Annotated in this window: 50 protein-coding genes and 1 pseudogene (1 of these 51 cut by a window edge); 24 read left to right on the forward strand and 27 right to left on the reverse strand. The window is 73.3% G+C overall.

The genetic code is table 11. From position 1 onward, the window contains the following. Positions 1 to 173 carry the 3' portion of a trypco2 family protein gene (locus tag BJY14_RS36420; protein ID WP_179847754.1) on the forward strand. 130 nt of this gene lie to the left of the window's left edge, so the window shows 173 of its 303 coding nt (coding positions 131–303); the start codon falls outside the window, past its left edge; it ends in the stop codon at positions 171 to 173. Position 174: 1 nt separating this feature from the next. Next, positions 175 to 2,814 (forward strand): tetratricopeptide repeat protein, encoded by a 2,640-nt coding sequence (locus BJY14_RS36425; protein ID WP_179847755.1) that lies wholly within the window; start codon positions 175 to 177, stop codon positions 2,812 to 2,814. Positions 2,815 to 2,858: 44 nt separating this feature from the next. Here the strand turns inward: BJY14_RS36425 and BJY14_RS36430 are convergent, their stop codons facing one another. The 3 genes from BJY14_RS36430 to BJY14_RS36440 form a co-directional block, all read right to left on the reverse strand. Continuing rightward, positions 2,859 to 3,716, reverse strand: a complete 858-nt coding sequence (locus BJY14_RS36430) for a hypothetical protein (protein ID WP_179847756.1) — start codon at positions 3,714 to 3,716, stop codon at positions 2,859 to 2,861. Next, a complete protein-coding gene (locus BJY14_RS36435) occupies positions 3,716 to 5,485 on the reverse strand; it encodes a hypothetical protein (RefSeq protein WP_179847757.1) in 1,770 nt (589 codons plus the stop codon). The genes BJY14_RS36430 and BJY14_RS36435 overlap by 1 nt, the downstream gene beginning before the upstream one ends. Positions 5,486 to 5,559: 74 nt before the next feature. Beyond that, complete coding sequence (locus BJY14_RS36440) at positions 5,560 to 5,829, reverse strand: WXG100 family type VII secretion target (protein WP_179847758.1); 270 nt, start codon at positions 5,827 to 5,829, stop codon at positions 5,560 to 5,562. Between the two features lie 344 nt (positions 5,830 to 6,173). Between BJY14_RS36440 and BJY14_RS36445 the strand changes: the two genes are divergently transcribed. Continuing rightward, a complete protein-coding gene (locus BJY14_RS36445; RefSeq protein ID WP_179842248.1) occupies positions 6,174 to 6,944 on the forward strand; it encodes a transposase family protein in 771 nt (256 codons plus the stop codon). A gap of 67 nt (positions 6,945 to 7,011) precedes the next feature. Here BJY14_RS36445 and BJY14_RS36450 read toward each other — a convergent pair whose 3' ends face one another. Both BJY14_RS36450 and BJY14_RS36455 read right to left on the reverse strand, forming a co-directional pair. Then, positions 7,012 to 7,404: a PPOX class F420-dependent oxidoreductase gene (locus tag BJY14_RS36450; RefSeq protein WP_179847759.1), complete on the reverse strand. Its 393-nt coding sequence runs from the start codon at positions 7,402 to 7,404 to the stop codon at positions 7,012 to 7,014. 18 nt (positions 7,405 to 7,422) lie between these two features. Then, the gene (locus tag BJY14_RS36455) at positions 7,423 to 7,917 is read right to left on the reverse strand and encodes an NUDIX hydrolase (protein WP_179847760.1); all 495 of its coding nucleotides are present in this window, start codon (positions 7,915 to 7,917) and stop codon (positions 7,423 to 7,425) included. Positions 7,918 to 8,063: 146 nt separating this feature from the next. Between BJY14_RS36455 and BJY14_RS36460 the strand changes: the two genes are divergently transcribed. Then, entirely contained in the window at positions 8,064 to 8,369 is a 306-nt protein-coding gene (locus BJY14_RS36460) for a PGPGW domain-containing protein (RefSeq protein WP_312879584.1), read from the forward strand. Between the two features lie 353 nt (positions 8,370 to 8,722). After that, positions 8,723 to 9,538 carry an SGNH/GDSL hydrolase family protein gene (locus BJY14_RS36465; RefSeq protein ID WP_179847761.1) on the forward strand — a complete coding sequence of 272 codons (816 nt, stop codon included), beginning with the start codon at positions 8,723 to 8,725 and terminating at the stop codon, positions 9,536 to 9,538. On the opposite strand, the gene BJY14_RS36470 is transcribed toward BJY14_RS36465, so the two are convergent. Then, positions 9,484 to 10,653: a Cmx/CmrA family chloramphenicol efflux MFS transporter gene (locus BJY14_RS36470; RefSeq protein ID WP_179847762.1), complete on the reverse strand. Its 1,170-nt coding sequence runs from the start codon at positions 10,651 to 10,653 to the stop codon at positions 9,484 to 9,486. The two genes, BJY14_RS36465 and BJY14_RS36470, sit on opposite strands and share 55 nt — an antisense overlap. Before the next feature lie 249 nt (positions 10,654 to 10,902). On the opposite strand from BJY14_RS36470, the gene BJY14_RS36475 reads away from it, so the two are divergent. Together BJY14_RS36475 and BJY14_RS36480 are read left to right on the forward strand one after the other, a co-directional pair. After that, positions 10,903 to 11,475 (forward strand): TetR/AcrR family transcriptional regulator, encoded by a 573-nt coding sequence (locus tag BJY14_RS36475; protein WP_179847763.1) that lies wholly within the window; start codon positions 10,903 to 10,905, stop codon positions 11,473 to 11,475. Beyond that, on the forward strand, positions 11,465 to 12,274 hold the full coding sequence (locus tag BJY14_RS36480; protein WP_179847764.1) for an amidohydrolase family protein: 810 nt from the start codon (positions 11,465 to 11,467) through the stop codon (positions 12,272 to 12,274). The genes BJY14_RS36475 and BJY14_RS36480 overlap by 11 nt, the downstream gene beginning before the upstream one ends. 19 nt (positions 12,275 to 12,293) lie before the next feature. On the opposite strand, the gene BJY14_RS36485 is transcribed toward BJY14_RS36480, so the two are convergent. The 6 genes from BJY14_RS36485 to BJY14_RS36510 all read right to left on the reverse strand — a co-directional run bounded on the left by BJY14_RS36485 (position 12,294) and on the right by BJY14_RS36510 (position 17,749). After that, the gene (locus tag BJY14_RS36485) at positions 12,294 to 13,340 is read right to left on the reverse strand and encodes a lysylphosphatidylglycerol synthase transmembrane domain-containing protein (protein WP_179847765.1); all 1,047 of its coding nucleotides are present in this window, start codon (positions 13,338 to 13,340) and stop codon (positions 12,294 to 12,296) included. Between the two features lie 103 nt (positions 13,341 to 13,443). After that, positions 13,444 to 14,361 carry an oxygenase MpaB family protein gene (locus tag BJY14_RS36490; protein ID WP_179847766.1) on the reverse strand — a complete coding sequence of 306 codons (918 nt, stop codon included), beginning with the start codon at positions 14,359 to 14,361 and terminating at the stop codon, positions 13,444 to 13,446. Between the two features lie 190 nt (positions 14,362 to 14,551). Continuing rightward, entirely contained in the window at positions 14,552 to 15,745 is a 1,194-nt protein-coding gene (locus tag BJY14_RS36495; protein ID WP_179847767.1) for a thiolase C-terminal domain-containing protein, read from the reverse strand. A 100-nt stretch (positions 15,746 to 15,845) separates the two neighbouring features. After that, positions 15,846 to 16,904 (reverse strand): threonine aldolase family protein, encoded by a 1,059-nt coding sequence (locus tag BJY14_RS36500; protein WP_179847768.1) that lies wholly within the window; start codon positions 16,902 to 16,904, stop codon positions 15,846 to 15,848. A gap of 34 nt (positions 16,905 to 16,938) precedes the next feature. Next, entirely contained in the window at positions 16,939 to 17,499 is a 561-nt protein-coding gene (locus BJY14_RS36505; protein ID WP_179847769.1) for a hypothetical protein, read from the reverse strand. Between the two features lie 82 nt (positions 17,500 to 17,581). After that, positions 17,582 to 17,749, reverse strand: coding sequence for a hypothetical protein (locus BJY14_RS36510; protein WP_179847770.1), 168 nt, complete (start codon positions 17,747 to 17,749; stop codon positions 17,582 to 17,584). A 267-nt stretch (positions 17,750 to 18,016) separates the two neighbouring features. Between BJY14_RS36510 and BJY14_RS36515 the strand changes: the two genes are divergently transcribed. Next, on the forward strand, positions 18,017 to 19,465 hold the full coding sequence (locus BJY14_RS36515; RefSeq protein WP_246396238.1) for a GAF domain-containing protein: 1,449 nt from the start codon (positions 18,017 to 18,019) through the stop codon (positions 19,463 to 19,465). Here the strand turns inward: BJY14_RS36515 and BJY14_RS36520 are convergent. Beyond that, complete coding sequence (locus BJY14_RS36520; protein WP_179847772.1) at positions 19,449 to 20,174, reverse strand: histidine phosphatase family protein; 726 nt, start codon at positions 20,172 to 20,174, stop codon at positions 19,449 to 19,451. The genes BJY14_RS36515 and BJY14_RS36520 overlap by 17 nt on opposite strands. Before the next feature lie 84 nt (positions 20,175 to 20,258). Here BJY14_RS36520 and BJY14_RS36525 point away from each other — a divergent pair, with 84 nt between their 5' ends. Continuing rightward, complete coding sequence (locus tag BJY14_RS36525) at positions 20,259 to 20,621, forward strand: hypothetical protein (RefSeq protein ID WP_179849864.1); 363 nt, start codon at positions 20,259 to 20,261, stop codon at positions 20,619 to 20,621. Between the two features lie 172 nt (positions 20,622 to 20,793). Further along, positions 20,794 to 21,201, forward strand: coding sequence for a hypothetical protein (locus BJY14_RS36530; protein ID WP_179849865.1), 408 nt, complete (start codon positions 20,794 to 20,796; stop codon positions 21,199 to 21,201). A gap of 54 nt (positions 21,202 to 21,255) precedes the next feature. On the opposite strand, the gene BJY14_RS36535 is transcribed toward BJY14_RS36530, so the two are convergent. Beyond that, on the reverse strand, positions 21,256 to 22,023 hold the full coding sequence (locus BJY14_RS36535) for an NERD domain-containing protein (protein WP_218905749.1): 768 nt from the start codon (positions 22,021 to 22,023) through the stop codon (positions 21,256 to 21,258). 287 nt (positions 22,024 to 22,310) lie between these two features. Between BJY14_RS36535 and hrpB the strand changes: the two genes are divergently transcribed. Continuing rightward, the gene (hrpB, locus tag BJY14_RS36540) at positions 22,311 to 24,821 is read left to right on the forward strand and encodes an ATP-dependent helicase HrpB (RefSeq protein WP_179847773.1); all 2,511 of its coding nucleotides are present in this window, start codon (positions 22,311 to 22,313) and stop codon (positions 24,819 to 24,821) included. Here hrpB and BJY14_RS36545 read toward each other — a convergent pair. Beyond that, positions 24,808 to 25,557, reverse strand: coding sequence for a TetR/AcrR family transcriptional regulator (locus BJY14_RS36545; RefSeq protein WP_179847774.1), 750 nt, complete (start codon positions 25,555 to 25,557; stop codon positions 24,808 to 24,810). The two genes, hrpB and BJY14_RS36545, sit on opposite strands and share 14 nt — an antisense overlap. 94 nt (positions 25,558 to 25,651) lie before the next feature. On the opposite strand from BJY14_RS36545, the gene BJY14_RS36550 reads away from it, so the two are divergent. Together BJY14_RS36550 and BJY14_RS36555 are read left to right on the forward strand one after the other, a co-directional pair. Further along, positions 25,652 to 26,608 (forward strand): efflux ABC transporter ATPase subunit, DrrA-related, encoded by a 957-nt coding sequence (locus BJY14_RS36550; RefSeq protein WP_312879586.1) that lies wholly within the window; start codon positions 25,652 to 25,654, stop codon positions 26,606 to 26,608. Further along, positions 26,605 to 27,444, forward strand: a complete 840-nt coding sequence (locus tag BJY14_RS36555; RefSeq protein ID WP_179847776.1) for an ABC transporter permease — start codon at positions 26,605 to 26,607, stop codon at positions 27,442 to 27,444. Before BJY14_RS36550 ends, BJY14_RS36555 begins: the two co-directional genes overlap by 4 nt. On the opposite strand, the gene BJY14_RS36560 is transcribed toward BJY14_RS36555, so the two are convergent. The 4 genes and pseudogenes from BJY14_RS36560 to BJY14_RS36570 form a co-directional block, all read right to left on the reverse strand. Then, positions 27,441 to 28,145 carry a hypothetical protein gene (locus tag BJY14_RS36560; RefSeq protein WP_258943532.1) on the reverse strand — a complete coding sequence of 235 codons (705 nt, stop codon included), beginning with the start codon at positions 28,143 to 28,145 and terminating at the stop codon, positions 27,441 to 27,443. The genes BJY14_RS36555 and BJY14_RS36560 overlap by 4 nt on opposite strands. Before the next feature lie 58 nt (positions 28,146 to 28,203). Next, positions 28,204 to 28,518 (reverse strand): hypothetical protein, encoded by a 315-nt coding sequence (locus BJY14_RS45980; RefSeq protein WP_246397879.1) that lies wholly within the window; start codon positions 28,516 to 28,518, stop codon positions 28,204 to 28,206. Between the two features lie 337 nt (positions 28,519 to 28,855). Further along, positions 28,856 to 28,930: pseudogene (locus BJY14_RS45985) on the reverse strand (hypothetical protein); the annotation flags it as partial. Next, on the reverse strand, positions 28,927 to 29,526 hold the full coding sequence (locus tag BJY14_RS36570; RefSeq protein WP_179847778.1) for a sigma-70 family RNA polymerase sigma factor: 600 nt from the start codon (positions 29,524 to 29,526) through the stop codon (positions 28,927 to 28,929). The pseudogene BJY14_RS45985 and the gene BJY14_RS36570, both read right to left, overlap by 4 nt. A gap of 325 nt (positions 29,527 to 29,851) precedes the next feature. Here BJY14_RS36570 and BJY14_RS36575 point away from each other — a divergent pair, with 325 nt between their 5' ends. The 3 genes from BJY14_RS36575 (at position 29,852) to BJY14_RS36585 (ending at position 31,503) form a co-directional block, all read left to right on the forward strand. Beyond that, positions 29,852 to 30,508, forward strand: a complete 657-nt coding sequence (locus BJY14_RS36575) for a hypothetical protein (RefSeq protein ID WP_179847779.1) — start codon at positions 29,852 to 29,854, stop codon at positions 30,506 to 30,508. A gap of 64 nt (positions 30,509 to 30,572) precedes the next feature. Further along, positions 30,573 to 30,998 carry a PPOX class F420-dependent oxidoreductase gene (locus BJY14_RS36580; RefSeq protein ID WP_179847780.1) on the forward strand — a complete coding sequence of 142 codons (426 nt, stop codon included), beginning with the start codon at positions 30,573 to 30,575 and terminating at the stop codon, positions 30,996 to 30,998. 55 nt (positions 30,999 to 31,053) lie between these two features. Beyond that, positions 31,054 to 31,503, forward strand: coding sequence for an SRPBCC family protein (locus BJY14_RS36585; RefSeq protein ID WP_179847781.1), 450 nt, complete (start codon positions 31,054 to 31,056; stop codon positions 31,501 to 31,503). Between the two features lie 131 nt (positions 31,504 to 31,634). On the opposite strand, the gene BJY14_RS36590 is transcribed toward BJY14_RS36585, so the two are convergent. The 8 genes from BJY14_RS36590 to BJY14_RS36625 all read right to left on the reverse strand — a co-directional run bounded on the left by BJY14_RS36590 (position 31,635) and on the right by BJY14_RS36625 (position 43,874). After that, complete coding sequence (locus BJY14_RS36590) at positions 31,635 to 34,070, reverse strand: FAD-dependent oxidoreductase (protein ID WP_179847782.1); 2,436 nt, start codon at positions 34,068 to 34,070, stop codon at positions 31,635 to 31,637. Next, the gene (locus BJY14_RS36595; RefSeq protein WP_312879588.1) at positions 34,067 to 35,020 is read right to left on the reverse strand and encodes an alpha/beta fold hydrolase; all 954 of its coding nucleotides are present in this window, start codon (positions 35,018 to 35,020) and stop codon (positions 34,067 to 34,069) included. Before BJY14_RS36595 ends, BJY14_RS36590 begins: the two co-directional genes overlap by 4 nt. A gap of 315 nt (positions 35,021 to 35,335) precedes the next feature. Next, positions 35,336 to 38,275: a helix-turn-helix transcriptional regulator gene (locus BJY14_RS36600; protein WP_179847783.1), complete on the reverse strand. Its 2,940-nt coding sequence runs from the start codon at positions 38,273 to 38,275 to the stop codon at positions 35,336 to 35,338. Between the two features lie 254 nt (positions 38,276 to 38,529). Next, on the reverse strand, positions 38,530 to 39,963 hold the full coding sequence (locus BJY14_RS36605; protein ID WP_179847784.1) for a rhamnulokinase: 1,434 nt from the start codon (positions 39,961 to 39,963) through the stop codon (positions 38,530 to 38,532). After that, positions 39,960 to 40,580 (reverse strand): LutC/YkgG family protein, encoded by a 621-nt coding sequence (locus BJY14_RS36610; protein WP_179847785.1) that lies wholly within the window; start codon positions 40,578 to 40,580, stop codon positions 39,960 to 39,962. The genes BJY14_RS36605 and BJY14_RS36610 overlap by 4 nt, the downstream gene beginning before the upstream one ends. Beyond that, positions 40,577 to 41,998 (reverse strand): LutB/LldF family L-lactate oxidation iron-sulfur protein, encoded by a 1,422-nt coding sequence (locus tag BJY14_RS36615; RefSeq protein ID WP_218907426.1) that lies wholly within the window; start codon positions 41,996 to 41,998, stop codon positions 40,577 to 40,579. Before BJY14_RS36615 ends, BJY14_RS36610 begins: the two co-directional genes overlap by 4 nt. 83 nt (positions 41,999 to 42,081) lie before the next feature. Beyond that, positions 42,082 to 42,795 carry a (Fe-S)-binding protein gene (locus tag BJY14_RS36620; RefSeq protein WP_179847787.1) on the reverse strand — a complete coding sequence of 238 codons (714 nt, stop codon included), beginning with the start codon at positions 42,793 to 42,795 and terminating at the stop codon, positions 42,082 to 42,084. Continuing rightward, positions 42,792 to 43,874: a LacI family DNA-binding transcriptional regulator gene (locus tag BJY14_RS36625; RefSeq protein WP_179847788.1), complete on the reverse strand. Its 1,083-nt coding sequence runs from the start codon at positions 43,872 to 43,874 to the stop codon at positions 42,792 to 42,794. The genes BJY14_RS36620 and BJY14_RS36625 overlap by 4 nt, the downstream gene beginning before the upstream one ends. Positions 43,875 to 44,176: 302 nt before the next feature. Between BJY14_RS36625 and BJY14_RS36630 the strand changes: the two genes are divergently transcribed. The 8 genes from BJY14_RS36630 to BJY14_RS36665 all read left to right on the forward strand — a co-directional run bounded on the left by BJY14_RS36630 (position 44,177) and on the right by BJY14_RS36665 (position 55,820). Next, a complete protein-coding gene (locus tag BJY14_RS36630) occupies positions 44,177 to 45,715 on the forward strand; it encodes a sugar ABC transporter ATP-binding protein (RefSeq protein WP_179847789.1) in 1,539 nt (512 codons plus the stop codon). Between the two features lie 4 nt (positions 45,716 to 45,719). Continuing rightward, entirely contained in the window at positions 45,720 to 46,808 is a 1,089-nt protein-coding gene (locus BJY14_RS36635) for an ABC transporter permease (protein ID WP_179847790.1), read from the forward strand. Continuing rightward, positions 46,805 to 47,794 carry an ABC transporter permease gene (locus BJY14_RS36640; RefSeq protein ID WP_179847791.1) on the forward strand — a complete coding sequence of 330 codons (990 nt, stop codon included), beginning with the start codon at positions 46,805 to 46,807 and terminating at the stop codon, positions 47,792 to 47,794. The genes BJY14_RS36635 and BJY14_RS36640 overlap by 4 nt, the downstream gene beginning before the upstream one ends. Before the next feature lie 80 nt (positions 47,795 to 47,874). Continuing rightward, the gene (gene rhaS, locus BJY14_RS36645; protein WP_179847792.1) at positions 47,875 to 48,960 is read left to right on the forward strand and encodes a rhamnose ABC transporter substrate-binding protein; all 1,086 of its coding nucleotides are present in this window, start codon (positions 47,875 to 47,877) and stop codon (positions 48,958 to 48,960) included. A 7-nt stretch (positions 48,961 to 48,967) separates the two neighbouring features. Next, positions 48,968 to 49,297: an L-rhamnose mutarotase gene (locus BJY14_RS36650; RefSeq protein WP_179847793.1), complete on the forward strand. Its 330-nt coding sequence runs from the start codon at positions 48,968 to 48,970 to the stop codon at positions 49,295 to 49,297. A 28-nt stretch (positions 49,298 to 49,325) separates the two neighbouring features. Then, positions 49,326 to 50,492, forward strand: coding sequence for an L-rhamnose isomerase (rhaI, locus tag BJY14_RS36655; protein WP_179847794.1), 1,167 nt, complete (start codon positions 49,326 to 49,328; stop codon positions 50,490 to 50,492). Beyond that, the gene (locus BJY14_RS36660; protein ID WP_179847795.1) at positions 50,489 to 53,725 is read left to right on the forward strand and encodes a family 78 glycoside hydrolase catalytic domain; all 3,237 of its coding nucleotides are present in this window, start codon (positions 50,489 to 50,491) and stop codon (positions 53,723 to 53,725) included. The genes rhaI and BJY14_RS36660 overlap by 4 nt, the downstream gene beginning before the upstream one ends. Before the next feature lie 43 nt (positions 53,726 to 53,768). After that, positions 53,769 to 55,820, forward strand: coding sequence for a bifunctional aldolase/short-chain dehydrogenase (locus BJY14_RS36665; protein WP_179847796.1), 2,052 nt, complete (start codon positions 53,769 to 53,771; stop codon positions 55,818 to 55,820). Positions 55,821 to 55,887: the final 67 nt, after the last annotated feature.

The raw sequence follows: 55,887 nt of genomic DNA on the forward strand, positions 1-55,887 counted from the left end.
TCACGCGCCAGGGCGGGGCGTCCGGCAAGGCGAAGTTCTGGGTTCTCGAACTGGGCGGCGACGGGTCCTACCGGCGCGAGGAGATGCAGCGCGTGACGGTGACGCTGGAGCCGCCGCTCGACGGCGACGGACGCCCGATCAAGGTGACCCGGGACCTGGGGAACAAGCCCTGAGATGGCCGAGCTCACGGCCCGTGCGGTCGAGATCCTGCGCCGGAGTCCCGCCGGCCGGTGGAACGTGGGCTCCGGCTACCTGGTCGGACGGCGGTGGGTGCTGTCGGCGGCGCACAACGTCATGGACGCCGCGACGCTGCTCGTCCGGCGGGTGGACGAGACGGAGCTTCCGGCCGAAGTCGTCATGGTGGACGAACCCGGAGACATCGCCCTACTGGCGGTGTCGGGGGATTCCGTGCCGGACGACCTGCCCCCGGTCCGTTTCGCCCGGGTCGACCGCTCCCGGACGGGCCAGGTCGGCCCGTGCTGGGCGATCGGCTTTCCCAGGTGGAAGGAACGTCCGCGGGGCCCGTCCGAGGTCCCGCGGCGTGAAAGCGCTCAGGTGAGCGGCTCCATCCCGACGGGCTCGAACCTTCGCGCGAACCTCATGGAGTTGGGCGTTTCCCGCATGCCGCAATCGGCCGGCGGGCGAGGCGTCAGCGAATGGCAGGGAATGTCCGGGGCCCTGGTATTCGCCGACGACGGCTCAGGCGACGAATTCGCCGTCGGCCTGGTGGTGGAGCACCATTTGTCAGAGGGGCCGTCCGTCCTCACCGTCGCCCCGCTGGACCGCTGGGCCGACATGATGCGCGACACGCCCTGGGGGCGGGAACTCGGGCTGGGGAACCTGGCGCGCCTCCCGCGCCCGCAACGCCCTCGTCCGTTCTCCTCGGGCCACGTGAACCTGAGCAGATCGCTCCCGGACTTCACCGACCGGGACGAGGTGATCGCGAAGGCGGGGGCCCTGCTCACCGACCGGCTGACCGAGACGTGCCCGCTGGTCGTCCTGCACGGCATGGCGGGGGTCGGGAAGACCGAACTGGCCAACGAGCTCGCCCACAGGCTCGCCTCCACGTTCACGCACGCGCGGATCCGGGTGGACGTGGCCGCGGCCGCCACCGCCGACGCCGCCACCGTGGAGGTTCTGGCCGCGTTCGGACTGTCCGGCAAGGAGATGCCGCGCGATCCCGCGCAGCGCCGGCGCGAGTACCAGACGCGGATGCGCCAGGGGCCCAGCCTGCTGCTGCTCGACAACGTGTCCGAGGCGCGGCAGGCCGCCCCGCTCCTGCCCGAAACGCCCGGCACGGCCGTGATCGTGACCAGCCGGGCCACGCTGGCCTCGCTGGACGGCGCCGACCGGCTCCGGCTCGACCCGCTGCCCGACCCCGAAGGCCTCCGGCTGTTCGAACGCATCGTCGGCACCGAGGTGGTACGCCGCGACCGGCCGTCCACCCTCACGATCATCGAGCTCCTGGCCGGGCTCCCGCTGGCCATCCGCATCGCCGCCGCGCACCTGGTGATGAGACGCGCATCGCCGGCGCGCTACCTGTCGGAACTTCAGGACGAGACCAGGCGTATATCCCGTCTCCAAGGTGAGGACAGGGGAGTGCGCAGCAGTTTCGAACTCAGCTACCGGTCACTGCGGCCCGACACGGCGAGGCTGTTCCGCCATCTGGGCGTTCTGGCGGGCGGAGATTTCACCGCCGAACTGGTCGCACGCACCGGTGACGTGGACGACGAGGACGCCGAGCGCATGCTCGGCGAACTGACGGACCGGCACCTGATCGAGGTCGCGGGAGACGACCGCTACCGCCTCCACGACCTCCTCCGGCTCTACGCCGGGGAACGCATGGCGGACGAGGAGTCCGCGTCCGCCCGGCAGGCGGCGTTCCGGCGCTCACTGAGCTGGTACGGCGACCGCCTGCACGAATGGATGGCACGGCCGGGCGCGCACGAGCAGCCTCCGGCCGACGCGATCGCGTGGTTCGCCGAGGAGTCCCTGAACGTGCGGGCGAGCCTCCGGGCCGCCGCGCGGGCGCGGGAGGACGGGCTCGTCATCAGGATCGCCGAGTCGCTCTACGGACTGATCTTCTACCGCGCGCACTGGGAGGAGATGGAGGCGGTCAAGGCCCTCGCCGTGGAGGCGGCGCGACGCGCGGGAGACGCCCCGGCCGAGCTGGGGTCGCTGATCCACCTGGCCGAGGCGCGCCGGCTCCTCGGGCGCGGGGATGAGGCGCCGCCGCTCTACGAGCGGGCGCTGGAGGTGGTCCGCTCCATGGACGATCCCGGCAAGGAGGCGTGGGTCCTGACCCATTTCGGCGATTTCCAGTGCGACCTCGACCAGCCCGGGGGGGCCCTCGACCGCTACGCCGAGGCGCGGGCGATCTACCGGAGCCGGGACGACACGGCGGGCGAGATCTGGCTGGCCGCGCACATCGCCGACGCGTACCGGCAACTCGGCCGGCACGCGGACGCCGCCCGCGTCCTGGAGGACGCGATGGCCGCTAGCGAACGGCGCGGCGACCGCGACGAGATCGTCTGGTGCGCCTGGCACCTGGCGCTGGCCTACGACGGCCTCGGCCGTTTCGCCGACGCCGAAGCGGTGCTCCGGCCGGCCGTCGCCTTCCACCGGGAGATCGAGAACGAGTCCGGTCTGGCCACCATGCTGCGCATCCTGGGCGACGTCCACCGCCACGCGGGCCGTCCGTCCGACGCCAGGCGAGCCTACTCCGAGGCCCTCGACCTCCTCGTGAAGATCAACGCCCCCACAAAAGCCACCGAACTGCGCCAGATCCTGTCAGACCTCTCAGAAGCGAACTGAGCCCGCCCACCCTCCGGAGCCCGATGAGGTGCGCATCTACTCGTCTACGGGCGCAGGGGCCTCTGGTGAGGCCGGCCGGGATCGATGACCACCTCGCCCTCCGCCAGCATGTCCCGACCGCGCACGGGTTCCCAGCGGACGGTCGTCCCTCTCGCTGCCTCCAGTGCCAGCAGCGAGGTGAAGACCGCGCGTTCCCCCTCCGGCCGGTAGACCAGGGCTTCGGGAAACTCCTGACGCAGTTGTCCTTCGGAACCATCGCGCACTGTGCGGTACAGGGGGATGTCGAAAGTATGAAAGGCGCCCACTGGAAGGAGAGGGCCCCGCTTGTCGACGTACAGCAAGACGTCTTCGGCCACGTCGGCGATGATTTCGTTCAGGGAGACCGAGCGCCAGCCTTGGAAGCCATCGGACTCATCCAGGTCGAGTTCGATCGGGCCTGAGGTGCTGACTGCGAGCATGCGGAAGTCGTCGAAGTCCCAGGACGCCGGAGTGCCGTCACCCTGCACCGGAACGGCGAGTTCTCCGGCATAGAGGAGAAACTCTGCGAGTCTGAGCCTGCGTTCTTTCAGTACAGCTATCTGCCGCATCCACGCCTGGGCGCTCGCTTCGACGTCCCGGTGCCGGATGTCGGCGGGAGTCTCTTCCTCGAAGGCGGCCAGAAGGTCCGCGCGGTCTTGGCGCAGCTCGTGCCGCACGCCGCCGTCCGCGGGATACGGAAGCCGATGATCGAATCCGAGAAGCTTGATGTCTTGGGGAATCCCGTCAGGAAAGGCCGCGCAGAAGTAAAGGGAGCCCGTGTCCAGAGGATCGTGGTTCTCGTCCGGGCTCCAGTCCGGGTCGGGCACGGACTTCAGTCGGACACAGGAGTCGCAGCTGCTCAGCGGCGGGACGATGCTCGTCATCACTTCCCCTTGAAGTGCCGATCGATGAATCGGCCGATGGCCGCGGAGATCGGCCGTGGTTGGGGGCTCATCCGCCATTCGGCGAAGCCCTCGGCGATCATTTCGCTCGCGTTCACCCTGCCGTAGGCGCCTAATCCCTCGGTCAGCATCTGTCGACCTTTGGGGATGCCCGGTTGCAGGGACACCTCATCTACCGGGACTCCGGCCTTCCTCAATTCGCCGGCCAGTTCTCTGCAGAGCTTGGGATCCGCCAGTATGCGATAGCCGATCTGGTGGCCGAACTCATGATAGAAGGTCCCCTTTGCGGTCAGGCTTCCGGGGACGGACCATCCGGCCCTGCTCCTTTGCAGTGCGAGCGCGTCGGTCGCAGCCTTGCTCGTAAAATTCATCTGGTTGAAGTATATCCCTTGGGGTGCGGGTCCTCGTTTGTCGTTGATCGAGTGGCCCATGACGTTGGGACCGGCGCCCGGATCCGTTTTCCGCATCTCGGTGAGACTCTGGACCCTCACGTTCTCCATGCCTCGGAAGACGGAAGGGTAGTCTCTCGCCGCCCCCTCGAGCGCCTCCGCGAAGCCACGAGCGTTTGCCGGATCGATCGGATGACTGCCGAAATCCACCTTTACCCTGAACTTCGCGGCGATGCGCTGAGCCGCCTGCTCGACGTTGCGAAGCTCGGCCAAGGCCTTCGCCGTCAGGGTCGGCGCCGCGGCCGGGTCCCCCTGCGCCCGACCGTGGGATCGAGGTTCCTCCGGCTTCGACTGGTTCCGCGGTGGTGCCGGCTCCGTCCGGGGTGTGGTCACCAGATCTGGTTTGGGTGCCTCCTTGGCAGTGCCTCGTAGCGCGGTGCCGATCCGGGAACCCGCTCCCGCGCCCGATCCGGTGCCCATGGTCACGGCTGTGATGACGACGCTCGGGGCGGTCTTGCCCAGCGCATGGACGGGGTCACGTTTCCAGTCGTCCCAGTTGACGATCGCCTTGGCGAACTCGCCGGGGTGCTGGGCCCCCTGGATCAGCCCTTTGGCCTGCCCGACAGGACCGCGCTCCATCCAGCTCTTCCGGTTGATGCCGAAGTAGAAGGGTGCGGTGAAGGGGTTCATGGCCAAGCCGCCGAGCCCGATGTCCTTCGTGCCTTCCCAGACTCCCGGCAGGTAGCGATGCGTGTAGGCGCCCCAGAGGTCGCCGACCGCGCCCCTGACTCCAGTGGATTTCGGAAGGATTCCCAGGATCGTCTTTGTGGCGGTCTGGACGATCTGCTGCTGGTCGGCTTTGAGGAACTCGTTTCTGCGGCGATCGATGTCCGGCGTCTGAGCTCTCACTCGATCAGCGGAACGGGACACCGCTCGAGTCGGTGCGGTGCTCAAACCCAGTTCGGCGAGGATGCGCGACAGTGCTGAGGCGGCGTCTTGCCAGGACCGCGCGGTCCGGGACAACTCCCTGCTCAGTTGGTCCAGACCTGCCGGGGATCCGCTGCGTTCGCTGGAAGAACGGGGTGGACCGCCCCGTGGGGGCCCGGGTATGTACGGCTCGCTGATTCGGGGTGGATGCCCATCTTCCCCGGCGACGTGACGGACCGCGTCGAAGGCGGCGTAGAAGCCGGAGCGCGCCTCCTCGTGCGCGCGAGTCAGGGTCAGTTGAATGCGCACACCGGCCGGGCCGATCAGTGCGCCGTTCTGGAGCAGAGAGAACGCCTGTTTGAGTGCGGGACCATGCTGCTCGGCGAGTCGTTTGACATGTGGGAGCTGCGCGGCCGCCCGAGAAGCCCGCGTCATTGAGCCGTTCCCTTCGGCGCGGCGTGGCTTGGATGCCCAGAGTGGCCGCGCGGGGAACGGCCTCGAGCGTCGGGTCAGCGGGTGGCGGCTTCGATGTTCTGCTGGGAGCGTTTGATGTCCTGCGCGCCCTCTTCCAAGGCGATCGCCATCCTGTCGAAGGCGGTCTTGGCCTCGGCCCAGGCCGCTCGGAAACGGTCGGCGCCCGGCCCCCACCAGGCGGCGCTGCTGCTCACGGTGCGACCGTTGAGGTCCTTGATCAGAGCGTCCAGATTCCTTGAATGCTTACTGAAGAGCCGGGACAGTTCTTCGAGTTCGCCTAGATTGGCACCGCGCTTGTCGCCCATCGCACCGTTCCTCTCGCCGTCCACCCGGCCATGCGGGATCAGGCAAGATCTTAGGACGGCAATGCGAGCCGTAGTCAAGATGACTGAACAATGATGGTCAGAACCGGTCATCTCCGATCACGTAGTGAGGCGAGGTTCCTGTGCCGCTGAGCACGCCGGGCTACCCGCCGCTGTCCTGCTTCGAACTTGAATGCGGTAGCGCTGCAGTGAGCCTTTTTCAGCGGCAGTTCGATGTGCGCTGAACACAGCATGATCGCGGACGGTGTGGGCGGTGCCGGACGTCAAGAAACCCCTGGTAGGACGGTTGGTCTCTCACAACGTCCCGTCCCCACCAGAGGCCTCACATGCTTTTGTACCGTGCTTCGCTGCCGTTGTCGCGCCGGACCCTGGCCTACGCCACCGGTGTCGTCCGCCGCCACCGCCAGGCCCTCGGCAGCAGGGGCCGGTGCCTGCCCCCGGGCATGCAGGCTCTGATGACCTTGGTCTACCTGCGCAAGGGCGAGACCTACGCCGAGCTGGGCGCCGGATTCGGCGTCTCCACCGCCACCGCGTGGCGCTACGTCAACGAGACCGTCGACCTTCTCGCCGCCCGAGCGCCCAAACTCGGTGCGGCGCTGGCCAGAGCGGTCAAAGCCGGGCTGCCTTACCTGGTGCTGGACGGCACGTTGGTCTCGATCGACAGGGTCGCCGCCGACCGGCCCTACTACTCGGGAAAACACCGCCGCCACGGCATGAACCTCCAGGTCATCGCCGCACCGGACGGGACCTTGCTGTGGGTGTCGGGACCGCTGCGCGGCTCGGTCCACGACCTGACCGCGGCCCGGATCTGGGGCGTCGTCCGGGCACTGGCGGCCACCGGGCTGCTGGTGCTGGCCGACAAGGCCTACCAGGGCGCCGGCGCGCACATCCTCACGCCCTACAAGGGACGCGACAAGCCCGAACCGCAAAAGGACGCCAACCGTGCACACGCCAAGCTCCGCGGCCCCGGCGAACGCGCGAATGCCCAGCTCAAGTCATGGCGAATCCTGCGGAAGCTGCGCTGCTGCCCCCACCGCGCCGGACGCCTCGCCAAGGCCATCCACACCCTGCAACTCCGCGAGACCGCAGCACGCTGAAAAAGGCTCAGTCGTGCACACGTTGTATCGCGGGCGGTTGTGGTCCTCGTGGTTGCGGGCGGGGTGGTTATTTGGTGGTGCGTTTGGTCATTCCGTTGGTGGCGGGGTCGATTCCCCAGGTGAAGATGGTGTGCGGGTGGACGCGGATGATGTCGCCGCTGAAACGGGGGGCGTCCGTGGTCGTGGTTTCGGCGCGGCCGCGGATCTCGATGCCTCGTACCCGCCACGGTTCGACGGAGGCCAGGTCGTCCACGACGAAGGCGACCTGGTCGTTGTGGCGCAGGTTGCGGTACTTGCGGGACGCGGTGAGGTTCCAGCCGCCGATGTCGATCGTGCCGGTCTCGGCGTTGTAGTCGAAACCGACCGGGTTGTTCTGCGGGTCGCCCTCGGGGCCTACGGTGGCGAGGCGGCCGAGGCGCTGGGTGGAGAGATATTCGCGTTCGAGGTCGGTGAGGCTCATGCCGTCCAGGGTGCAACCTCAACCGCGGCTGAGGTCAAGGGAGGCGAGGACGGCGCGGAGGCGGGGCGACATCGCGTCCGGGAGCGCGTCGGGAGGCCACCAGCGGGCCTCCAGGATCTCGCCCGCGTCCAGGTCGAGCTGCCCGCCTACGACACGGGCCGCGTAGTAGGCCTCGACCCGGTGCCGGAACCCGCCCGCGACGTGGAGCGGCGGCACGGTGACCTCGACCTCCAGGGCCGTCTCCTCCCGGACTTCGCGCGCGACCCCGTCTTCGAGCCGCTCGCCCGCGTTGACGTATCCGCCGGGCAGGCCCCAGGCGCGGTACGCGGGCCACAGCCGGTGGCGGAGCAGGAGGATCCGGCCCTGCTCGTCTTGGACGACCCCTCCCGCGTACACCAGGAACGTGTGCTGCCGGAGCCGCGCGAGCCGCCACTGCGCCGGCCCGCTCAGCCGCCTCCACACCGGCGCGGCCAGGACCCCGAGACGGGCCCGCGCGCCGAACGGGGTCTTCATTTCCGCGATGCTAGCGGGCCCTGGAAGGCGGGCGGCCGGCCTGGGGAAGGGGTTGTGACGCTGACCACACCGCACCGGATCGGGGATCTTCCGCGGCATGCCGGTTCGTCCCAGAAGAAAGCCGTGTACGTAGATCGGGGGACGATGTGACCACGACCGCCATGGACCGTGCCGGGACGGACGCCGGCGCGGCGACCGAGAGCCGCCGCGGCGCGCACGTCCGGCTGCTCCGCAAGGTCGGCGTCGCGGTCGCCGGCACCGCGCTGATCGTCGCGGGCGTCGCCATGCTCGTGCTGCCCGGCCCCGGCATCGTCGCGATCCTCGCCGGACTCGGCCTGCTCGGCACCGAGTTCCCGACGGCCCGGCGCGTCAGCACGAGCGTGAACCGTCACGCGCGGGCCGCGTGGCACCGCGTCCGGGGCGGGGCCTCCCGCCTCGGCCGGAAGGGCTGAGCCCGCGCCGCCGGGAGCGGATGGGGCAGGACGCATTTCTGGCGTCCTGCCCCATCCGCTCTTCTGCTGCGAATCAGCGGTAGTTAGACAACTATCGCCGCATTGGTCCTTCCTTTCGGGGAAGAACCGTGCCGGTGGGCAGGGCCTGTGATGCGGGACGGGCCCCTGGGGCTGCTGGGGAGCAGGCCGGAATGGTTGTGAGGTTTTGAGGCCGACGGCCCCAGGATTTTGGCTGTTTCGGATGACAATGGCGAATCATGCCAAACAAAGTTGATCAGCCTTGAGCTTGGCATAAAGGCGGCACGGGTATAGGACGGAAGACACAATTCGATACGTCGCCCCGGAGTGTGCCGATGCGTCTGCCCCGCCCCTACCTGGTCGCCTTCGGTGCGGCGACCTTCGCCGCCGCCTCACTGCTCGGGTCCGGGTCCGCCTCGGCGGCCGGGCCCGACTACGTCGCCCTGGGCGACTCCTACTCGTCCGGCACGGGGGCCGGGAACTACGACCCGAACAGTGGATCGTGCCAGCGCAGCGCCAACGCCTACCCGAACCTGTGGGCGGCGTCGCACGCGACGTCGTCCTACAAGTTCGTCGCCTGCTCCGGCGCGACCACCACGACCGTCGCGAGCGGTCAGCTCGGCGCGCTCAGCTCCTCCACGACGCTCGTGAGCGTCACCGCCGGCGGCAACGACGCCGGGTTCGCCGACGTCATGCAGACCTGCGTGCTGCAGTCGAACGCCTCGTGCCAGAGCAGGGTGACGCAGGCCGAGACCTACATGAAGAACACGCTCCCCGGGCAGCTCGACTCGCTGTACGGAAAGATCCGCGCGAAGTCCCCGTCGGCGCGGGTGGTGGTCCTCGGGTACCCGCGCCTCTACGTCATCGTCGACTGGTGCGCCGGGCTGAGCAACACCAAGCGCACCGCGCTGAACCACGCCGCCGACACCCTCGACACCGTCGTCTCCGCCGCGGCGGGACGCGCCGGGTTCACCTGGTCGGACGTCCGGGACGAGTTCTCCGGGCACGAGCTGTGCTCCGGCGACGACTGGCTCAACGCGGTCACGATCCCGATCGGCTCGTCCTACCACCCGACCGCGCTGGGCCACCGCTCCGGCTACCTGCCGGCGCTGACGGGCTCGGCCAGCCTGGCCCTCCAGAAGCAGACCTGACCGGCGAGGACCGCGATCGCGCCGGCCATCAGCATCGCGCTCACCCACACAGGGGAGCGGTAGCCGAGGCCGGCGCCGATCGCGGTCCCGCCCAGCCACGGGCCGAGCGTCCCGCCGACGTTGAAGGCCGCGGTGGCGAACCCGCCCGCCAGCGTCGGCGCCGCGGAGCCCTGCTCCAGGACGCGTGAGATCAGCGCGGGGCCCGTCCCGAACGCCAGCATCCCCTGGACGAACACCAGCACGACCACCGCGGCCGGGCTCCCGGCCGTGAGCGCGAGGACGGCCCACCCGGCGGTCAGGGACGTCATGCCGGCCGCGATGAGCGCGGCCGGGTGCGCGTCGGCGATCCGTCCGCCGATGGTGACGCCCGCGAAGGATCCCAGGCCGAAGAGCGCCAGCAGCGCCGGCACCCAGGCGGAGCCGAAGCCGGCGACGTTCGTGGCGAGCGGCGCGAGATAGGTGAACGTGCAGAACGTCGCGCCCTGGAAGAGCGCGTTGACGGAGAGGGTGAGCAGCAGCCGTCCGTTGGCCAGGGCGCGCAGTTCGGTGCGGGCGCTGCCCGCGGACGGACGCTCCTCCGGGATCGCCTTGGCGATCGCGGCGACGGCGGGCAGCGACACGAGCGCGACCGCCCAGAAGGCGGCCCGCCACCCCCACGCCCCGCCGAGCAGCGCGCCCGCCGGGACCCCGGCGACGCAGGCGACGGTGACGCCGCCGACCACGACGGACGTGGCGCGGGCGCGGGCCGCGGGGGGCACGAGCGCGGTGGCGGTGGCGAGCGCGACGGCCCAGAACCCGGCGTTGGCCAGGGCGGCGGCGACGCGGGTCGCCAGCAGCACCGCGTAGCTGGTGGTGAGGGCGCCGACGACGTGGACGGCGACGAAGGCGACGAGGAACGCCAGCAGCGCGCGGCGGCGCGGCCACCGGCGGGCCAGCAGCGTCATGGACGGGGCGCCGATCACCATGCCGATGGCGAAGGCGGAGGTGAGCAGGCCGGCGGCGGGGATGGACACGCCCAGGTCCGCGGCGATGCCCGGGACGAGCCCGGACAGCATGAATTCGGAGGTGCCCTGGGCGAACACGGCGAGCCCGAGGACGTAGACGGCGAATGGCAAGGGAGACTCCCGAGACGGCGAACAGGTCGGCTGTCGTTGGGGGGCTGCGCCGAGATGGCCGTCCGGCATCGGCACGGACGGCAAGGCAGAAAGGAGAGAAAGGCAGCCCGCCTCAGGCGGCCCGCACGAGGGGGAGCCGCCCGGGAGTCAGCGTCTGTCGGACTCGGGGCTGGACATGGTCATGAGGCTAGCAGGGGTCCGGATGTCGCCCGTACAGAACATTGTTCTGGTATGACAGAATAATGTTCTATGAAGGAGGCCGGACGGGAGCGGATCCTGCGGGCGGCGCTGGAGCTGTTCGGGCGCGACGGGGTCGCCGGGACCACGCTGAGCGGGCTGAGGGCGGCGAGCGGGGTGAGCGTGGGCAGCTTCTACCACCACTTCTCCGGCAAGGAGCAGGTGGCGGAGGCGCTGTTCGTCGAGAGCATCGGGATGTACCAGGACGCCTTCCTCGCCGAGTTGAAGGCCCGTGACGGCGCGCGGGAGGCGGTGACGTCGGTCGTGGCCTTCCACGTGCGGTGGTGCAGGGAGCATCCCGACCGGGCCCGTTTCATGTTCACCGAGCGGCCCGCCGGGAGCGAGGGGCTGGCCGAGCGCAACGGCGCGTTCTTCCGGGAAGTGCGCAGCTGGTGGCGCGTGCAGGCGCGCCACGGCGCGCTGCTGGACGTGGACGCGGTGACCGCGTTCGTCCTGTGGCTCGGGCCCGCGCAGGAACTGTGCCGGCTCTGGTTGAACGGCCAGTGCCCCGAACCGGACGGCGGGCAGGTCGGATCGCTGAGCGAGGCCGCATGGCGGTCGGTGGGAGGTGCCCATGGTGATTGACGCGTGGATGCAGCACGGGACGGTGCGGTTCCTGCGGCACGAGATGCTCGACTCGCTCTGGAGGTGGACCGGGCAGGAGCCGCCGGCGGAGGAGGTCCCGGTCGGCACCACGGTCGCGGCGATGGACGCCGGGGGAGTGGACGTCGGCCTGATCAGCGCCTGGTACGGGCCTGAGGGCGATCTCGTGAGCAACGACGAGGTCGCGTCGTTCGTCCGGCAGGCCCCCGGCCGGCTCGCCGGCATCGCCTCGGTCGACCTGCGCAAGCCCATGGAGGCCGTGCGGGAGCTGCGGCGGTGCGTGGGGGAACTGGGTTTCAAGGGGCTGCGCGTGGTGCCGTGGCTGTGGGAGCTCCCGCCCACCGACCGGCGTTTCTATCCCCTGTTCGCCGAATGCGTGGAACTGGGCGTCCCCTTCTGCACGCAGGTCGGCCACACGGGGCCGCTGCGTCCGAGCGAGACGGGGAGGCCGATCCCGTACGTCGACCAGGTGGCGCTCGACTTCCCCGAACTCGTCATCGTGGGCGGGCACATCGGCTACCCGTGGACGGAGGAGATGGTCGCGGTGTGCCGCAAGCACCCGAACGTCTACGTCGACACGTCCGCCTACACGGTCCGCAGGTATCCGCCGGAACTCGTCCGGTACATGGCCCAGGACCGGCACCACAAGGTCATGTTCGGCACCAACTATCCGATGCTGACCGCCGAGCGGGCCCTCAAGGGCCTGGAAGATCTCGGCCTCGGCGAGGACGCGCGGGAGGCGTTCCTCGCGGGCAACGCCCGCAAGGTCTTCCGCCTGTAATTGATCTACAACGTAAAGGTCACCGCCGGAGTGTCCGGCAGGCGAGCACCCCGAGGGGGACCGGCGCCCAGAAGGTGACCGCCCGGAACAGCAGGACGGCGTGCAGGGCCGGGCCCGCGGCGACGCCCAGGGCGGCGAGCGCGGCGACGAGGGCGGCCTCGGTGGAGCCGACGCCGCCGGGCGTCGGGACGGCCGAGCCCGCCGCGGCCCCCACCAGGTAGGCGGCGAGGAGCGGCAGCGCGTCGGCGGGGCCCACCGCCGTCCCGGGGATGGCGAGGACGCTGAGGGCGAACGCGACGCCGAGGACGAACGTCGTCCCGGCGGACGCGGCGAGGGTGATCGCCAGGTCGCGCGGGCGGCGGCACAGGTCGGCGAGCCCGCCCGCGGCGTTGCGGGCGGCGGTGGAGCGGACCGCGCGGCGGCCCCACAGCGCGGCGGCGGGCAGCAGCACCCCGCAGGCGATGAGCAGGGGGAGGGGCGGGACGAGGCCGGCGGCCCGGGAGGCGTGGTGGCCGAGGGCGTCCAGCATCCGGTCGTTGCCGCCGTCCGGGGCCAGGACGGCGCCGAGCCCGAGGACGGCGCCCATCAGCAGCAGGTCGGCGGGGACGCCGGCCACCTGGAGGACCGCCACGGCGACGGCCGCGCGGGGCAGCGGCAGGCCGCGGCAGACGAGGTAGCGGGTGTTGACGGCCGCGGCGCCGAGGCCGCCGGGCGTGACGCGGTTGGCGGCCGACGCGGTGAGCTGCGTCATCGTCGTCCTGATCAGCGGCAGCGGGCGGCCCGCGGCGCCGCGCAGCGCGACCGCGGAGCAGACGTAGTGCAGCAGGGACAGCAGGACCAGGCTCGGCAGGAACCCCCAGCGCATGTGGCCGAGCGCCGACAGGGCCGGTCGCAGCGGCCCCGCGGTCGCGAGGGCGGCGGCGGTCAGGACGGTCAGCAGGAGCCCGCCGACCGCCCAGCGGGCCCGGCCGATCCGCTGGGCGAGGGACCGCGTCGCGGCGTCGGCGCCGAGGCCGGGGAGCATGGCGGACGCCGCGGGGTCGGCGCCGGCGGTGATCGTCTCCACACCTCAGTGTTCGGCCACCCGCCTGAAGCGCATGCGACCTCCGGACCCCTTCGACAAGAACGTTGGGTGACCTGCCGGCCGCGGGCCCGCAGGTCACGGCGGTTCAGGCGGCCGGACGGTAGCGGTTCCGGCGGGTCTGGGCGCCGATGTAGCGCAGCATGCCGCGCAGGGCCCGGTGGTTGAGGCCGGTGGGCATCATGCGGTAGCCCTGCCGGTTGGCGAGGGCGAGCGCGGCGAACTGCGCCTGGTCGAGCGGGGACCAGGGGATGTCGAAGCGGTTCCGGACGGTCTGCGGCAGGCAGCCGAAGGTGATCAGCCGGAGCGGGCGCTCGATGACGAGGCGTCCGGCGCGGTCGACCCGGGATCCGCCGACGGGCAGCAGGGTGAGGGTGCCGGAGCCGTGCTTGGCGATCTCCAGGGCGCGGGCGGCGGCGGGGGTGAGTTCGAGGGTCCGGGTGCAGATGTGCCAGAACCTGGACTGGAAGGCGGCGTAGTCGGCGGGGACGGGGCGCATGCTGACGCCGTACCGGGAGTACCAGGTGACGGTCTCGGCGTACATCTGCTCGTGGTCCTCGGCGGTGAGGGTGCCGGGGTGGAAGGTCTCGGCGGCCTTGAAGATCTCCCAGGTGAAGGTGGCGTGCGCCCACCAGAACGTCTCGGGTTCGAGGGCGTGGTAGCGGCGGGCGTGCTCGTCGACGCCGCCGATGGCGCGGTGCAGGTCGCGGATGGTGCGGGCGCGGGCGGCGCCGTCCGGGGCGAGGATGGTCGCCCAGATCTGCGGGACGGACCGGTGGATCCGGTCGAAGGGCGCGTCGAAGAACGCGGAGTGCTCGGTGACGCCGGCGCCGATGCCTGGGTGCATGAGCTGCATCAGCCCGGCGGCGGCCCCGGGGAGCAGGGAGCGCAGGTCGGCGGCGTACCGCCAGAGGAGCGTGCCGGGGCCGAGCGGGGCGCGGGCGGTCCGGGCGCGCTCGCGTGCGGCGGCGGTGGCGACCGTCGGGGGCGGGGACGGGGCGGGCATCGCGCCTCCTGACCGGTAACTATGTGCTTTCACCGTAGCCGCTGTGAGACAAAAGTCAATTGTTGTCGCATGGTGGGGTGCCGGAACGGCCGTCGCCGGCGGAGCGCGCCATGGACGCGCCCCGCCGGCGACGGTGTCGTCGACCTCGATCGACCTGTGCGGATCTCTCTGAGCCCTGCCGGCTCGCGGGTCAGGCGGTCGCGGGCTTGTACACGGCGACGGCGCAGGCGCTGCCGAGGCCGATGTTGTGCTGGAGGGCGACGCGGGCGCCGTCCACCTGGCGGGCACCGGCCTTGCCGCGCAGCTGCCAGGTCAGCTCGGCGCACTGGGCGAGGCCGGTGGCGCCGAGGGGGTGGCCCTTGGAGATGAGGCCGCCGGAGGGGTTGACGACCCACTTGCCGCCGTAGGTGGTGGCCTCGTCGTCGACGAGCTTGTGGCCCTCGCCCACCTCGGCCATGCCGAGCGCCTCGTAGGTGATGAGCTCGTTGGCGCTGAAGCAGTCGTGCAGCTCGATGACGTCGACGTCGTCGATGGACACCTGCGCCTCGTCCATCGCCTTCCGGGCGGCGCGCTGGGAGACGCCGAAGCCGACGACCTGGATGGAGGAGTGGTCGGCGAAGCTCTCCTGCGTGTCGCTCGCGATGTGGTGGCCGGCGATCTCGACGGCCTGGTCCCACAGGTCGTGCTCGTCCAGGAACCGCTCGCTGACGACGAGCGCGGCGCCGGCGCCGTCGGAGGTGGGGGAGCACTGCAGCTTGGTCAGCGGGTCGAAGATCATCGTGGCGTTCTTGACGTCGTCGAGGGAGTACTCGGTCTGGAACTGCGCGTAGGGGTTGTTCACCGAGTGCTTGTGGTTCTTCCAGCCGATCCAGGCGTAGTGGTCGGGGGTGGAGCCGTACTTCTCCATGTGCTCGCGGCCGGCGTTGCCGAACATCTGCGGCATGGGCGCCTTGTCCAGCTCCCACTCGCGTCCCGCGGTCATGGAGCGCAGGTGGTGGTCGATGATGGTGACCTTGGACTCGCCCATGCCGGCGCCGAGCGAGCCCTTCTTCATCTTCTCCATGCCGAGGGCGAGCGCGCAGTCGGCGAGGCCGCCGCGGACGGCCTGGCGGGCGAGGAACAGCGCGCTGGACCCGGTCGCGCACGCGTTCATGACGGTCATGACCGGGATGCCGGTCATGCCGGTCTCGTAGAGGGCGCGCTGGCCCATCGATCCGTACATCGAGCCGGCGTAGGCCATCTCGACGGCGTCGTAGCCGACGCCCGCGTCCTCCAGGGCGTTGCCGACGGCCTCCTTGGCCATGTCGGGGTACTCCCAGTCGCGGGAGCCGGGCTTCTCGAACTTGGTCATGCCCACGCCGACGACGAAGGTGCGGTTGGCCATCGGGCTCGCCTCCTGTAACCGAATCATGTTCGGTTACACCATAACCCCCCGGCCGCCGGGCGGGCGGGGGCGCTCCCGATGATCGGGATGAACGGGCCGGTCAGGCCGCCGTCTCCTCGGCGAGCGCGGCGGCGAAGGCGTCCACGTCGTCCTCGGTGGTGTCGAAGGAGCAGACCCAGCGGACCTCGCCGGTCGCCTCGTCCCAGGTGTAGAACGGGAACCGCTTGCGCAGCCGCTCGGCCGCGCCCGCCGGCATGAGCGCGAACACGGTGTTGGCCTGGACGTCCTGGGTGATCTCGACGCCGGGGACGGCGCGGGCGGCGGCCTCCAGGCGGCGGGCCATGGCGTTGGCGTGCGCGGCGTTGCGCAGCCACAGGTCGCCGTCCAGCAACGCGATGAGCTGCGCCGACACGTACCGCATCTTGGACGCCAGTTGCATGCTCGACTTGCGCAGGTACGCCGTCCCCCGCACGGCGCCCGGGTCGAGGACCACGATCGCCTCACCGAGCAGCAGCCCGTTCTTGGTGCCGCCGAACGACAGCACGTCCACGCCCGCGTCGGTGGTGAGGGCGCGCAGCGGCAGGCCGAGGGACGCGGCGGCGTTGGCGATGCGGGCGCCGTCCATGTGGACCGACAGGCCGCGCTCGTGCGCCGCCGCCGCGACGGCCGCCGTCTCCCGCGCGGTGTAGACGGTGCCGAGCTCCGTGCTCTGGGTGATCGACACGACCGCGGGCTCGCGCCGCTGGACGTTGCCGAAGCCCGTCGCGTACCGGTCCACCAGGTCGGGGGTGAGCTTGCCGTCCGGCGTCGGCACGGTGACGAGCTTCAGCCCCGCGATCTTCTCGGACGCGCCGCACTCGTCGGTGTTGATGTGCGCCGACTCCGGGCAGACCACCGCGCTCCACCGCTCCGACATGGCCTGCAGCGACACCACGTTCGCGCCCGTCCCGTTGAACACCGGGAACACCTCGGCCTGCTCGCCGAAGTGGCGCCGGACGACCTCGCGAAGCCGGCCGGTGACGGCGTCGTCGCCGTAGGCGGGCTGGTGCCCGGTGTTGACCTCCGCCAGGGCCGCGAGGACCTCCGGATGGACGCTCGCCTGGTTGTCGCTGGCGAAACCGCGCGCGGCGGACGGACGGATGTCGGACGGCTGAGTCATGCGCCCATTCTCCAGGACGCCCGCCGATGTCCCCTTATGCCGGGCGGTCGGTGAGGTTCTGCACCGGGGCGGGCAGGGCGTCCGGCGGCTCGGCGGGGCGCGGCGCCATCCGGGCGCGCATCGCGTCCAGGTCGTCGCCGAACCTGGTGACGGTGGACTCCAGGTCGCGCCAGATCCCGGTCCGCTGCTCCAGCGCCGCGACCTTGGAGCGCAGGTCGGCGACGCGCCGCTCGGCGGCCTCCAGCCGGGTGCGGTTGCCGGCGGTGTCGCGGCCGGTCCGGATCAGGCTGGTCGCGACGGCGGCCAGGTCGCGCTCGGTGTCGTCCATGCGCTCGTCGAGGCGCGGCAGCAGCCGGTCGTTGAGCTGCCCGACCAGCGAGTCGAGCTCGGTGCGGATCGTGCGGAGCTCGGTGTCCTGGACGCGGACGGCCTGCTCTAGGATCGACAGGCGCTCGACGAGGACGGGCAGGAGCCGGACGAGCTCCGCCGACCGCTCCAGATCTCGCCCGGCCCTGACGAGGGCGCCGGCGCCCTCGCGCAGATGGCGCTCCACCTCGGCGGCGGCGCGGCGGACGAGACCCGGTATCACGGTCATGGCGCTCCCTTCCGGGGCCGGCGGGTGGAATCTCCTTAAACTGTAGGCGAATCGACCGTGAACGTTTTGTGAACTCACCGGTTTATTTCGGGGCGTGCGCGCCTTCGCGGACGGGCTCGCGGCGCCACGGCCGGCCGGGCGGCGCGCTGCAGGTGCACAGTCCCTGCCGCACGATGAGCGAGGCGCGTTCGGCGGTGTAGTCGGCCCGGCTCGCGGCCGGCCGGACGCGGTGGCATGTCAGGCAGAGCATGGTCGTTCTCCCCCCGTAGCGCCGGGAGAGCGGGGCCGTCCCGCACGCATTCCCCCCGGACGCGTGCGGGACGGCGGACCCACGGGATGGTCCTCTGGCTCCCCGGCGACGCTCACGGTAGGCGCATCCACGTTGCATGCACGTTGCGATCATTCGGTCACGGAACGTGCCGCGATCCGGTCAGGCGGGATCCGGCGAATCGGTTGCGCCGTCCAGGCGATGGACCGATGCTCGAACGAGCCGGGCTTCCTCCGGGAGAAAGGGCCGATGGTGGTGCGCGAGCCGGTGACCGTCCGGGCGCCGATCGCCGAGTCGTGGCGGCGTTCCCAGGACGCCGACGTCGACGCGGGCGTGGAGGCGGCGCCCCTGGTGTTCGACCGGGACTCCCTTTCCGACGCCCGCGGCGCCCACCCCCTCGAACCGCACCTGCCGATGCTGCAGTCTCTGCTGCGGCGGGTCGCCGACGAGGCCGAGCACCTGATGGTGATCACCGACGCCGCCGGGCACGTGCTGTGGACGCAGGGCCCGGCCTTCGCCCGCCGCGCCGCCGACGCGATCGGCCTGACCGAGGGCTTCCTCTGGTCGGAGGACGCCGTCGGGACCAACGGCATCGGCACCGCGCTCGCCTCCGGGCGGCCCGAGTACGTGTACGCCGCCGAGCACGTCGCCCACGTCCTGCACTGCTGGTCGTGCGCCGGCGCGCCGATCACCGATCCCGACTCGGGGCGGGTGGTCGGCTGCATCGACGTCAGCGCGACGGTGCAGGCGCTGCATCCCGCGACCGTCGCGCTCGTCGCCGCCGCGGCGCGGCTGGCCGAGGCGCGGCTGGAGAACGAGATGCTGGTGCGCGACCAGCGGCTGCGCGAGCGGCTCCTGCCGCACCTGCGGGGGCTGCGCGGCACCGGCGTCCTCGCCACCGCCACCGGCCGCATCCTCGCCGCGCAGGAGGGCGCGCTGGTCGGCCGGCGCGTCACCGTCCCCGAGCCGGGCGGGACGGTCATGCTGCCGGACGGGCGCACCGCCATCGCCGAGCCGCTGGGCGAGGCGTTCCTGCTGCGGATCCCGGGGGCCCGCGGCCGGGTCGACGAGAGCGCCCCGTCCGGGCGCGGCCTGGCGGCCAGGCCCGCGGCCGGGGGGCCGCCGCTGCTGGCGCTGGCGCTGCTCGGCGACGGGCCGCACGCGCTGCTGGACGGGCGGCCCTTCGACCTGACGCTGCGGCACGCCGAGATCCTCGCGCTGCTGGCGCTGCATCCGCGCGGGCTGAGCGGCGACCGGCTCTCGCTGTACCTGTACGGCGACGAGGGCAGCGCGGCGACCGTCCGCCCAGAGATCCACCGGCTCCGCCACCAGCTCGGAGACGTCGTTCGGGCCCGCCCCTACCGGCTCGGCTGCGCGGTCGACGCCGACTTCCTCACCGTGCGGCGGCTGCTGGACGAGGGGGACGTCGCCGGTGCCGTGCGGCTGTACGGGGGAGAGCTGCTGCCGCGCTCGGACGCGCCCGCCGTCCGCGCGGAACGCGACGAACTGGCGGTGCGGGTCCGGCGGCAGGTGCTGGACCGGGGCGGCGCCGACGTGCTGTGGGCCTACGCGCAGTCCGAGCCGGGCGGCGCCGATCTGGAGGCGCTGGAGCGGCTGCGGGGCGTCCTGCCGCTGGGGGATCCGCGGCGGGCCGCCGTGGCCTCGCGCAGCGCCCGGCTGCTCAGCGGCGAGCCGTAGGAGGCGGCACCGCGGCGGTGGCGAGGTGGGCGCAGTCGTTGTAGCAGACGGCGGCGAGCCCGGTCCCGTCGTGCCGCCACCGGGTGACCGAGGCGTTGGCGATGGGCTCCTTCTCGATCCGCATGATCTCCTGTTCGGTCAGCTCCTCCACGAGGTAGCGGGTCATGACGATGATCGCGTCGTGGGCGACGACCAGGGCGCGGCCGCCGGGGGCGCCGGACTGCAGGTCGCGGTAGAAGCTGCGCAGCCGCAGGGCCAGGTCGGCCCACGACTCGCCGCCGGGCGGCCGGTGGTAGAACTTGCCGAGGTGGCGCAGCCGCTCGGCCTCCTCCGGGAACCGGTTGCGGACGCCGCGGGGGGTCAGCCCCTGCAGCACGCCCTGCTCGCGGTCGCGGATCCGCTCGTCCACCTGGATGCGCGGGGCGGGGAAGGACGTCTCGGCGAGCGCGATCCTGGCGGTGTCGAGGGCCCGCAGGTACGGGGAGGTGATCACCGTGGTGGGGCGTTCGTCCTCGGGGAGCGCCTCCAGCCAGCGGCCGAGCCCCGCCGCCTGCGCCCGTCCGGTGTCCGACAGCGGGATGTCGGCGTCCCGCTCGGAGATGTCGGCCTCCTCGGCGTCGGTGCCGAGGACGGCCTGGAAGGCGAGGTTGCCGGTGCTCTCACCGTGCCGGGTCAGGGTCAGCCATCGCAGCGCGTTCACGCCCGCCATGCTGCCATGCCCCGCCGCCTCCCGGCCCCGCCCGGAGGCGCCGTCCCGGTTGCTCTACAGCCGGTAGTACTCTTTGGTGCCGTGATGAACGTGCTGTCCACCACGACGATCGTGGTGGCGCTCCTGGCCGCCGGCTACGCCCTGGTGACGGCGCTGCGCGGCCGGGCGATGGGCGCCGGCGACCTCGCCGCGTTCGGCGTCCTGGAGGTGCTGCTGGTCGCGCAGGCCGTGGTGGCCTTCGTCCGGCTCTCCGGCGGCGAGGGGCCGGACGGCGCCGCCACCTTCGTCGGCTACCTGCTGGGGTCGCTGCTGATCCCCGTCGCCGGCGCCGGGTGGGGGCTGCTGGAGCGCACCCGGTGGGGCCCCACCGTGCTCGTCGTGGCCGGGGTGGCCGTCGCCGTCATGATCGTGCGGATGAACCAGCTGTGGAGCGGCACCGGTGCCTGAGCCCGAACACGAGCCCGTCCGCGGGACCGAGCCCGTCCGAGAGGACCCGCCCGGCCCCGAGACCGCGGTCCAGGGGCCGCTGACCCGCGCGGACGACGGCGCCCGCGCCGGCGCCGAGGCCCGCACGGGCGGCGGTGCCCGGCCCGGCGCCACCGCCGGCGGGCCGGGACGGCTGCTGGTCGCCGTCTATGCGATCTTCGCGCTCGCGGCCGGCGCGCGGGCGGGCGTGCAGATCGCCACCCGCTTCGCCGACGCGCCGGTCGCCTACCTGCTGTCGGCGCTCGCCGCCGCCGTCTACGTCCTGGCGACGGTGGCCCTGGCCCGGGGCGGCCGGACCTCGTTCCGGATCGCAGTCGCCGCCTGCGCGACGGAGCTGGTGGGCGTGCTCGCCGTGGGCACGCTCAGCATCGCCGACCGCGCGGCGTTCCCGGACGAGACCGTCTGGTCCGTGTACGGGCGCGGCTACGGGTTCGTGCCCCTGGTCCTGCCGGTGGTGGGCCTGCTCTGGCTGCGCCGCACCGCCCGCAGAGGTGGCGGAACCCCCGCGGGCGGTGGGCGCCCTGTGAGCGGCGGCGTGTGAGCCCTCCGGCCACAGGTGTCTGTGGGTCATGCCGTCCTCCCGGGAGGGGGCCGGTCACGCCGCGGTCCGGGCCGCGGCGTTCGAGCCGACCGGCAGGGCGTGCACGGCCGCCCGGGTGATCGCCTCGACCTCCTCGGCGGAGCGGTCGGCGGCCGGGTTGCGGCGCATCCAGCGGATCAGCTTCAGCGGCGGCGCGAACACGATGCCGTCGGCGGTGAACGGGGTGCGGGCGAGCTTGCCGCCGTGCACGGCCAGCACCGGCGTCACCGTGACCGGCGTCCCCGCGGCGCGGGAGATCGCCGCGCCGGCCGCCTCGGCCCGTGCGGTCAGCCCTGCGACGAGCTTGGACTGCGTCCGGCCGTCGATGAACAGCCGGCCGCCGTGCTGGGACACCTCGGCCCCGGGCGACCACGCCTCGTTGTGCACGAGCCACACGCCACCGGGCCCGACCACCAGCTGGTCGGCGATCCCGTGCTCGGGGACGGTCCGGGCGTGCAGCACGCGGTGCCCGCGCCGCTCCAGCGTGTGGCGCAGGAAGCGGTTCATGCGCTGATCGCCGCGCAGCCCGAGCCGCCACACCCGCGACGCGCTGTAAATGCGCCAATGGACGAGCGTGTCCGAGGCCGCCACCACAACGGCCATCACGATTCCGAAAACGGCGTTGACCAGCAGAGCGCACAGCACGAGCGTCGCGGCCGACAGAAAGGCGCGTGTCCGCAATCGTCCTTTTCGGCCCCGCTGCCAGAGTTCCTCGTACACCGCCTGCGGTGAACCGCCGGTGAAAGCGGGGCGGTCCCTGAGGTAGATGGAGCTGCCGAACATGTCCGTCCTCCCAGCACCTGCTTAGACGCCACCAGTATGGGGACGCCGCGGCATTGCCGCCACACTTCGCGAGGTGACTTAAATCAAACTTCCGCGCCACTTCTTGGACCTGGGGCATTGCTCACCTGCTCGTTCGCGTGTGATTCGTGCGACGATTCGGGGGAACAACGCAGAAGAGCCGCCGGAGATTGGCTGAAAGGCGCGGTGCAACTATCACCGCAACATTCAAAGCCCTTTTCGCTGCAATTGATTTCCGGGTGGCGCGGGCGGCGCGGCACACTGGGACGATGCACCTCAGCGCCGCCGAAGACCTCCCCGTCCGCCACGCCGTCCCCGCCCTGCGCGCGGCCCTGGACGAGCACGGCGCGGCGGTGCTGGCGGCGCCTCCCGGCACCGGGAAGACCACCCTGGTCCCCCTCGCGCTCGCGGGGCTGGCCCTTGCGCGGGATCAGGGCGCCCCGCCCGCGCCCGGCAAGGTCCTGGTCCTGGAGCCCCGCCGCCTCGCCGCCCGCGCCGCCGCCCGCCGCATGGCCTGGCTCCTCGGCGAACGCGTCGGGGACCGCGTCGGCGTCACCGTCCGCGGCGAGACCCGGCCCGGCGCCCGCGTCGAGGTCGTCACCACGGGCGTCGTCCTCCAGCGCCTGCAGTCCGACCCCGAACTCGACGGCGTCGGCACGGTGATCCTGGACGAGTGCCACGAGCGGCACCTGGACGCCGACACCGCGCTGGCGTTCCTGCTCGACGTCCGCGCCGCGCTGCGCCCCGACCTGCGCCTGGTCGCCGCGTCGGCCACCGCCGACACCGGCCCGTGGTCGCGCCTGCTCGGCGGCGCCCCGGTCGTGGAGACCGCGGCGGCGCTCCACCCGGTCGAGACGGTCTGGGCGCCGCCGCCGCGGCCCGTCCCGCCACCGCACGGCATGCGCGTCGACCCGGGGTTCCTCGCGCACGTCGCCGCGACCGCCCGCCGGGCGCTGGCCGAACGCGACGGCGACGTGCTGTGCTTCCTGCCGGGGGTCGGCGAGATCTCCCGCGTCGCCGGGCTGCTGTCCGGCGCGCCCGCCGAGGTCCTGCAGATCCACGGCCAGGCGCCGGGGCGCGTGCAGGACGAGGTGCTCGCGCCCGCGTCCCGCCGCCGGATCGTGCTCGCCACCTCGGTGGCCGAGTCGAGCCTCACCGTCCCCGGCGTACGCGCGGTCGTGGACAGCGGCCTCGCCCGCGAGCCGCGCACCGACCACGCCCGCGGCCTCGGCTCGCTCACCACCGTCCGGGCGTCGCGCGCCACCGCCGACCAGCGCGCCGGGCGCGCCGGGCGCGAGGCCCCCGGCACCGTCTACCGGTGCTGGACGCAGGCCGAGCACGACCGGCTCCCGGCCCGCCCCCGCCCCGAGATCGAGCTGGCCGACCTCACGGGCTTCGCCCTCCAGGCGGCCTGCTGGGGCGCCCCCGGCGCGACCGGCCTCGCCCTGCCCGACCCGCCCCCGCCCGCCGCGATGGACGCCGCGCGCTCCACCCTGCACGCGCTCGGCGCCCTGCGGGACGGCCGCGCCACCGACCGCGGCCGCCGCCTGGCCCGCGTCGGCCTGCACCCCCGCCTCGCCCGCGCCCTCCTCGACGGCGCCCCGCGGGTCGGCGCCCGCGACGCGGCGCAGATCGTCGCGCTGCTGTCCGAGCCGCCGCCCCGCTCGGCGGGCGACGACCTCACCGCCGTCTGGCGCGCCCTGCGCGGCCGGAACCGTCCCGCCGACCCGCACGCCGCGCGGTGGCGCGACGAGGCGGCCCGCCTCCAGCGGTCGCTCGCCGGGCGGGACGGGGCGCCGGCGGGGCTCGGCGACGACCATGCGGCGGGCACCGTGGTGGCGCTGGCGTTCCCGGAGCGGGTGGCGCGGGCGCGGCGGGGGAGCGGCTACCTGATGGCGTCCGGGACGGGCGCCGAGCCGGCGGAGGGGTCGGCGCTGGCCGCGGCGCGGCCCGCCTGGCTCGCGGTCGCGGCGGCCGACCGTCCCGCCGGGGCGGCGTCGGCGCGGGTGCGGCAGGCCGTGGTGATCGACGAGGACATCGCGCGGTCCGCGGCGGCGCCGCTGCTGGAGACCGCCGAGGAGGTGGCGTGGCGCGACGGCGACGTGGTGGCGCGCCGCGTCGAGCGCCTCGGCGCGATCGAGCTGGAGGCGCGGCCGCTGCGGGATCCCGATCCCGCACTCGTGCGGGCCGCCCTGCTGGACGGGGTGCGCGCGGAGGGGCTCGGGCTGCTGCGCTGGACGCCGGCGGCCGTCGCGCTGCGGGAGCGGCTGGCGTTCCTGCGCGGAGCCCTCGGGGAGCCCTGGCCCGCCGTCGACGACGCGGCGCTGCTGGAGCGGGCGCCGGAGTGGCTGGCGGGCGCGCGGCGGCGGGCCGACCTGGCGAAGGTGGACGTCGCGGGCCTGCTGCGCGGGCTGCTGCCGTGGGACCTGGCGAAGCGGCTGGAGGAGTACGCGCCCGAGCGGGTCGAGGTCCCGTCCGGGTCGCGGATCCGGGTCGACTACTCGGGGGAGCGGCCCGTCCTGGCGGTGAAGCTGCAGGAGCTGTTCGGCTGGGACGCGGCGCCGCGGCTCGCCGGCGGCCGGGTGCCCCTGGTCGTGCACCTGCTGTCGCCCGCGGGACGCCCCGCGGCGGTCACCGCGGACCTGGCCTCGTTCTGGCGCGAGGGGTACCGGGCGGTCCGGGCCGAGCTGCGCGGCCGCTACCCCCGGCACCCGTGGCCGGAGGACCCGGCGGGCGCCGTCGCGACCAAACGGACCACCAGGCGCGCTAGCGGGAGCTGATCAGCACCTCGATGCCGTCCAGGACGCGGGCGAGGCCGAACTCGAAGGCGCGGCCGGGCGCGACGGCGGAACCGTACTCGGACCCGACGGCGGCGCCGACGCGGGTCCCGAGCGGGTAGTCGTCCTCGTTCACCAGCGTCTCCAGGAGGGGGGCGCTCGCCTCCCACCACTGCTCGTCGGTCATCCCGCTGCGGCGCTCGGCCTCGGCGGCGTTGACCGACACCCGGGCGGAGCTCTCGGCGAAGCCGGTCACGAGCGCGACGACCGAGTCCATCTCCACGTCGCTGAGGCCGAGGCCGTCCACGGCGCGCAGCTCGTACTCGAACTTGGCGCACGTGTTCGGGCCGAGCGGCGGCCGGACCGTGGTGATCTGGAGCAGCCACGGGTGCCGGTGGAACAGCGCCCAGTCGCCGCGGGCGATGTGCTCCAGGCGGGCCCGCCAGGAGCCGCCGGCGGGCGGCTCCAGCTCGCCGAAGGCGCGGTCGACCATGACGTCGATCAGCTCCGCCTTGCCTGGCACGTAGGTGTAGATCGACATCGGGGAGACGCCCAGCTCCTCGGCGATGCGCCGGATCGACAGCCCGTCCAGGCCCTCGGCGTCGGCCAGCCGGACCGCCGCCCGGACGATCTCCTCCGCGGTCAGCCGCGGCTTGGGCCCCCGCCTGGGACGCTCCCGCACGCCCCACAGCAGCTCCAGGGTGCGCTTGGGGTCGCCCGCCCCGCTGTACTCGGTCACCGGCCGATCCTCTCAGGGAATGAAACTCTGTACCGCGTACGTTATATTGGCCGCGATGGTAAATCCGTACTGCGTACATAGTTTTGGAGGACGGGTGACGGAACCACGGTTCGCGGTCGTCGCCGAGGGGCTGCGCAAGCGCTACGGCGGCACCGAGGCCCTCGCCGGGCTGGACCTGCGCGTCCCCGCGGGGACCGTGCACGGCCTGCTCGGCCCGAACGGCGCGGGCAAGACCACCGCCGTCCGGATCCTGACCACGCTGGCCCGGCCGGACGGCGGCAGCGCCCGCGTCGCCGGGCTCGACGTGGTCCGCGACGCCGCCCGGGTGCGGCGCCGCATCGGGCTCGTCGGGCAGAACGCCGCGGTCGACGAGGTGCTCGGCGGGCGGCAGAACCTCGTCATGTTCAGCCGCCTCCACCACCTCGGCGCCGGGCGGGCGCGGCGGCGGGCGGACGAGCTGCTGGAGCGGTTCCGGCTCACCGACGCCGCCGCGAAGCCGGCGGGGGAGTACTCGGGGGGCATGCGGCGGCGCCTCGACCTGGCCGCGTCGATGATCCTCGCGCCGCCCGTGCTGTTCCTGGACGAGCCGACCACCGGGCTGGACCCGCGCAGCCGGGGCGAGGTGTGGGACGCGATCCGCGACCTGGTGGAGGGCGGCACGACCGTCCTGCTCACCACCCAGTACCTGGAGGAGGCCGACCGGCTCGCCTCCGGCGTCTCGGTGATCGACCACGGCCGCGTCATCGCCGAGGGCACCCCCGACGCGCTCAAGGCGCGGCTCGGCGGCGACCGCGTCGAGGTCGTCGTCGACGACCCGGGGGCGCTCGCCGCCGCCGCCGAGATCGTCGGCCGGGTCGCGACCGGCGAGGTGGACGTCGACGCGGAGGCCCTGCGCGTCGGGGCGCCGGTGCCGGGGCGGGCCGCCGCGCTGACCGAGGTCGTCCGGGCCCTGGACGAGGCGGGCGTCGCCGTCGCCGACATCGGCCTCCGGCGCCCGACCCTGGACGAGGTGTTCCTGCACCTCACGGAGAAGGAGGAGGTGGCTTCATGAGCAAGGCGAACCTGGGGGCCGTGCCCCCGCAGGGCGGGCGCGTGAGCGTTCAGGCGGTGCGGTGGGCCGTGGCCGACGGGTGGGTGCTGACCTCGCGCGCCCTGGCCCACTGGGCGCGCAAGCCGGGCGAGGTCGCCGTCGCGCTGCTCTTCCCGGTGATGGTCGTGCTGATGATGGGCTACCTGTTCGGCGGGCAGATGGACGTCCCCGGTGGCGGCAGCTACCGGGCGTTCATCGTCCCCGGCATGTTCGCGCTGACGATGGCGTTCGGGATCGAGACGACGTTCGCCGCGATCGCGAGCGACGCGAGCAAGGGCGTGACCGACCGGTTCCGGTCGATGCCGATGGCGTCCTCCGCCGTCGTGGTGGGCCGGGCCACCGCCGACATGCTCCACTCGGTCGTCGCGCTGGCCGTGATGGCGGCCTGCGGCGTGCTGATCGGCTGGCGCGTCCACGACGGCGCGGCCAAGGCCCTCGCGGGGCTCGGGCTCCTTCTGCTGCTGCGCTTCTCCCTGGTCTGGCTCGGCGTCTACCTCGGCCTGGTCGCCAAGGGACCCGAGTCGGTGGCGGCCGTCCAGATCCTGGTCTGGCCGATCGGGTTCCTGTCCAGCGCCCTGGTGGCGCCGAGCACGATGCCGGGGTGGCTGGGCGCGGTGGCCGAGTGGAACCCCATGTCGGCGACGGTGACGGCGTGCCGGGAGCTGTTCGGCGAGCCGGTCGCGGGCGGGTCGTGGGCGGCGCAGCACAGCGTGCTGATGGCGGTGGTGTGGCCGCTGGTGATCGCGGCGGTGTTCTTCCCGCTGTCGGTGCGCCGCTACCGCGCCCTCGGCCGCTAGGGCAGCAGGGACACCCGGTGCCGGGCCAGCGCCAGCGCCGGGTAGCACCCCTCGGGCAGGGGCTCCGCGCCGCCGAGCGCGGAGCGGAGCCTCGCGCCCACGGCCGAGGCGTCGTGGGGCTGGACGACGCACAGTTCGGCCTGCATCGCCTGCCGGGCCGCCGCCATCAGCGCCGGGACGTCCCCGGCGACCACGATCTCGGCGGGGGCGTCGCCGTAGGAGAGCCGGACGGCGAGGGCGTGCATGCCGGCGGTGCCGGCGCCCTCGTAGCGGAACTCGCAGACCAGGCGGTCGCCGTCCAGCGGCCCCTCCTGGATCAGCCACGCCTGGCCCGGGACGACCCGCCCGAGCGACTCCTCCCAGGGCGCGGCCGGAACGCCGTCGAGGCGGCCGGCGGCGCGGGCCGCGGCCGCGCGTCCCTCGGCCGGGCCGATCGCGGCGAGCGCCCGCAGGAAGGCCCGGGCCCCAGGGGTGGCCGCCGCGTGCAGGCAGCCGATCAGGTCGCCGAGCGCGGCGCGCCGCGCGGCGGTGTGCGGGGCCGCGGCCTCCAGGGCGCCGAGCTGCGCGGACGTCCACATCTCGGCCTGCAGCGGGCCGGGCTGCGCGGGCAGGGCGCCGGCCTCCCGGACGTAGGCCGCGTACACCTCGCCGAGCCCCGGCAGCATCAGCTCGGGGCCGGCGGACGGTCGGGTCGCACTCACCACCTCAGCCTATGAGACATCGGAGGGCGCCCCGGCCGGGCGTTCCGGGGCGCGGAGCCTACGCCGGGACGGTCAGCAGCGTGCGGCCCTCGCCGATCGTCCGGACCTCGAACCGGCTGATCTCCTGCGGCCGCAGCGCCGTGCCGCCCTGGAGGGCCAGTTGCGGCTGCGGCGAGCCCGGCAGGCCGTAGCCCTTGGCGGGGACGGACCAGCCGACGACGGTGTGCGCCTTGCCCCGCTCGTCCACGGCGACCAGTTCGCACGAGAGCGGCCCGGCGACCTTGCTGAGCCGCAGCGCGATCCGGCTGCCCCACGCCTTCTGCTGCATCGCCACGGTCCCGGTGACGCCGGTGCCGGTGTCGGTCGCCGACATCGCCCGGCCGTCCCGCAGCAGCTGGGCGGTCCCGCCGTCCGGCGCGGAGGCGGCGGGGGCCGCGGTCGGCGCCCAGCGTGTACCCGGTGCCGAGCGCCCCGCCGAGCAGCACGACCCCGGCGGCGGCCGCGGCCAGCGCCCGCACGGTGCGGTGCCGCCGCTCCCGGCGGATCCGGTGCCGGATCAGGTCGGTGACCGCCGCCGGTTCGGGCGGCGCGGGCATCGCCTCCACCGGGTCGGCGATCGGGCCGATGCCGTCCAGGGTCTGGGCGAGCCCGCTCAGCGCGCCGAGCTCCTCGTGGCAGGAGAAGCACGTAGCCAGGTGCGCCTCGAACGCGCGGCGGTCGGGCTCCTCCAGCAGGCCGAGGGCGTAGGCGCCGACGTCGACGTGCGGCATGTCCGGCGCTCTCATGGCGTCACGCCCCTCTCCTCCAGGGCGACGCGCAGCGCCCGGAGCGCGTAGTAGACCCGGGACTTCACGGTCCCCACGGGGATCCCGAGCCGCTTGGCGGCCTCGTTCACCGAGCGGTCCCGGAAGAAGGTCTCGTTGAGGATCTCGCGGTGGGCCGGAGACAGGGCGAGGAGGGCTTCGGACACGACGACGGAGCGCAGCAGATCCTCCAACCCGTCGGGCACGCGCATGTTCTCCAGCGGGCCCTCGCCCGCCTCCTGCGGCCGTGCGTTCTTGCGGCGCTGGTCGTCGATGACGATCCGGCGGGCGACGGTCGCCAGCCAGGGCAGCAGCGAGGTCGCGTTCTCGTCGAGCTGGTGCGCGCTGCGCCAGGCGCGGATCATCGTCTCCTGGACGACGTCCTCGGCCCAGTGCCGGTCGCCGCCGGTGAGCCGCAGGACGAACGACAGCAGCGGGCGGCCGTACACGCGGTACAGCTCGGTCACGATCACCTGGTCGTCCACGCCGCCGGCGGGCCGCGGGCCGCGGAACCAGCTCCACGGTCCGGGCGGGCGTTCGCGGGTGGCCGACGCGGCGGCCGGTGATCTGTGGGCCATCGGGGTCTCCGGCGGGGTGCGAGGGGTGCGGGGCGACGCGGTGACCGTGGGTGTCACGTTGGGAGGCAGTACGGGACCCTCGCGCCGCGCGGTTCAACCGAGGCCGTTTCATGGGGGATTTTCCGGATTGCCACTTACTTGTTCGCCAGCTTCTCCTTACCTTTCGGTCCCAGGGCTCGCCGGGGTGCGTCTCAGGGGCGTACGGGAGGCGACGACTCCGCACCGCGCGACGGACCTTCGCCGGGCAACGCTCACTCCACGCTTTGGAGCGAATGCGGGCATTGGGCCCATTTGCCCATAGAGACCGAGGGCGGGGATCGGATTGGTGAAGGAGAACGAGGAAGGACAGCTCAGCTACCGCCTGCTGCTGGCGGTGGACATCCAGGGGTACAGCAGGCGCGACACGCGCGAGCAGCTGCACGCGCAGCGGCTGCTGTCCGAGGCGCTCGACGGCGCCGCCCGCGGCGTCGGCCTCGACCGCGCCGGCTGGGACAAGCAGGTCGGCGGCGACGGGGAGCTCGCCACGCTGCCGGAGGGCGTCGACCCGGCGACGGTCGCCGGCGACTTCGTCATCCTGCTCGACGGGGCGCTGCGCGAGGCCAACCGGGACGCCGGCCGCTTCCGGCTGCGCGTGCGGCTCTCACTGCACCACGGCACGCTCACGGCCGGGCCGTTCGGCCCCGCGGGCGACGCGCCCATCGTCGTCCAGCGGCTGCTGGACGCCGCGCCGCTGCGCCGCCTGCTGGCCGACGACGCGGACCGCGACCTCGCCTACGTCGTGTCGGACTCGCTGTTCGACGACGTCGTGCGCACCGGGTTCTGCGCCCTGCCGCCGCGCGGCTTCCGCGCCGTCAGGGTGGCGGCGAAGGGCGCGGTGTTCCGCGGCCACATCCTCACCGGCCGCGCCGCCGGGGAGGACGCGGGAGGGCCGGGGGCCCGGTCCGCCCGCGTCCTCGACTTCCCGGCCCTCGCCCTCGGCTGACCGGGAAGCGATCGGCGCGCCCCGGGGTTGACGCGGGTAGAGGCGACGATCGAGGGAGGCGGACATGGCGGACGAGGCGGCACTGCGGAAACTGCTGGCGGGACGCGACATCGGGGTGCTGGCCACCCTCAAGCGCGACGGGCGCCCCCAGCTGTCCACGATCAACTACCACTTCGACGAGGGGCGCGGGCTCGTCCGGATCTCGATCACCGCCGACCGGGCCAAGGCCCGCAACCTGGCCCGCGATCCGCGCGCGAGCCTGCACGTCAGCTCGCCCGACGGCTGGTCGTGGGTGGTGGCCGAGGGCACCGCCGAGCTCTCGGCGGTCGCCGCCGACCCCGGCGACGCCGCCGTCGAGGAGCTCGTCGAGGTCTACCGCGACATCCGCGGCGAGCACCCCGACTGGGACGAGTACCGCCGCGTCATGGTCGAGGACGGCCGTGTCGTCGTCCGCCTGCGCGTCGACCGGCTCTACGGGCAGGCGCACTGACGGCGTCCCGGAACCAGGTCTGCCGCCGCCGCGGGCGCGGCGGTAGCGTGTGGCGATGATCCAGGCAACCGCCACCACCGCCGCCTCGCCCGAGGACCTCTTCCGGCACCTGGCCGTCCCCGAGGCGTGGGGCGCCTGGGGCCGGTTCCCTGTCCCGGCGCGGCGGGCGCGCGCGGGCGACACCGCCCCCTACGGCGTCGGGACGGTCAAGAAGATCTGGCCGGCCAGCGAGCGGACCGTCGCCTACGAGCCCTACGAGCACTTCGGCTACATCGCGGTGGCGGGCCTGCCGGTGCGCTCCTACCGCGCGGACGTCCGGCTGGAGCGCCGGGACGCCGGGACACTCCTGCGCTGGGAGGCGACGTTCGAGCCGCTGATCCCCGGCACCGGCCCGGTCGTCGGCTTCGCGCTCCGGCAGATGCTGAGGGCCTTCACCCGCTGGCTGCCCGCCCACGTCGAGGACTGCCCGCCGGACTGCCCCGCCCGCACGGCCGAGGGCGTCTGACCCCGGCGCGGCGCCCGGCCCGGCGGAGGGCCCCGAGCCGGAGACCGTGCGACCCCCCGCACGGCCTCCGGCGAAAAGGTGCAGGCCGAGAGCACCCCGCAGTTCCCTCGGCCTGCACGACCATGGACCCCTCAGTCGGGGTCGGGACCGTAGACCTCCCACAGCTCCCCGGCGAAGAACCTGCCGAAGTCGAGCAGCGTGCCCGCCCCGCCCGGCCCCGTCGTGCGGAACGTCGTGAGCTGCCGCGCGAAGTCGGTCAGCTGGATGTGCAGCACCCCGGCCGCGACGACCTCCGCGCCGTCCTCCTCGTCCGCGGCGACGTGCCCGTCCAGCAGCCGCACGTAGAGGGTGGAGGTGTCCGGCCAGATCCGCGTCGGCGGCCCGTGCAGGACGTTCTTGTGCCCGCTCAGCGTGCGCCGCCGTCCCTCCCCGTCGGTGTAGAACAGCCGGTACCGCATCAGCCGCCGGTCCTCGGGCCCGTCCGCGACGAACAGGTTGAACGTGCCCCCCTCGACCGGGCGGCGCCCCCCGTGCCCGGTGGCGTCGACCCACCCCGTGGCCGTCGCCTCGTGGTCCGGTTCGGCCAGGAACCGGTCGGTGTCCGCCGCGGTGATCGTCAGGCGGAACGACAGGGGCAGGCGCCCGTCCACCAGCTCGCCGATCCGCGTGTCGGTCTCGCCGTAGGTGACGAACCCCTTCATCTCCTCGGTGAACGACAGCGACGTACGGCCCGCGGCCACGGTGGACGGTCCCCGTGTTCCGCCGTGACTCCCCGATGCGGGGCCGTACGCCGAGCCGTTCCCCGCCCCGCCTGGCGAGCCGGCTCCCCCGGCCGGCTCGGCCCCCGTGGCAGGCGGGGCGGTCGGTCCTCCCGCCCCCCGGCGGGCGGACGTCTCCTCCAGCAGCCGCGTGGCCAGCCGATCGGCCTGCGCGGCGATGGTGAGCGAGGGGTTCGGGCCCACCGGGCCGGGCATCGCCGCCCCGTCGGCGATGTAGAGGCCCGGGAACCCGAACACCTCGCCGAAGGCGTCGCAGACGCCTTCGCCCGGGTGGTCGCCCATGGGGGCGCCGCCCAGCGGATGGACGGTGATGATGCGCTTGCGGAACCACATCGGGTTGTCGGCGTAGTCGGCGCCGAGCACGTCCGCGATCCCCTGCATCGTCTTGCGGACGCGGTTGAACAGCTCCTCGCTGGTCCGGGCGTTCCAGTCGGCGGTGAGCCGGCCGTCCTGGAGGTGCAGCCGCCCGTCGGCGGTCTCGCGGCCCATGCCGAGCAGCGGCAGCGAGCTGACCGTCAGCGCCCCGTCGCCGATCAGGTCCGACAGCTCCTTGGACAGGTTGGTGTCCGGCGCGTCCTTGAAGAACTCCTTGAAGCGGCCCCACAGGAACTCGACCGCGCGCTCGAACTCGCCGCGGACGTCGAAGCCGTTCACGATCCAGTCGGTGAACCCGGGGTAGCCGCCGTCCTGGATGTAGGCGCCGCGGCCCGCGCCGGGCACGCCGTCCAGGTCGTCCGGCAGCCGGATCGCCGTGGTGATCACCGGTCCGCGGCTGGCGTTCAGCGGGCGGACCCGGTTGCGGTCCTTGGCCCGCATCAGGAACGTCAGCAGGTCGCCGTTGCCGCAGAAGCGGGTGCCGAGCGCGGAGCTGAGGCCGGGGAACGCCTTGCGCGACTTCAGCAGCAGGTACGTCGTGCCGTAGGTGCCGGCGCCCAGGACCAGCCGGTCGCAGGTGATCGTCCGGGTCGGCAGGCGGCGCTTCCTGGCGGTCAGGTCCGCGTGGTGGACGTAGTCGACCTCATACCCGCCGCCCGGCCGCGGCCGGATCGCCTTCACCTCGTGGGAGGTGCGGATGTCGGCGCCGTGGTGCGCGGCCGCGGACAGGTAGTTGTGGTCGAGGCTGTTCTTGGAGCCCTCGTTGCAGCCGATGTCGCACTCGCCGCACAGCTTGCACGTCCGGCGGCGGGCGCCGTGCAGGTTCCCGTACGCGGGGTCGGCGATCGGCAGGCTCACCCCGGGCGTGCCGCCGGGCTCGGAGGCGAAGCTGACCGCGAGGGGCGGCAGCGTGCTGTGCAGGCCGAGCTCGGCCGCCGCGTCCTGGAGCGCGTGCGTCTTCGGGGTGTCGTCGTAGGGGACCTGGTCCAGCGGGTACGGCGTGGCGCCCATCATCCGCTCGACGGCGTCGTAGTGCGGGTCCAGGTCGGCGCGCGAGATCGGCCACGGCTCGTGGCCCCCGCCGGGCACCGGACGGTCGTGCACGAACCAGCGCTCGTCCTTGCGCAGCAGCACGTTCGCGTAGATCAGGGACCCGCCGCCGAGGCCGGCGGACACGACCGAGTCGCAGCCCTTGAACCCCCACACGTCGTACATCCCGTACAGGCCGGCGTCCGGGTCCCAGAACGCCCGGCCCATCTCGGCGGGGGTGCGCGGGAAGCTGCCGGGCGGGTACGGCTGCCCGCGCTCCAGCAGGACGACCCGCTGCCCGGCCTCCGCCAGCCGGTACGCGGTGACGGATCCGCCGAATCCGGATCCGATCACTACGGCGTCGACGTGTTCGATGTCGGTCATGATGCGTGGCGCTTGAGGAAGTCGACGACGCGCGGGAACACGTCGATGTGCGAGTCCTTGCCGATCAGCGGGTCGAGGTGCCCGTAGCCGGGCAGCGAGGCCAGCTCGTGGCGCCCCGGCGCCGCCTTCTCGAGGATCTTGTGCAGGTGGATGTTGGAGTCGGTGAAGACGCGGTTGTTGCCGGGCGCGAGGAGCAGCATGGGCGTCTCCACGTCCGCCGCGTTCTCCAGGTAGTTCTCCGGGAGGCGCGCGTAGCGCTCGTCCCGAGGCGCGTACTTGACCGAGTGGCCCGCCTTGACCATCTTGCGGACGTGCCGGTAGTAGTGCAGCCCGGACGCGGTGCAGATGTCGGCGACGCGCGCGTGCGTCTCGGGCAGCAGGTTCTCGTGCTCGTACATCGCCGGCTTGCCCGCCCCCCACTGGAAGCTCTGCATGTGGCAGGCGCGGGTGGAGCACTCGCCGTGGAACAGCGACACCGCCCGCGACAGCATCCACGGCCGCGTGAACCGCGGGGCGTCGCCGAACCGCGGGTCGAGGAACGGCAGCCCGAGGACGTACTCCAGGAACCAGGTGCCGAGGCCGAGCTTGACCTTCGAGAACGCCGGCACCCGCGGCGTGAGCGACACGCTGTTGCAGGTGAGGGAGGCGATGTCGGTGACGGTCCCGGCGAACAGGGCCATCGAGAACGACACGGCGCCCAGGCAGTGCGCGATGACGTGCAGCGGCCGGTCGCCGATGTGCCTGCGCAGTTCGGCGAGGGCGGCCGGGAAGTCGTACAGGGCGATGTCGTCGAGGGTGTAGCGGTGCGTCTCGCCGTCGTACGGGAAGCGGCCGCTCATCCGGAAGTCCACGGTCCACACGTCGGTGAAGCCGTTGTCGAGCAGGTGCGACGCCAGGTTCGGGATCTCCGGCATGATGAACAGGTCGCTGGAGGAGGTGAGCCCGTGCACGAGCAGGACGACGTCGTCGCTCTCCTCGCGCAGGAACCGGGTCAGCCCCAGCCGAGACCGTCGCCCGTCGTGACCGGATACGTCGAGATCTGCGCATCCTTGACGCCCTCAAGGGTGAATCGAGGAATCGTCCGGTTCATGTCCGTCACCTCCCTTTCCCGCAGTAATCATGGGGTGACCTGCTGGAACACAACATCGTGGTAAACCCTTACTTCTGGCACGGAACCCTGACGAACGCATACTGAGACGGGGATACGGCGTCGCGCGTTCGCGTCGGGGACGGCCCGGACCGGACCGGCCGGATCCGGACCCGGGTCAGCCGGCCCCGGGGGCGTCAGGGTCCTGGCGGCTGAGGGCGTTGACCACGCCGACCCGGGAGTTCACCCCGAACTTGGCGAAGATGTGCGACAGGTGCGTCTCGACGGTGCGGATGCTGACGAACAGCCGCTCGGCGATCTGCGAGTTCGTGCACCCCTCCACGACCAGCGACGCGACCTCGTACTCGCGCTTGGACAGCCCGCCCGGCAGCCCCGTCTCGCGGCCGCCGCCCCGCGCCGGCACCCGCACCCCGATCCGGCGCTGCTCGCGGACGGCCTGCGCGTGCAGGGAGCGCGCCCCGCAGCCCGCGAAGATCTCGGCGGCGAGCCGCAGCTGCTCGCGGGCGGCGGCGCGCTCGCCGGACCCGGCGTGCGCCTGCCCGGCCCGCATCCGGGCCCGGCCCGCGTCGATGCGGTGCCCGGCCTCCTCGAACATCTCCGCGGCCGCGAGCGCCTCTCGGGCCGCCGCGGCGGCGTCGGTGAGCTGCAGGACGTGGGCGCGGGCCAGCTGCGCCAGCCCGTTGTGGGCCTCCAGGCCGGGGATGATGTAGTGCTCGCCGCGCTCCACCCACTTCTGGGCGGCCGCGGCGCGGCCCCGTCCCGCCTCGACGCCGGCCATGACCTCGCTCAGCGACAGGTGCGTCCGCTGGTCCAGCGGGCCCTTGACCGTAGCGTCGACGGCCTCGGCGCCCTCCTCCAGCCGGCCGAGCCCGATCAGCGCCATCGCGCGCGCGTAGCGGGCCATGGAGCCCCACCACTCGCCGACGCCGGCGCCGCTCTCGATGGCCTCCTCGGCGTGCCGCAGCGCGGACTCCTCGTCCCCGGACCAGCCCGCGACGAGGCTCTGCTGCGTGAGCGCGAACACCAGCTGCTGCCCCGAGTGCAGGAGCCGCGCCTCCTCCACCGCCTCCTCGGCGACGACCGCGGCCTCCTCCAGCCGGCCGAGCATGCCGTAGGCGCGGGTGAGGCCCGCCATCAGCGTGGGGACGACGTAGAGCTGCCCGGTGGCGCGGGCGACGTCCACCGCCCGCTCGAACCGGCGGGCCGCGGGGCGGAACCGGCCCATGAACGTCTCGGCCCAGCACAGCCAGGCGATCGCGTCCATCCACTCGGCGAGGTGCTCGTCGGGAGCGGCGTCCACCAGCCGGTCGGCCGCCGCCAGGTAGCGCAGGGTGTCCTCGATGCGGCCGGCGGCGAGCGCGGGCATCGGCCGGAACGCGGCGACGGCGAGCTCCAGGCTGGGCTCCCAGTCCTCCGAGCTGTCGGGCATCAGGTCCAGGACGGCCTGGGCGGCGCGGAAGTCGATCCGCATCATCCGCTCGGCGATCAGCCGCATCCGCAGCGGCACCGCCGCCGGGGACCGGGGGTCGGGCATCCGGCGCAGCTCGTCCAGCAGCAGGGTGCGGGCCTCGTTCGGGCGGTCGAGCTGGCGTTCCATCAGCGCGGCGAGCCGGGCCGCGCGGGCGCGCTGCTCGTAGGCGTCCAGCGGCAGCATCTTCAGGACGCTCCGCGCGGTCTCGCGCCCCTCGATGAGGTGGCCGCCGACCGTCTGGACCTGCGCCAGCTCCATCATCAGCGCGAGGCGGGAGGGCTGGGCGGGGTCACCGCCCGCCGCGCCGGCGTCGTCGGTCGCGGGCATCAGCCCGAGCGCGACCTTCAGCCAGTGCGCGGCGGTCGAGGGGGCCTGCGTGGCGAAGGCGCGGGCCGCCTCCACCAGAGTCGCGACGGCGGCGCGGTCGCCGACCCGGGCCGAGCGCTCCAGGTGCCGGGCGCGGAAGGCGGCGGGCGCGCCGATCTCGGTGAGGTAGGCGGCGATCCGGCCGTGCGCGGCCAGCCGCCAGCCCGCCGCGGCGGACCGGTAGGCGGCGTGCCGCACGAGCGGGTGCCGGAACCGGAAGCGCTCGGCGCGGGGCCGCACGATGTCGCGGGCGACCAGCTCGTCGAGCGCGGCCAGCGCGACCCGCTCGCTCACCTCCGCGGCCACCGCGGCCAGCGGCGGCGCGAACTCGTCGGCCGCGACGGCGGCGCTCTGCGCGATCAGCAGCGCGTCCGGCGACAGCCCGCTCAGCTCCAGTTGCAGCGCCGCCCGCACGGCGGGCGGCAGCTCGCCCTCGGCGTAGCCGGCGGCGAGGGGCTCGCGGGTGCGGGCGAGGGCCTCCAGGTAGAAGGGGTTGCCGCCGCTGGCCCGGTACAGCTCGCTGCAGCGCGCCCCGCTGACGCCGGGGCCGAGCATCTCGGCGACCTCGGCCTGGGTGAGCGGCTTGACGGTGAGCCGGTGCCCGCCCTCGTCCCGCAGCGACGCCTGGACCAGCGCGGCGAGGCGCGCCGACGCCTGCGCGGGACGGTAGGCGACGGCGATCAGCACCCGGGCGCGCGGCGGGTGCCGCACGAGATGGTCCAGCAGCTCGATCGTGGCGTTGTCGGCCCAGTGCACGTCGTCGAGGATCAGGACCAGCCCGGACGGGGCGGCCACCTCCTCCAGCAGCCGCCGCACCGCGCGGTACAGCTGGTACCGGGCCACCGGGGTGGCCACGGGCGCGCTGCCGGGCGGGCCGGCGTCCTCCCCGTCGCTGAGGGAGGCGGCGAGCGCCGGGAACACCGGGCCGAGCAGCCGGACGGTGCCGCGGCCGAGGTCGCCCGCGTGGTCCTCCAGGTGGTCGTCGAGGGCGTCGACGACGGCGCCGAACGGCATCTCCTGCTCGAACTCCGAGGCCCGGCCGGCCAGGGTGGCGAGCTTGCGGGCTTCGGCGGCGTTCGACAGCTCGGTCAGCAGCCGCGTCTTGCCCGCCCCCGGCTCGCCCACGAGGGCCAGGAAGCGGAACGCGTCGGCCGCCGTGGCGTCCAGGGACTCCTCGAAGACACGGAGGACGTCCCTGCGCCCGACCAGCGGGACGCCGCTCGGCGCCGCTCCGTTGTCGTGGCCGGTACGACCCTCCATGTCCACACCCCAACAGCGACAGGCGGTCGAAACGCCGTGATCATGCTTCTCGTTGTGGTCCCTGAGCGGGGTTCACCTTATCGGGTAGAACGTCAATAAGGTGGGGCAACCCGCCCATCCCCGAGTGCCAACGCCGCGGGGGGACCCTGCGTGACCGTGTTGTTCATAGCTATGAACGGCTCTTTGCGGCCGCATGTCAACCTCGGGAGGGTAAACCGTCCCGCAGCCGTGACATCCGGACCGGGGACCGGGGGTCAGCCGTCCAGCCCGATCCGCCGGGCGGCCTCGCTCCAGCGTTCCTCGTCGCCGGACGGCTCGTACCGGCGCAGGTCCTGGGTGGCGGCGACCAGGGCGCGGGACTCGGCGAGGTCCGCGACGGCGCCCTGCGCGCGGGCCTGCGCCAGCACGTTGCCGAGGGCCGTCGCCTCGACGGGCCCGGCCACCACCGGCAGCCCGCTGGCGTCGGCGGTCAGCCGGCACAGCAGGTCGTTGCGGCTGCCGCCGCCCACCAGGTGGACGACGTCGATCTCCCGCCCCGACAGCCGCGCCGCCTGGCGGAGCGTGGCGCGGTGCGCCAGGGCGAGGCTGTCGAGGATGCAGCGCACGGTCTCGGCGGGCGAGGACGGCTCGGGCAGGCCGCGGCGGCGGCAGTGCGCGGCGATGCGGGCCGGCATGTCGCCCGGCGGCAGGAACTCGGGGTCGTCGGGGTCGATGAGGCAGCGCAGGCCGGGCACGTCCCCGGCCGCGGCGAGCAGGGCCGGCAGGTCCGCGTCGCCCCAGGTCCGCATGGACTCCTGGAGGAGCCACAGGCCCATCACGTTGCGCAGGTAGCGGACGGTCCCGTCGACGCCGCCCTCGTTGGTGAAGTTGGCCTTGCGGCTCTCCTCGGTCAGCACGGGGGCGTCCAGCTCCACGCCGACCAGCGACCAGGTGCCGCACGAGATGTAGGCGAAGCGGTCCGCGGCGGCGGGGACGGCGGCGACGGCGGACGCCGTGTCGTGCGAGCCGACGGCCGTGACGCGCAGGGCGCCGTGGCCGGTCTCGGCCGCCACGTCCGCGCGGAGCGTCCCGATGTCCGCGCCGGGGTCGTGCAGCGGCGGGAAGATCCCCGCGGGAAGGCCCAGCCGGTCGACGAGGTCCGCCGACCAGGTGCCGCCGCGGACGTCCAGCAGCCCGGTGGTGGAGGCGTTCGTGCGCTCGGCGCCGATCTCCCCGGTGAGCCAGTAGGCCAGCAGGTCGGGGATCAGCAGCAGCGTCGCGGCCCGGGAGAGGTCGTCGGCCGCGAGCTGGTAGATCGTGTTGAACGGGAGGAACTGCAGCCCCGAGGCCTGGTAGAGGAGGTCCTCGCCCAGTTCGGCGCGGACCCGCTCCATCACCCCGTCGGTGCGGGCGTCGCGGTAGTGCACGGGGTTGCCGAGCAGGGCGCCGCCGGCGTCCAGCAGCCCGTAGTCGACGGCCCAGGAGTCGATGCCGACCGAGGCCAGGCCGCGCGGGGCGGAGCGCAGCCCGTCCAGGACGTTGCCGTAGAGGCCGAGGATGTCCCAGTGCAGGGTGCCGTTGACCCGGACGGGGCGGTTCGGGAAGCGGCGGATCTCCTCCAGGGCGAGGGTGCCGGGCCCGACGCGCCCGGCCATCACCCGCCCGCTGGACGCCCCGAGATCGACGGCCGCGAACATCGCTTCGCTCATTGGACGACCACAACCTCCAAAGTCCGCGGCCCGTGCACGCCCTCCACCCGGGACAGTTCGATGTCGCTCGTCGCGGACGGGCCCGACACGAACGTCAGCGGCCGCCGCGGATCGAGGCGTTCGAGCGCCTCCGGCACGTCGGCGGCGACCTGGTCCGCGAGGACGACGATCAGGTGGTAGTCGGGCACGAGCGACAGGGCGCGCGGCCCCTGCCCGGCGCCGTGGTCCAGCACGATCGTGCCCGTCTCGGCGACCGCGGCCGCGCAGCCGGTGACCGCGCCGGCCAGGCCGTCGAGCGAGGCGGCCGACGGGTCGCGCACGAGCGCGGCGCCGGTCGAGGACGTCCACTCCTCCGGCAGGCCGGACGGGACGCCGTAGGCGCCGGGGCGGGCCGCGAGCCGCTCGGCGACGGCCGAGGCGACCTCGGACGCGGCGACGCGCAGGACGGTCGCGCGGTAGTCGGCGACCCGTTCGGCGAACAGGTCGAGGATCGCGTCGTCATGGTGGCGGCGCAGGTAGCCGCGGTCGATCCGGTCGTAGGAGGCCGCGACCTCGGCGGCGGGGCGGGCGGGCGCCGCCCGCTCGATCCGGCGCAGGATCTCCTCGCGCGCGTTCACCGTTCCCCCTCCTCGCGCCCGCCGCCGGTCCGGGCCCACCAGGCGCGGAACGACTCGGGCGGCGGCGCGGGCGCGTCCCGCGTCTCGGTCCAGGCGCCCAGCGGCCCGGGCAGCCGCCGGATCCGGCCGCCGCGCGCCACGGCGCGGCGGCTCGCGGACGCGGCGCGCTGCGCGAGCCCGAGCCGGGTGGGGGAGCGCAGCGTCCACCCGGCCGCCGCCATCGCCACCCGCTCCAGCGGATGCCGGGGCCCCTTCTCCACGGCGCGGGCCCGCAGGTGCACGAGCACCTCCGGGATGTCGATGGCGACCGGGCACGCCTCGAAGCAGGCCCCGCACAGCGTCGACGCGTACGGCAGCGACGCGTCCACCGCCGACCCGATGCCCCTGATCTGCGGGGACAGGATCGCGCCGATCGGGCCGGGGTAGGGCGAGCCGTAGGCGTGGCCGCCCGCGCGCTGGTAGACCGGGCACACGTTCAGGCACGCCGAGCAGCGGATGCAGCGCAGCGCCTGCCGGCCCACCTCGTCGGCCAGGGTGGCGGTGCGGCCGTTGTCCAGCAGGACGAGGTGGAAGTCGCGCGGGCCGTCGCCGGGGGACACGCCCGTCCACGTCGAGGTGTAGGGGTTCATCCGCTCGGCGGTGGACGAGCGGGGCAGCAGCTGCAGGAACACCTCCAGGTCCCGCCAGCTCGGCACGATCTTCTCCACGCCCATCACCGAGATGAGCGTCTCGGGGAGCGTCAGGCACATCCGGCCGTTGCCCTCCGACTCCAGCACGACCAGCGTGCCGGTGTCGGCGACGGCGAAGTTCACGCCCGACACCCCGACCTTGGCCGACAGGAACTTGGCGCGCAGGTGCCGCCGGGCCGCCTCGGCCAGCTCGGCGGGCTCGTCGGTCAGCCCCTCCGGCGCGTCCTCCATCGCGCGCAGGAAGATGTCGCGGATGTCGGAGCGGTTGCGGTGGATCGCCGGGACGAGGATGTGCGACGGCCGGTCGTCCCCGAGCTGGACGATCAGCTCCGCCAGGTCGGTCTCGTAGGCGGTGATCCCCTCCTCGGCGAGGAACTCGTTGAGGCCGATCTCCTGCGTCGCCATCGACTTGACCTTGACGACCTCGGTCTCGCCGGTGGCCTTCACCAGGTCGGCGACGATCCGGTTCGCCTCGGCCGCGTCGCGGGCCCAGTGCACCGTCCCGCCGGCCTCGGCGACCTTCTCCTCCAGCAGCCGCAGGTAGTGGCCGAGGTTCGCCAGGACATGGTCCTTGATCTGCTTGCCCGCCTCGCGGAGCGCGGGCCAGTCGTCCAGCTCGGCCACCGCGGCGGCGCGGCGCCCCCGGATCGTGGTGGTGGCGTGCGCGAGGTTCCCGCGCAGCCGCGGGTCCGCCACCGCACGCCGCGCCGCGTCCGGAAACGACGGCATCCCGACATAGGTCGGCATCGCCTGAGCGGAGCGAACCGGGGGGTGTGGGGGGTCGTCCCCCCACGGGGTACGCGCCTGCGGGGTCATGCGGGCTCCTCCTCCGTCGAGGCGAGGATCTCGGCCAGGTGGACGGTCCGCACTCCGGCGCGGGTGCGGGTGAGGGCGCCGCCGATGTGCATCAGGCAGGAGTTGTCCGCCGCGCACAGCGTCTCGGCCCCGGTCGCCCGGACGGCGGTGACCTTGTCCGCGCACATCGCGGCCGACACCTCGGCGTTCTTCAGCGCGAACGTCCCGCCGAACCCGCAGCACTCGGCGGCGTCCGGAAGCTCGACCAGGTCGATGCCGCGGACCTCGCGCAGCAGCCGCAGCGGGCGGTCGCCGACGTGCAGCATCCGCAGCGAGTGGCAGGTGGGGTGGTAGGTGACGCGGTGCGGGTAGTACGCGCCGACGTCGGTGACGCCGAGGACGTCCACGAGGAACTCCGTCAGCTCGTACACGCGGGAGGCGACCCCGGCGGTGCGCGGCGCGAGCCGGGGGTGCCAGTCGCGGATCATCGCCCCGCAGGAGGCGGACGGCGTCACGACGGCGTCGTAGGGCTCGAACGTCTCCGCGAACCCCTTGACGAGGGGGAGCGCCTGCCGCCGGTAGCCGGTGTTGAGGTGCATCTGCCCGCAGCAGGTCTGCGACTCGGGGAACTCGACGTCGTGGCCGAGGCGCCTCAGCAGCCGCACCACCGCCTGGCCCGTCCCCGGGAACATCGTGTCGTTGACGCAGGTGAGGAACAGCGCGACTCTCACAGTGCCTGCCTCCCGAGGGCGGGGCCGCCCAGGGCGGAGCGGCTGGACTCGCGGACGACCAGCTCGGGCTGGAACATCACCTGCTGGTGGGCGTGCCCGCCCGTCTCGTCGCACTCCTCCAGCAGCAGCTCGGTCGCGATCCGGCCGAGCTGGTAGGTGGGCTGCCGCACCGAGCTGAGCGGGACGGCGGCCGCGGCGGAGAACTCGATGTCGTCGTACCCGATCAGCGCGACGTCATCCGGCACCTTGATCCCGGCCTGGAGCAGGACGCGCAGCACGCCGAGCGCGAGCAGGTCGTTCGCGCAGAAGATGGCGTCGGGCAGCGGAGCGCCCGCCTCCAGCAGCCGCCGCGCCGCCTCCTGCCCGGACCGCGCGTTCATCGCCCCGACGGCGACCTCGCGCATCGCGTCCCGGCCGAGCCCGGCGGCGCGCAGCGCCCGCAGCGCGCCCTTGCGCCGGTCGACGCACTGGCGCAGCACGGCCGGCCCGGTGACCAGCGCGAGCGTCCGGGCGCCCGCGTCCAGCAGCTCGCGGGCCGCGAGCTCGCCGCCCGCGACGTCGTCCACGGCGACCGAGCACTGGTTGGCGCGCGGCGTCGGGTGGTCGAGCAGCACCACGGGGACGCCCCGCTCGCGCAGCCGGTCGGCGGCCTCGCCGTCGTCGCCGACCGGGGTCAGCAGGACCCCCCGGACGCGCTGCTCGGCGAACACCCGCAGGTTGCGCAGCTCCCGCTCGTCCGACTCGCCCGAGGACGAGAGGATCACCGCGTAGCCGCGCTCGCTGGCGATGTCCTCCACGCCGCGCGCCACGTCGGTGAAGAACGGGTTGGCGAGGTCGAGGACCATCAGCCCGATCGTGCTGCTGTGCCCGGCGCGCAGCGTGGACGCCGAGCCGTTGCGGACGAAGCCGAGGTCGCGGATGGCCTGCTCGACGCGGGTGCGGGTGGCCTCGGCGACGCGCTCGGGCCGGTTGAGCACGTTGGACACGGTGCCCGGCGAGACGCCGGCGTGCGCCGCGACCTGCTTGATGCCGACCGTCCGGCCCGGCGGCGCGGAGCGGCCGGTGTCGTCTGCGCCCAATCTGTGTGCCCCCGAGTCCGTCCGCTGGTGTGTCGCCGCTCACTTTGGGTCATCTGATTAAAACGTGTCAACCCGCTGCCGGGGTCCAGTGGGCGCGAAACCCGCGCGGCCGGTCCCGGCCGCGCGGGATTTCCGAACGCCACCGGCCCTTGCGAGGACGGGCTTTCCGCAGCCCCGGACGGGGACGACGGAAAGTTCCCCTCTTGACGGGTGCTCCGGGTCACATCTAGCGTCCTCCGCAACATCTAGTTAAAACGTTTTTCATCCGTACGTCACAGACGACCCCCGCGAGGAGGGCCGCGATGGGTGCACCGGGCCGCTCGGCGCCGCCGACATTGGCACTGGTCAACGTGAGTAAGTCGTTTGGCGCGGTCCGCGCGCTGCAGGGCGTCACCCTGGAGCTGCACGCGGGCGAGGTCCACGCCCTCGCCGGGGAGAACGGCGCCGGCAAGTCCACCGTCGTAAAAACGTTCGCAGGCGTCCACCGCCCCGACGCGGGCGAGGTCAGGGTGGACGGCGAGCCGGTGGCCTTCCACGGCCCCGCCGACGCGCAGGCCGCCGGAGTCGCGGTCATCTACCAGGAGCCCACGCTGTTCCCCGACCTGTCGGTCGCGGAGAACATCTTCATGGGCCGCCAGCCGCGCGGCGCGCTCGGCCGCATCGACCGCCGCGCCATGCACGCCGAGACGGCGCGGCTGTTCGAGCGGCTCGGCGTCGCGCTGGACCCGCAGCAGCCCGCCCGCGGCCTGTCGATCGCCGACCAGCAGGTCGTCGAGATCGCCAAGGCCATCTCCCGGGACGCGCGGGTGCTCATCATGGACGAGCCGACCGCGGCCCTCACCGGCCAGGAGGTCGCCCGCCTGTTCGCCGTGACCCGCGGCCTCCAGGAGCACGGCTGCGCGGTGCTGTTCATCTCGCACCGGCTGGAGGAGATCTTCGAGATCTGCCGCCGGGTGACGACGCTGCGAGACGGCGCCTACGTCGGCACCGACATGGTCGCCGACATCACCCCCGACGACCTCGTCCGCCGGATGGTCGGCCGCGACCTCGACGCGCTCTACCCCAAGCAGGACGTCACGCCGGGCGAGGTCGCGCTGAAGGTGAGCCGGCTGACCCGCGAGGGCGCCTTCACCGACGTCTCCTTCGAGGTCCGCCGCGGCGAGATCGTCGCGCTGGCCGGGCTGGTCGGCGCCGGCCGCAGCGAGGTCGCCCGCGCCGTCTTCGGCGTGGACCGCTGGGACGCCGGGACCGTCGAGGTCGGCGGTCGCGCGCTTCCGGCGGGCAGCCCCACGGCCGCGATGTCGGCCGGGCTGGCGCTCGTCCCCGAGGACCGCCGCCAGCAGGGCCTGGTCATGGACATGTCGATCGAGCGGAACATGGGGCTGACCCAGCTGCGGACGCTGCGCCGCGAGACCGGGCGCGGGGGCCTGATCTCCCGGAAGGTGGAGCGGGACCGCGCCGCCGACTGGGGCCTGCGCCTCCAGCTGAAGTACTCGCGGCTCAGCGACGCCGTCGGCGTCCTGTCGGGCGGCAACCAGCAGAAGGTCGTGCTCGCCAAGTGGCTGGCCACCGAGCCGGCCGTGCTGATCGTGGACGAGCCGACCCGCGGCATCGACGTCGGCACCAAGGCCGAGGTGCACCGGCTGCTGTCGGAGCTGGCCGCGCAGGACCTGGCGGTGCTGATGATCTCCTCCGACCTGCCGGAGGTGCTCGGCATGGCCGACCGGATCCTCGTCATGCACGAGGGGCGGCTGACCGCGCAGATCGCGCGCGCGGACGCGACCGAGGAGAGCGTGATGGCCGCCGCGACCGGCCGCCCCGGCACCGGAAAGGCGGCCTGAGCCGATGACCGTCCTCACCCAGTCCCCGGCCAGGCCGGAGTCGGGCGGCCCGCCGGGCGGCGGGCGCCGCCTCGTCGAGATGGTGCTGCGCGCCCGCGAGCTGAGCATCCTCGGCGCGCTGGTCCTGCTCGTGCTCGGAACGACGATCGCCAACCCGCGGTTCCTGTCCGGCCAGGGCGTCAAGGACATCTTCCTCAACGCCTCGATCCTCGTGCTGCTCGCCGTCGGGCAGAGCATGGTCGTCGTCACCCGCAACATCGACCTGTCGGTCGGGTCCGTCGTCGGGCTCGTCGCGTTCAGCGCCGGGAAGTTCGCCTCCGGCGGGGACCGCAACGTCGTGCTGGTCGTGCTGGTCGGCGTCGGGATCGGCCTGGTCTGCGGGCTCGTGAACGGGCTGCTGGTCAGCTTCTGCCGCGTGCCCGCCCTCGTCGTCACCCTCGGCACGCTGTACGTGATCCAGGGCCTGGACTACCGCATCGCGCACGGCGACCAGATCGGCGCCGCCGACCTGCCGTCCTCGCTGCTGAGCCTCGGCAACGACGGGATCCTCGGCGTGCCCTACCTGCCGATCATCACCGTGGTGGTGATGCTGGGGGTCGGCTACTACCTGCGGTCCTACTCCTCCGGGCGCGAGTACTACGCGATCGGGTCCAGCCCGGAGGCCGCGATGCTCGCCGGCGTGCCGATCCGCCGCCGCGTCCTCACCGCCTACCTGCTCAGCGGCGCCCTCGCCGGGCTCGCCGGGGTGCTGTGGCTCGCCCGGTTCGGCACCGTCGTCGCCGACGCCGCGCACGGCTGGGAGCTGAAGGTCGTCAGCGCCGTCGTCGTCGGCGGCGTCGCCATCACCGGAGGCGTCGGCACCGTGTACGGGGCGGCGCTCGGCGCGCTGCTGCTCACCACCATCGGCAGCGTGCTGGTGGTGCTCAAGGTCAACTCGTTCTGGCAGGACGCGATCACCGGTGTCCTGCTGCTGCTGGCCATCAGCGTCGACCGGCTGCTGGCGCTGCGCGTCACCCGGGCGCTGAAACAGCGGTCCCTGGCGTCGGCCGCGCACCGCGCCGCCTCGCCGCAGAGCAAGGAGGGACGGGCATGAGCCGCCTGATGCGGTGGGAGACCGCCGTCACCGCGCTGCTGGTCCTGGTCTTCGCGGGCGGCGCCGGATTCTCGCCGGACTTCGCGAACAACGACAACCTGTCGTTCGCGCTGGACGACCTCAGCGAGATCGCGCTGATCGCGCTGCCGATGACGCTGCTGGTCGTGTGCGGGCAGGTGGACCTGTCGGTCGCCTCGATCCTCGGCCTGTGCAGCGCCCTCACCGGCAAGCTGTGGGACGGCGGCATGGCCATCGAGATGATCATCCCGCTGGTGCTGGTCGTCGGCGTCGTGTGCGGGCTGGTCAACGGCCTGCTGGTGACCAGACTGGGGCTGCCGTCCCTCGCCGTGACGATCGGCACGCTGACCCTCTACCGGGGCCTGGCGTACGTGACGCTCGGCACGGGGGCGATCTCGGAGTTCCCCACCGCCTACACCGATCTGGCGACCTCCTCCATCCCGGGCACGCCGATCCCGTACCCGGTCGCGCTGTTCGTCCTGCTCGCCGCCGTCACCGGCGTGGTCCTGCACGCCACCGGCATCGGGCGGTCGCTGTTCGCGATCGGCGCGCAGGAGGACGCCGCCTACTTCGCCGGCATCCGGGTCAAGCGCATCAAGCTGATCCTGTTCGCGGTGTCCGGCCTCGTCGCCGGGTTCGCCGGCGTCGTCTACACGCTCCGCTACGGCAGCGCCCGCGCCGACAACGGCATCGGCCTGGAGCTCGCCGTCATCGCGGCGGTGCTGCTCGGCGGCGTCGACTTCGACGGCGGCAAGGGCACGCTCGGCGGCGTCATCGCGGCCGTGCTGCTCATCGGCCTGCTCCGCAACCTGCTGATGCTCAACGACGTCTCCACCGAGGTCCAGTCGATCGTCACGGGCCTGCTGCTCATCATCAGCGTCCTCACGCCGCGGCTGATCGCCGTGGCGCGCGAGGCCCGAGGCCGGCGGCGGGGCGCGAGACCCGCGGTCCCCGCCGCCGCACCCTGATCCCCACCGCACGACCCACCGCCCCCCGCCGCACGTCCACCCACCCCGAAGCACGACCCGGAACTGTGAAAGGCACCCTGATGACCATTCGTTTGCGCGCCCCGCGCCGGCTGGTGGCCGCCGCCACGGCGGGCGCTCTGGCCCTCAGCCTGGCCGCCTGCGGCGGGACCACCAAGGACTCCGCGTCCGGCTCGGGGGACGCCAAGGCCGGGGGCAAGGCCTCCGCCGACCCGAACGCGCCGCTGAAGAAGGGCCTGAAGCTGGCGTTCCTGCCCAAGCAGGTCAACAACCCCTACGAGACGATCGTCGACAACGCCGGCATCGCGGCGGCCAAGGAGTTCGGCGGCGAGGCCAAGGAGGTCGGCCCGTCCGACGCCTCGGCGTCCTCGCAGGTCTCCTACATCAACACGCTGATCCAGCAGCGGCACGACGCGATCCTCATCGCCGCCAACGACGAGAACGCCGTGTGCGGGCCGCTCAAGCAGGCGATGTCCAAGAACATCAAGATCGTCGCCTACGACTCCGACACCAACCCCGCCTGCCGGGACGTGTTCATCAACCAGGCCTCCTCGGAGGAGATCGGCCGCAGCGAGGTCAAGCTGCTCGCCGAGCAGATCGGGAGCGAGGGCGAGATCGCGATCCTGTCGGCGACCGCGAACGCCACGAACCAGAACACCTGGATCAAGTTCATGCAGGACGAGCTCAAGAAGCCCGAGTACTCCAAGATGAAGCTCGTCAAGGTGGCCTACGGCGACGACGACGACCAGAAGTCGTTCCAGCAGACCCAGGGCCTGCTCCAGGCGTACCCGAACCTCAAGGGCATCATCTCGCCCACCACGGTCGGCATCGCCGCCGCGGCCCGCTACATCTCCGGCTCCAAGTACAAGGGCAAGGTCGCGCTGACCGGCCTCGGCACCCCCGACCAGATGCGCAAGTTCGTCAAGGACGGCACGGTCAAGGGCTTCGAGCTCTGGGACCCGAAGAACCTCGGCTACCTCGCCGCGTTCGCGGCGGCGGCGCTGTCGTCCGGCCAGATCACCGGCGCGCAGGGCGAGAAGTTCAAGGCCGGCAAGCTCGGCGAGCGCTCGATCGGCGCCAACGGCGAGGTGATCCTCGGCCCGCCGACGGTGTTCGACGCGAAGAACATCGACCAGTACCACTTCTGATTCCCAAATGTCTGGAAGCACGAAGCGCGTCTGCTTCCTGCTGAAGGTCAGGCAGGACCGCCTGGAGGAGTACAAGCTGCGCCACCAGGCGGTCTGGCCCGACATGCTCAGCGCTCTGCGCGACACCGGCTGGCACAACTACTCGCTGTTCCTGCGCGAGGACGGCCTCCTCGTCGGCTACCTGGAGACCGACGACTTCGAGGCGGCGCAGGAGGCGATGGCCCGCACCGAGGTGAACGCGCGGTGGCAGGCGGAGATGGCGCCGTTTTTCGAGGACCTCGACGGCCGCCCCGACGAGGGGATGCGGACGCTCCCCGAGGTCTTCCACCTGGACTGACCAGGTGACGGAGAGAAGAGAGGCAAGCGTGAACGACACCAGCGCGGTGAAGGACGCCCTGCGCCGCCAGCAGATCGAGACCCCCTCGTGGGCGTACGGGAACTCGGGCACCCGGTTCAAGGTCTTCGCCCAGCCGGGCGTGCCGCGCACCCCGCGGGAGAAGATCGACGACGCCGCGCAGGTGCACCGGTTCACCGGCGTCGCGCCCAGCGTGGCGATCCACATCCCCTGGGACCGGGTCGACGACTACGCCGCGCTGGCCGCCCACGCCAAGGAGCGGGGCGTGCGGATCGGGGCGGTGAACACCAACGTCTTCCAGGACGACGACTACATGCTCGGCAGCGTCACCAACCCCGACCCCGCCGTCCGCCGCAAGGCCCTCGACCAGCTGCTCGAAGCCGTCGACATCATGGACGCCACCGGGTCCCGCGACCTGAAGCTGTGGTTCTCCGACGGAACGAACTACCCGGGGCAGGACGACATCCGCGACCGGCAGGACCGGATGGCCGAGGCCCTCGCCGCCGTCTACGAGCGGCTCGGCGACGACCAGCGGTTCCTGCTGGAGTACAAGCTGTTCGAGCCGGCGTTCTACACGACCGACCTGCCGGACTGGGGCACCTCCTACGCGCACTGCCTGAAGCTCGGCCCGAAGGCGCAGGTCGTGGTCGACACCGGCCACCACGCGCCCGGCACCAACATCGAGTTCATCGTGGCGTTCCTGCTGCGCGAGGGGAAGCTCGGCGGGTTCGACTTCAACTCCCGCTTCTACGCCGACGACGACCTGATGGTGGGCGCCGCCGACCCGTTCCAGCTGTTCCGGATCATGTACGAGGTGGTGCGCGGCGGCGGCTACGACGCCGAGACCGGCGTGGCGTTCATGCTCGACCAGTGCCACAACATCGAGCCGAAGATCCAGGGCCAGATCCGCTCGGTGATGAACGTCCAGGAGGCCACCGCCAAGGCGCTGCTGGTGGACGCCGACGCCCTGCGGTCGGCGCAGCGGTCCGGTGACGTCCTGGAGGCGAACGCCGTGTTCATGGACGCCTACAACACCGACGTCAGGCCGCTGCTCGCCGAACTGCGCGAGGAGATGGGCCTGCACCCGAACCCGGTCGCCGCCTACAAGGCGTCCGGCTACTACGAGCGGATCACCGAGGAGCGCAAGGACGGCCAGGCGGCCGGTTGGGGCGCATGAGCATGCCGCGCCGCCCCGTCGCCCTCGTCGCCGCCGCCGGGCTCGTCCTGGCCGTGGCCGTCCCCGCGCACGCGGTGGAGACCGCCGCCCTGCGCGTCGGCGGCCTGGAGACCGAGCACGCCACGACCCCGAACGCCGTCTCGGCCGCGAAGCCGCGCTTCGGATGGGTGCTGAGCGCGGGGGAGCGCGGCCAGCGGCAGACGGCCTACCGCGTGTCCGTCGCCACCGCCGACGGGGACCGAGCCGTCTGGGACTCGGGCGCGGTCGCGTCGGCCCGCGGCTACGACGTGCGCTACGGCGGCCCGGCGCTCAGGGCGGCCACCCGCTACACCTGGCGGGTCAAGGTCGCCGACGCCCGCGGGCACTGGACGCGCTGGAGCGCGCCGACCTGGTTCGAGACCGCGCTCGGCGCGGACGGCTGGCGCGGCTCCTGGATCGGCGCCCCCGAGAGCGCCGCGTCCACGCCCGACCTGCGCGGCACCAGCTGGATCTGGTACCCCGAGGGAGACCCCAAGACGCAGGCGCCCGCCGGCTCGCGCTACTTCCGCGGCGCGTTCGACCTGGCCGCGGTCCCGCAGGGCGCCCGCCTCGTCATGACCGCCGACGACGGCTTCACCGCCTGGGTGAACGGCGCCGAGGTCGGCGGACGCGACCCCGACCCGGTGGCGGAGAACTGGCGGCGCCCCATCGTCGTCGACGTCACCGCCCACCTGCGGGCGGGCCGCAACGTCGTCGCCGTCAAGGCGACCAACGGCAAGGCCAGCCCCGCCGGGCTGCTCGGCCGCCTCGAACTTCCGGGGCAGGATCCGAAGCAGGTCGACACCGGCGCGGCCTGGCGGGCCGCGAACGAGGAGCCCGCCGGAGACTGGAAGGCCGCCGGCTACGACGACGCGGCCTGGCCCGAGGCGAAGGTGCTGGCGGCCTGGGGCGGCGCCCCCTGGGGCGAGGTGAACCCCGAGAAGCCCACCCTCCCCGAGCCGCTCCTGCGCCGCGACTTCACCGTCCCCGGCAAGAAGATCGCCAAGGCGCGGCTGTACGCGGCGGCGGGCGGCTACACCGAGCTGAGCCTGAACGGCAGGCGCGTCGGCGACGAGGTCCTCCAGCCCGGGTTCGTCCGCTACGACAAGCGCGTCGAGTACGTCACCCGCGACGTGACCCGCATGCTGCGGCACGGCGGCAACGTGATCGGCGCGCGTCTCGGGCGCGGCTTCTACGGCATGACCCAGAAGAACGCCTGGAACTGGAACGCTGCCCCGTGGACCGGTGAGCCGCGGCTGCTGGCCCAGCTCGTCGTCACCTACGACGACGGCGGCACCCAGACGATCGCGACCGACGGGCAGTGGCGCTACGCCGAGGGCCCCGTCCGCTACGACTCCCTCTACGGCGGGGAGACCTACGACGCCCGCGAGGAGAAGCCCGGCTGGGACCGTCCCGGCTTCGACGCCTCCTCCTGGCGGCAGGCGGCGACGGTCACGGCCCCGGCCGCGACCGTGGTGCCCGAGGAGCACGAGCCGATCAAGGTCGCCCGCACCCTGCGGCCCGTCGCGGTCACCAACCCCGCCTCCGGCGTCTACGTGTTCAAGATGCCCCACAACACCGCCGGGTGGGCCCGCATCAGGACCAGCGGCCCGAAGGGCGCGACCGTCAGCCTCAAGTACGGCGAGCGGCTCAACTCCGACGGCACCGTCCAGGCGGGCAACGGCCTGGTCACCGGTCGCTTCCAGACCGACGAGTACGTCCTGGCCGGGCGCGGGACGACCGAGACGTGGGAGGCCCGCTACAGCTACAAGGGCTTCCAGTACGTCCAGGTGACGGGCTGGCCGGGGGAGCCGCCCACCGCCGGCGACCTCGACGGCCGCGAGGTGCACAGCGACCTGCGCTCGAACGGCTCGTTCCGCAGCTCCAACGACCTGTTCAACACGCTGGAGACCGTGACCCGGCAGACCGTCGTCAACAACTGGCACGGCATCCCGACCGACACCCCCATGTACGAGAAGAACGGGTGGACGGGCGACGCGCAGCTCATGGCCGAGATGGAGATGGGCCGCTTCGACCTGCGCCGGCTGTTCGCCAAGTGGATGACCGACCACCGCGACAGCCAGGGCCCCGACGGGACCGTCCCGGGCATCGTGCCCGACAACGGCTGGGGCCTCGGCTACTACGGGCAGGCGCCGCCGTGGCACGCCTCCCTCACCGAGATCCCCTGGCAGATGTACCAGCGGTACGGCGACCGCGACGTCCTCGCCGCGACCTACCCGGCGATGCGGGCGTACCTGGACGGATGGCTCAAGCGCGCCGACGGGGAGGGCCTCTACCCGAGCAGCCTCAACGACTACCTCGCCCCCGGGTACAACGGCAACACTCCCGAGGACGGGCGCCTGCACGGCACCGCCTACACCTACTCCAACGCGACGATCATCGCGGACGTGGCGGAGGTCCTCGGCCGCGGCGACGACGCCGCCCGCTACCGGGCCGCCGCCGCCCGCGCCAAGGACGCCTTCAACAAGGCGTTCCTGCGCGGCGACGCCTACGTCACCAAGTCCGACCCCGGCTACCGGCAGACCAACGCGCTGCTCGCCCTGGCCCTCGGCCTCGCGCCGCAGGAGTCGCAGAAGGCCGTCACCGACCGGCTCGTCCGGGACGTCCAGGAGCGCGGCGACCACCTCAACACCGGGGCGCTCGGCACCAAGTACCTGCTGACCGAGCTGACCAGGCGCGGCCACGGCGACCTCGCCTACCGCGTCGCCGACCAGCGCACCTATCCGGGCTGGGGGTACTGGACCGCGAACGGCGCCACCACCCTGTGGGAGCGCTGGGACCTGGACTCGCGGTCCCGCGACCATGTCTTCCTCGGCGGCGCCATCGGCGAGTGGTTCACCGAGGACCTCGCCGGGATCACGCCGGCCGCGCCCGGATTCGACCGGGTCCGGATCGCGCCGCAGCCGGTCGGCGACCTGACCTCGGTGAACGGCTCCACGGCCACCCCGCACGGCCCGGTCGCGGTCCGCTGGACGAAGTCCGGCTCCGGATTCGAACTGCGGGTGAGCGTCCCCGTCGGCGCCACCGCCGAGATCGAACTGCCCGCCGCGGCCGCGGACCGGGTCAGCGAGAGCGGGCGGCCGCTGACCGCCGCCCGGGGCGTGCGCGTCCTCGGCACCGGCCAGGGCGCGGGCGGGAGCGTCGTCCGGGTGGAGGCCGCCTCTGGCTCCTACACCTTCCACGCACGTCCATGAGGCCACGCACGTCCATGAAGCCACGCACACGAGGAGACATCCGATGACCGCCACTCCACCCGAGGTGGAGCGCCTGCTGGAACGCGCCAACACCCTCGGCTCGGACCCGCGCAACACCAACTACGCGGGCGGCAACGCGTCCGCGAAGGCCACGGTCACCGACCCCGTGACGGCCCGCGACATCGAGCTGATGTGGGTGAAGGGCTCGGGCGGCGACCTCGGCACCCTCACCGAGAAGGGCCTGGCCGTCCTGCGGCTGGACCGGATGCGCGCCCTCGTGGACGTCTACCCGGGCGTCGAGCGCGAGGACGAGATGGTCGCGGCGTTCGACTACTGCCTGCACGGCAAGGGCGGCGCCGCGCCGTCCATCGACACCGCCATGCACGGCCTCGTGGAGGCCGCGCACGTCGACCACCTGCACCCCGACTCCGGCATCGCGATCGCGACGGCCGCCGACGGCGAGGAGCTGACGCGCCGGATCTTCGGGGACCGGGTGGCGTGGGTGCCGTGGCGGCGCCCCGGCTTCCAGCTCGGCCTGGACATCGCCGAGATCAAGCGCGCCAGCCCCGGTGCCATCGGCGTGGTCCTCGGCGGGCACGGCATCACCGCGTGGGGCGAGACGAGCGAGGAGTGCGAGGCCAACTCCCTCGACATCATCCGCACCGCCGAGGCCTACATCGCCGAGCACGGCAGGCCCGACCCGTTCGGCGAGATCGTCCACCCGGTGCTGCCCGAGGACGAGCGGCACGCCCGCGCCGCCGCGCTGTTCCCGCTCGTGCGGGGCCTGGCGTCCACGGACCGGCCGCAGGTCGGGCACTACACCGACAGCGAGGCGGTGCTGGACTTCGTGTCCCGCGCCGAGCACCCCCGGCTCGCCGCGCTCGGCACGTCGTGCCCGGACCACTTCCTGCGCACCAAGGTCGCGCCGATGGTGCTGGACCTGCCGCCGGACGCTCCGCTCGACGACGTCAGGACGCGGCTCGGGGAACTCCACGCCGCCTACCGCGAGGAGTACGCCGCCTACTACGACCGGCACGCCGGCCCGGACTCGCCGCCGATGCGCGGCGCGGACCCGGCGATCGTGCTGGTGCCGGGCGTCGGCATGTTCTCCTTCGGGGCGAACAAGCAGACCGCGCGGGTCGCCGGCGAGTTCTACGTCAACGCGATCAACGTGATGCGCGGCGCGGAGGCGCTGTCGGCGTACGCGCCGATCGACGAGGCGGAGAAGTTCCGCATCGAGTACTGGGAGCTGGAGGAGGCCAAGCTGCGCCGGATGCCGGCGAGCAAGCCCCTCGCGTCGCGCGTCGCGCTCGTCACCGGCGGCGGCTCCGGCATCGGCGCGGCCACGGCCCGCCGCCTCGCCGCCGAGGGCGCCTGCGTCGTCGTCGCCGACCGGGACCTCGGGGCGGCCGAGAAGGTCGCCGCGGAGATCGGCGCCACCGCGCTGCGCGCCCCGGACGTCGCGATCGCCGTCGGCGCTGACGTGACCTCCGAGGACGAGATCACCGCGGCCGTCCGGGAGGCGGTCCTGGCGTTCGGCGGCGTCGACCTCGTCGTCAACAACGCCGGCCTGTCCATCTCCAAGCCGCTGCTGGAGACGACCGCCGCCGACTGGGACCTCCAGCACGACGTCATGGCGCGCGGCTCGTTCCTGGTGTCCCGCGAGACCACCCGCGTCATGGTCGAGCAGGGCATGGGCGGCGACATCGTCTACATCTCGTCCAAGAACGGGGTGTTCGCCGGGCCGAACAACATCGCCTACGGGGCGACCAAGGCCGACCAGGCGCACCAGGTGCGGCTGCTGGCCGCCGAGCTCGGCGAGCACGGCATCCGCGTCAACGGGGTCAACCCGGACGGGGTCGTGCGCGGTTCGGGGATCTTCGCCGGCGGCTGGGGCGCCAAGCGCGCCGCCGTGTACGGCGTCGAGGAGGAGAGGCTCGGCGAGTTCTACGCCCAGCGGACGCTGCTCAAGCGCGAGGTGCTGCCCGAGCACGTCGCCGCCGCCGTCTTCGCCCTCACCGGCGGGGACCTGACCCACACCACCGGACTGCACGTCCCCGTGGACGCCGGCGTCGCCGCCGCGTTCCTGCGCTGAGGAGGAACCGCCCCGTCGCAAGAAGGCCGGCCGGCGGCCCGGACCGCGCGGCCGCGGCGCTCACCCC

The sequence above is a fragment of the Actinomadura luteofluorescens genome (genome assembly GCF_013409365.1).
Classification (GTDB): domain Bacteria; phylum Actinomycetota; class Actinomycetes; order Streptosporangiales; family Streptosporangiaceae; genus Spirillospora; species Spirillospora luteofluorescens.

Bases quoted from the DNA above. Each gene is read 5' to 3' on its own strand.
- BJY14_RS36520 (WP_179847772.1), bottom strand. From the start codon at position 20,174: ATGGCGGGCGTGAACGCGCTGCGATGGCTGACCCTGACCCGGCACGGT.
- BJY14_RS36585 (WP_179847781.1), top strand. From the start codon at position 31,054: ATGATCCAGGCAACCGCCACCACCGCCGCCTCGCCCGAGGACCTCTTC.
- BJY14_RS36580 (WP_179847780.1), top strand. From the start codon at position 30,573: ATGGCGGACGAGGCGGCACTGCGGAAACTGCTGGCGGGACGCGACATC.
- BJY14_RS36535 (WP_218905749.1), bottom strand. From the start codon at position 22,023: ATGTTCGGCAGCTCCATCTACCTCAGGGACCGCCCCGCTTTCACCGGC.
- BJY14_RS36510 (WP_179847770.1), bottom strand. From the start codon at position 17,749: ATGCTCTGCCTGACATGCCACCGCGTCCGGCCGGCCGCGAGCCGGGCC.
- BJY14_RS36515 (WP_246396238.1), top strand. From the start codon at position 18,017: ATGGTGGTGCGCGAGCCGGTGACCGTCCGGGCGCCGATCGCCGAGTCG.
- BJY14_RS36430 (WP_179847756.1), bottom strand. From the start codon at position 3,716: ATGACGAGCATCGTCCCGCCGCTGAGCAGCTGCGACTCCTGTGTCCGA.
- hrpB (WP_179847773.1), top strand. From the start codon at position 22,311: ATGCACCTCAGCGCCGCCGAAGACCTCCCCGTCCGCCACGCCGTCCCC.
- BJY14_RS36660 (WP_179847795.1), top strand. From the start codon at position 50,489: ATGAGCATGCCGCGCCGCCCCGTCGCCCTCGTCGCCGCCGCCGGGCTC.
- BJY14_RS45980 (WP_246397879.1), bottom strand. From the start codon at position 28,518: ATGTCGGCGACCGACACCGGCACCGGCGTCACCGGGACCGTGGCGATG.
- BJY14_RS36570 (WP_179847778.1), bottom strand. From the start codon at position 29,526: ATGGCCCACAGATCACCGGCCGCCGCGTCGGCCACCCGCGAACGCCCG.
- BJY14_RS36450 (WP_179847759.1), bottom strand. From the start codon at position 7,404: ATGAGCCTCACCGACCTCGAACGCGAATATCTCTCCACCCAGCGCCTC.
- BJY14_RS36590 (WP_179847782.1), bottom strand. From the start codon at position 34,070: ATGACCGACATCGAACACGTCGACGCCGTAGTGATCGGATCCGGATTC.
- BJY14_RS36615 (WP_218907426.1), bottom strand. From the start codon at position 41,998: ATGCCGTCGTTTCCGGACGCGGCGCGGCGTGCGGTGGCGGACCCGCGG.
- BJY14_RS36605 (WP_179847784.1), bottom strand. From the start codon at position 39,963: ATGAGCGAAGCGATGTTCGCGGCCGTCGATCTCGGGGCGTCCAGCGGG.
- BJY14_RS36665 (WP_179847796.1), top strand. From the start codon at position 53,769: ATGACCGCCACTCCACCCGAGGTGGAGCGCCTGCTGGAACGCGCCAAC.
- BJY14_RS36435 (WP_179847757.1), bottom strand. From the start codon at position 5,485: ATGACGCGGGCTTCTCGGGCGGCCGCGCAGCTCCCACATGTCAAACGA.
- BJY14_RS36440 (WP_179847758.1), bottom strand. From the start codon at position 5,829: ATGGGCGACAAGCGCGGTGCCAATCTAGGCGAACTCGAAGAACTGTCC.
- BJY14_RS36480 (WP_179847764.1), top strand. From the start codon at position 11,465: ATGGTGATTGACGCGTGGATGCAGCACGGGACGGTGCGGTTCCTGCGG.
- BJY14_RS36630 (WP_179847789.1), top strand. From the start codon at position 44,177: ATGGGTGCACCGGGCCGCTCGGCGCCGCCGACATTGGCACTGGTCAAC.
- BJY14_RS36475 (WP_179847763.1), top strand. From the start codon at position 10,903: ATGAAGGAGGCCGGACGGGAGCGGATCCTGCGGGCGGCGCTGGAGCTG.
- BJY14_RS36525 (WP_179849864.1), top strand. From the start codon at position 20,259: ATGAACGTGCTGTCCACCACGACGATCGTGGTGGCGCTCCTGGCCGCC.
- BJY14_RS36490 (WP_179847766.1), bottom strand. From the start codon at position 14,361: ATGCCCGCCCCGTCCCCGCCCCCGACGGTCGCCACCGCCGCCGCACGC.
- BJY14_RS36600 (WP_179847783.1), bottom strand. From the start codon at position 38,275: ATGGAGGGTCGTACCGGCCACGACAACGGAGCGGCGCCGAGCGGCGTC.
- BJY14_RS36495 (WP_179847767.1), bottom strand. From the start codon at position 15,745: ATGGCCAACCGCACCTTCGTCGTCGGCGTGGGCATGACCAAGTTCGAG.
- BJY14_RS36465 (WP_179847761.1), top strand. From the start codon at position 8,723: ATGCGTCTGCCCCGCCCCTACCTGGTCGCCTTCGGTGCGGCGACCTTC.
- BJY14_RS36635 (WP_179847790.1), top strand. From the start codon at position 45,720: ATGACCGTCCTCACCCAGTCCCCGGCCAGGCCGGAGTCGGGCGGCCCG.
- rhaS (WP_179847792.1), top strand. From the start codon at position 47,875: ATGACCATTCGTTTGCGCGCCCCGCGCCGGCTGGTGGCCGCCGCCACG.
- BJY14_RS36505 (WP_179847769.1), bottom strand. From the start codon at position 17,499: ATGACCGTGATACCGGGTCTCGTCCGCCGCGCCGCCGCCGAGGTGGAG.
- BJY14_RS36640 (WP_179847791.1), top strand. From the start codon at position 46,805: ATGAGCCGCCTGATGCGGTGGGAGACCGCCGTCACCGCGCTGCTGGTC.
- BJY14_RS36555 (WP_179847776.1), top strand. From the start codon at position 26,605: ATGAGCAAGGCGAACCTGGGGGCCGTGCCCCCGCAGGGCGGGCGCGTG.
- BJY14_RS36425 (WP_179847755.1), top strand. From the start codon at position 175: ATGGCCGAGCTCACGGCCCGTGCGGTCGAGATCCTGCGCCGGAGTCCC.
- BJY14_RS36455 (WP_179847760.1), bottom strand. From the start codon at position 7,917: ATGAAGACCCCGTTCGGCGCGCGGGCCCGTCTCGGGGTCCTGGCCGCG.
- BJY14_RS36500 (WP_179847768.1), bottom strand. From the start codon at position 16,904: ATGACTCAGCCGTCCGACATCCGTCCGTCCGCCGCGCGCGGTTTCGCC.
- BJY14_RS36650 (WP_179847793.1), top strand. From the start codon at position 48,968: ATGTCTGGAAGCACGAAGCGCGTCTGCTTCCTGCTGAAGGTCAGGCAG.
- BJY14_RS36445 (WP_179842248.1), top strand. From the start codon at position 6,174: ATGCTTTTGTACCGTGCTTCGCTGCCGTTGTCGCGCCGGACCCTGGCC.